Source organism: Dactylosporangium sp. NPDC000521 (genome assembly GCF_042898305.1).
Lineage (GTDB): Bacteria > Actinomycetota > Actinomycetes > Mycobacteriales > Micromonosporaceae > Dactylosporangium.
Genome location: NZ_JBIAYW010000020.1, coordinates 56421 through 114091, shown reverse-complemented (window position 1 = coordinate 114091; position 57671 = coordinate 56421). Strand labels below are relative to the sequence as shown.

47 protein-coding genes and 2 pseudogenes (1 of these 49 only partly in view) are annotated in these 57671 nt (G+C 71.2%); 24 read left to right on the top strand and 25 right to left on the bottom strand.

Translation table 11 applies throughout. The annotated features are described in order from the left end of the window. On the top strand, positions 1-1153 hold the 3' portion of the coding sequence (locus tag ACFY3L_RS42630) for a primary-amine oxidase (protein ID WP_389338342.1). Its footprint begins 776 nt before the window's first position; the window shows 1153 of its 1929 coding nt (coding positions 777-1929); the start codon falls outside the window, past its left edge; it ends in the stop codon at positions 1151-1153. 67 nt (positions 1154-1220) lie between these two features. On the opposite strand, the gene ACFY3L_RS42625 is transcribed toward ACFY3L_RS42630, so the two are convergent. Next, complete coding sequence (locus ACFY3L_RS42625; RefSeq protein ID WP_389338339.1) at positions 1221-1733, bottom strand: hypothetical protein; 513 nt, start codon at positions 1731-1733, stop codon at positions 1221-1223. A gap of 1 nt (position 1734) precedes the next feature. Beyond that, the gene (locus tag ACFY3L_RS42620) at positions 1735-2151 is read right to left on the bottom strand and encodes a helix-turn-helix domain-containing protein (protein WP_389338336.1); all 417 of its coding nucleotides are present in this window, start codon (positions 2149-2151) and stop codon (positions 1735-1737) included. 46 nt (positions 2152-2197) lie between these two features. On the opposite strand from ACFY3L_RS42620, the gene ACFY3L_RS42615 reads away from it, so the two are divergent. Together ACFY3L_RS42615 and ACFY3L_RS42610 are read left to right on the top strand one after the other, a co-directional pair. Next, the gene (locus tag ACFY3L_RS42615) at positions 2198-4219 is read left to right on the top strand and encodes an amino acid permease (RefSeq protein WP_389338333.1); all 2022 of its coding nucleotides are present in this window, start codon (positions 2198-2200) and stop codon (positions 4217-4219) included. Positions 4220-4223: 4 nt separating this feature from the next. After that, complete coding sequence (locus ACFY3L_RS42610) at positions 4224-4874, top strand: GPP34 family phosphoprotein (protein ID WP_389338330.1); 651 nt, start codon at positions 4224-4226, stop codon at positions 4872-4874. A 319-nt stretch (positions 4875-5193) separates the two neighbouring features. On the opposite strand, the gene ACFY3L_RS42605 is transcribed toward ACFY3L_RS42610, so the two are convergent. Beyond that, a complete protein-coding gene (locus ACFY3L_RS42605) occupies positions 5194-5436 on the bottom strand; it encodes a hypothetical protein (protein ID WP_389338327.1) in 243 nt (80 codons plus the stop codon). Positions 5437-5769: 333 nt separating this feature from the next. On the opposite strand from ACFY3L_RS42605, the gene ACFY3L_RS42600 reads away from it, so the two are divergent. Continuing rightward, positions 5770-6672, top strand: coding sequence for a hypothetical protein (locus ACFY3L_RS42600; RefSeq protein WP_389338324.1), 903 nt, complete (start codon positions 5770-5772; stop codon positions 6670-6672). A 194-nt stretch (positions 6673-6866) separates the two neighbouring features. Here ACFY3L_RS42600 and ACFY3L_RS42595 read toward each other — a convergent pair whose 3' ends face one another. After that, the gene (locus ACFY3L_RS42595) at positions 6867-9509 is read right to left on the bottom strand and encodes a DUF6493 family protein (RefSeq protein ID WP_389338321.1); all 2643 of its coding nucleotides are present in this window, start codon (positions 9507-9509) and stop codon (positions 6867-6869) included. A 284-nt stretch (positions 9510-9793) separates the two neighbouring features. On the opposite strand from ACFY3L_RS42595, the gene ACFY3L_RS42590 reads away from it, so the two are divergent. Beyond that, a complete protein-coding gene (locus tag ACFY3L_RS42590) occupies positions 9794-10276 on the top strand; it encodes an SRPBCC family protein (RefSeq protein WP_389338318.1) in 483 nt (160 codons plus the stop codon). A gap of 553 nt (positions 10277-10829) precedes the next feature. Here ACFY3L_RS42590 and ACFY3L_RS42585 read toward each other — a convergent pair. From ACFY3L_RS42585 to ACFY3L_RS42560, 6 genes are all read right to left on the bottom strand, one after another. Beyond that, positions 10830-11270, bottom strand: a complete 441-nt coding sequence (locus ACFY3L_RS42585) for a DUF2690 domain-containing protein (RefSeq protein ID WP_389338316.1) — start codon at positions 11268-11270, stop codon at positions 10830-10832. Positions 11271-11286: 16 nt separating this feature from the next. Further along, entirely contained in the window at positions 11287-11958 is a 672-nt protein-coding gene (locus ACFY3L_RS42580; RefSeq protein WP_389338313.1) for a hypothetical protein, read from the bottom strand. Beyond that, complete coding sequence (locus tag ACFY3L_RS42575) at positions 11958-14315, bottom strand: glycoside hydrolase domain-containing protein (protein WP_389338310.1); 2358 nt, start codon at positions 14313-14315, stop codon at positions 11958-11960. Before ACFY3L_RS42575 ends, ACFY3L_RS42580 begins: the two co-directional genes overlap by 1 nt. A 253-nt stretch (positions 14316-14568) precedes the next feature. Next, positions 14569-18537 (bottom strand): hypothetical protein, encoded by a 3969-nt coding sequence (locus tag ACFY3L_RS42570; RefSeq protein WP_389338307.1) that lies wholly within the window; start codon positions 18535-18537, stop codon positions 14569-14571. A 127-nt stretch (positions 18538-18664) separates the two neighbouring features. Beyond that, the gene (locus ACFY3L_RS42565) at positions 18665-18877 is read right to left on the bottom strand and encodes a hypothetical protein (RefSeq protein ID WP_389338305.1); all 213 of its coding nucleotides are present in this window, start codon (positions 18875-18877) and stop codon (positions 18665-18667) included. A 102-nt stretch (positions 18878-18979) separates the two neighbouring features. Beyond that, a complete protein-coding gene (locus ACFY3L_RS42560) occupies positions 18980-19609 on the bottom strand; it encodes an SPW repeat protein (protein WP_389338303.1) in 630 nt (209 codons plus the stop codon). Between the two features lie 324 nt (positions 19610-19933). Here ACFY3L_RS42560 and ACFY3L_RS42555 point away from each other — a divergent pair, with 324 nt between their 5' ends. Next, positions 19934-23020, top strand: a complete 3087-nt coding sequence (locus ACFY3L_RS42555) for an FAD-binding and (Fe-S)-binding domain-containing protein (RefSeq protein WP_389338300.1) — start codon at positions 19934-19936, stop codon at positions 23018-23020. Positions 23021-23044: 24 nt separating this feature from the next. Continuing rightward, a pseudogene (locus ACFY3L_RS42550) lies at positions 23045-23284 on the top strand (thiamine pyrophosphate-dependent enzyme); the annotation flags it as partial. A gap of 168 nt (positions 23285-23452) precedes the next feature. Here the strand turns inward: ACFY3L_RS42550 and ACFY3L_RS42545 are convergent. Then, positions 23453-23755: a MarR family transcriptional regulator gene (locus ACFY3L_RS42545; protein WP_389338486.1), complete on the bottom strand. Its 303-nt coding sequence runs from the start codon at positions 23753-23755 to the stop codon at positions 23453-23455. Here ACFY3L_RS42545 and ACFY3L_RS42540 point away from each other — a divergent pair. After that, positions 23730-23990 (top strand): hypothetical protein, encoded by a 261-nt coding sequence (locus ACFY3L_RS42540; protein WP_389338297.1) that lies wholly within the window; start codon positions 23730-23732, stop codon positions 23988-23990. The two genes, ACFY3L_RS42545 and ACFY3L_RS42540, sit on opposite strands and share 26 nt — an antisense overlap. Positions 23991-24062: 72 nt before the next feature. Continuing rightward, positions 24063-25082, top strand: coding sequence for an SDR family oxidoreductase (locus tag ACFY3L_RS42535; protein ID WP_389338294.1), 1020 nt, complete (start codon positions 24063-24065; stop codon positions 25080-25082). Positions 25083-25151: 69 nt separating this feature from the next. Here ACFY3L_RS42535 and ACFY3L_RS42530 read toward each other — a convergent pair whose 3' ends face one another. The 5 genes from ACFY3L_RS42530 to ACFY3L_RS42510 form a co-directional block, all read right to left on the bottom strand. Continuing rightward, positions 25152-26285 (bottom strand): enolase C-terminal domain-like protein, encoded by a 1134-nt coding sequence (locus ACFY3L_RS42530; protein ID WP_389338291.1) that lies wholly within the window; start codon positions 26283-26285, stop codon positions 25152-25154. A 77-nt stretch (positions 26286-26362) separates the two neighbouring features. Then, on the bottom strand, positions 26363-26539 hold the full coding sequence (locus ACFY3L_RS42525) for a hypothetical protein (protein ID WP_389338288.1): 177 nt from the start codon (positions 26537-26539) through the stop codon (positions 26363-26365). 87 nt (positions 26540-26626) lie between these two features. Beyond that, entirely contained in the window at positions 26627-28429 is a 1803-nt protein-coding gene (locus tag ACFY3L_RS42520; protein WP_389338285.1) for a thiamine pyrophosphate-requiring protein, read from the bottom strand. A gap of 49 nt (positions 28430-28478) precedes the next feature. Further along, positions 28479-28640, bottom strand: a complete 162-nt coding sequence (locus ACFY3L_RS42515) for a hypothetical protein (RefSeq protein ID WP_389338282.1) — start codon at positions 28638-28640, stop codon at positions 28479-28481. 324 nt (positions 28641-28964) lie between these two features. Then, positions 28965-30143 (bottom strand): TetR/AcrR family transcriptional regulator, encoded by a 1179-nt coding sequence (locus ACFY3L_RS42510; RefSeq protein WP_389338279.1) that lies wholly within the window; start codon positions 30141-30143, stop codon positions 28965-28967. 290 nt (positions 30144-30433) lie between these two features. Here ACFY3L_RS42510 and ACFY3L_RS42505 point away from each other — a divergent pair, with 290 nt between their 5' ends. The 4 genes from ACFY3L_RS42505 to ACFY3L_RS42490 all read left to right on the top strand — a co-directional run bounded on the left by ACFY3L_RS42505 (position 30434) and on the right by ACFY3L_RS42490 (position 35006). After that, positions 30434-31621, top strand: coding sequence for an oxygenase MpaB family protein (locus ACFY3L_RS42505; protein WP_389338276.1), 1188 nt, complete (start codon positions 30434-30436; stop codon positions 31619-31621). A 155-nt stretch (positions 31622-31776) separates the two neighbouring features. Then, positions 31777-33129: a glutamine synthetase gene (locus ACFY3L_RS42500; RefSeq protein ID WP_389338273.1), complete on the top strand. Its 1353-nt coding sequence runs from the start codon at positions 31777-31779 to the stop codon at positions 33127-33129. Positions 33130-33221: 92 nt separating this feature from the next. Beyond that, the gene (locus tag ACFY3L_RS42495; protein ID WP_389338270.1) at positions 33222-34193 is read left to right on the top strand and encodes a helix-turn-helix domain-containing protein; all 972 of its coding nucleotides are present in this window, start codon (positions 33222-33224) and stop codon (positions 34191-34193) included. A 324-nt stretch (positions 34194-34517) separates the two neighbouring features. Then, entirely contained in the window at positions 34518-35006 is a 489-nt protein-coding gene (locus ACFY3L_RS42490) for an SMI1/KNR4 family protein (RefSeq protein ID WP_389338267.1), read from the top strand. A gap of 308 nt (positions 35007-35314) precedes the next feature. Here ACFY3L_RS42490 and ACFY3L_RS42485 read toward each other — a convergent pair whose 3' ends face one another. Further along, on the bottom strand, positions 35315-35620 hold the full coding sequence (locus tag ACFY3L_RS42485) for a hypothetical protein (protein ID WP_389338264.1): 306 nt from the start codon (positions 35618-35620) through the stop codon (positions 35315-35317). Between the two features lie 89 nt (positions 35621-35709). On the opposite strand from ACFY3L_RS42485, the gene ACFY3L_RS42480 reads away from it, so the two are divergent. From ACFY3L_RS42480 to ACFY3L_RS42465, 4 genes are all read left to right on the top strand, one after another. Next, the gene (locus tag ACFY3L_RS42480) at positions 35710-36357 is read left to right on the top strand and encodes a LuxR C-terminal-related transcriptional regulator (RefSeq protein ID WP_389338261.1); all 648 of its coding nucleotides are present in this window, start codon (positions 35710-35712) and stop codon (positions 36355-36357) included. A 67-nt stretch (positions 36358-36424) separates the two neighbouring features. Next, positions 36425-37558 carry a DUF418 domain-containing protein gene (locus ACFY3L_RS42475; protein ID WP_389338258.1) on the top strand — a complete coding sequence of 378 codons (1134 nt, stop codon included), beginning with the start codon at positions 36425-36427 and terminating at the stop codon, positions 37556-37558. Continuing rightward, entirely contained in the window at positions 37555-38415 is an 861-nt protein-coding gene (locus ACFY3L_RS42470; protein ID WP_389338255.1) for a sensor histidine kinase, read from the top strand. Before ACFY3L_RS42475 ends, ACFY3L_RS42470 begins: the two co-directional genes overlap by 4 nt. Positions 38416-39161: 746 nt before the next feature. Then, complete coding sequence (locus ACFY3L_RS42465; RefSeq protein WP_389338252.1) at positions 39162-39641, top strand: hypothetical protein; 480 nt, start codon at positions 39162-39164, stop codon at positions 39639-39641. Positions 39642-39710: 69 nt separating this feature from the next. Here ACFY3L_RS42465 and ACFY3L_RS42460 read toward each other — a convergent pair whose 3' ends face one another. After that, on the bottom strand, positions 39711-40127 hold the full coding sequence (locus ACFY3L_RS42460) for a hypothetical protein (protein WP_389338249.1): 417 nt from the start codon (positions 40125-40127) through the stop codon (positions 39711-39713). A gap of 61 nt (positions 40128-40188) precedes the next feature. After that, positions 40189-41403, bottom strand: coding sequence for an HYR domain-containing protein (locus tag ACFY3L_RS42455; RefSeq protein ID WP_389338246.1), 1215 nt, complete (start codon positions 41401-41403; stop codon positions 40189-40191). A gap of 485 nt (positions 41404-41888) precedes the next feature. On the opposite strand from ACFY3L_RS42455, the gene ACFY3L_RS42450 reads away from it, so the two are divergent. Then, the gene (locus ACFY3L_RS42450; protein WP_389338243.1) at positions 41889-42293 is read left to right on the top strand and encodes an NUDIX domain-containing protein; all 405 of its coding nucleotides are present in this window, start codon (positions 41889-41891) and stop codon (positions 42291-42293) included. A 372-nt stretch (positions 42294-42665) separates the two neighbouring features. On the opposite strand, the gene ACFY3L_RS42445 is transcribed toward ACFY3L_RS42450, so the two are convergent. Further along, complete coding sequence (locus tag ACFY3L_RS42445; protein WP_389338240.1) at positions 42666-43085, bottom strand: hypothetical protein; 420 nt, start codon at positions 43083-43085, stop codon at positions 42666-42668. 216 nt (positions 43086-43301) lie between these two features. On the opposite strand from ACFY3L_RS42445, the gene ACFY3L_RS42440 reads away from it, so the two are divergent. Together ACFY3L_RS42440 and ACFY3L_RS42435 are read left to right on the top strand one after the other, a co-directional pair. Continuing rightward, positions 43302-43805 (top strand): hypothetical protein, encoded by a 504-nt coding sequence (locus ACFY3L_RS42440; protein WP_389338238.1) that lies wholly within the window; start codon positions 43302-43304, stop codon positions 43803-43805. A gap of 699 nt (positions 43806-44504) precedes the next feature. Beyond that, positions 44505-45527: a hypothetical protein gene (locus ACFY3L_RS42435; RefSeq protein WP_389338236.1), complete on the top strand. Its 1023-nt coding sequence runs from the start codon at positions 44505-44507 to the stop codon at positions 45525-45527. Here the strand turns inward: ACFY3L_RS42435 and ACFY3L_RS42430 are convergent. Together ACFY3L_RS42430 and ACFY3L_RS42425 are read right to left on the bottom strand one after the other, a co-directional pair. Next, positions 45495-46913, bottom strand: a complete 1419-nt coding sequence (locus ACFY3L_RS42430) for an MFS transporter (protein ID WP_389338233.1) — start codon at positions 46911-46913, stop codon at positions 45495-45497. The two genes, ACFY3L_RS42435 and ACFY3L_RS42430, sit on opposite strands and share 33 nt — an antisense overlap. 132 nt (positions 46914-47045) lie before the next feature. Continuing rightward, positions 47046-48317 (bottom strand): hypothetical protein, encoded by a 1272-nt coding sequence (locus ACFY3L_RS42425; RefSeq protein WP_389338230.1) that lies wholly within the window; start codon positions 48315-48317, stop codon positions 47046-47048. Between the two features lie 124 nt (positions 48318-48441). On the opposite strand from ACFY3L_RS42425, the gene ACFY3L_RS42420 reads away from it, so the two are divergent. Continuing rightward, entirely contained in the window at positions 48442-48660 is a 219-nt protein-coding gene (locus ACFY3L_RS42420) for a hypothetical protein (protein WP_389338227.1), read from the top strand. A 298-nt stretch (positions 48661-48958) separates the two neighbouring features. Here the strand turns inward: ACFY3L_RS42420 and ACFY3L_RS42415 are convergent, their stop codons facing one another. After that, positions 48959-51388 carry a caspase domain-containing protein gene (locus ACFY3L_RS42415; protein WP_389338224.1) on the bottom strand — a complete coding sequence of 810 codons (2430 nt, stop codon included), beginning with the start codon at positions 51386-51388 and terminating at the stop codon, positions 48959-48961. Positions 51389-51777: 389 nt separating this feature from the next. On the opposite strand from ACFY3L_RS42415, the gene ACFY3L_RS42410 reads away from it, so the two are divergent. Continuing rightward, positions 51778-52020: a hypothetical protein gene (locus ACFY3L_RS42410; RefSeq protein WP_389338221.1), complete on the top strand. Its 243-nt coding sequence runs from the start codon at positions 51778-51780 to the stop codon at positions 52018-52020. 208 nt (positions 52021-52228) lie between these two features. Here ACFY3L_RS42410 and ACFY3L_RS42405 read toward each other — a convergent pair whose 3' ends face one another. Next, the gene (locus tag ACFY3L_RS42405) at positions 52229-54637 is read right to left on the bottom strand and encodes a beta-propeller fold lactonase family protein (protein ID WP_389338218.1); all 2409 of its coding nucleotides are present in this window, start codon (positions 54635-54637) and stop codon (positions 52229-52231) included. Positions 54638-54686: 49 nt separating this feature from the next. Here ACFY3L_RS42405 and ACFY3L_RS42400 point away from each other — a divergent pair, with 49 nt between their 5' ends. Continuing rightward, positions 54687-55883 (top strand): hypothetical protein, encoded by a 1197-nt coding sequence (locus ACFY3L_RS42400; protein WP_389338215.1) that lies wholly within the window; start codon positions 54687-54689, stop codon positions 55881-55883. A 177-nt stretch (positions 55884-56060) separates the two neighbouring features. Beyond that, the gene (locus ACFY3L_RS42395; RefSeq protein WP_389338213.1) at positions 56061-56837 is read left to right on the top strand and encodes an Ig domain-containing protein; all 777 of its coding nucleotides are present in this window, start codon (positions 56061-56063) and stop codon (positions 56835-56837) included. A gap of 526 nt (positions 56838-57363) precedes the next feature. Here ACFY3L_RS42395 and ACFY3L_RS42390 read toward each other — a convergent pair. Next, positions 57364-57654: pseudogene (locus tag ACFY3L_RS42390) on the bottom strand (IS6 family transposase); the annotation flags it as partial. Positions 57655-57671: the final 17 nt, after the last annotated feature.

The window sequence follows — 57671 nt, the reverse complement described above, 5'->3', positions numbered from 1 at the left end:
CAACGCCCGCGAAGGCCTCACCCTGCACGAGCTCACGCTCGGCGGCCGGCCGGTGCTCGACCGGGCCTCGGTCGCTGAGATGGTGGTCCCGTACGCCGACCCGTCGCCGGTGCGGGCCTGGCAGAACTACTTCGACGCCGGCGAGTACCTGCTCGGTGCCCAGGTCAACGAGCTCAAACTCGGCTGTGACTGCCTCGGCGAGATCTACTACTTCGACGCGGTCCTCGCCGACGCCGACGGCAACCCGCAGGTCCGCGAGAACGCCATCTGCCTGCACGAGGAGGACGCCGGCGTCGGCTGGAAGCACTTCGACCTGTTCACCGAGTCCAGCGAGACCCGCCGCCAGCGCCGCCTGGTCGTCTCGTTCTGGGCCACCGTCGGCAACTACGACTACGGCTTCTTCTGGTACCTGTACCTCGACGGCCGGATCGAGTTCGAGGCCAAGGCCACCGGTGCGCCGTTCACCAGCTCGTACATCGAGGGCAGCCCCTGGGCGACCAAGGTGGCCCCACAGCTCGGCGCCCCGGGCCACCAGCACTTCTTCTGCGCCCGGCTGGTGATGGCCGTCGACTCCCGCCGCAACGCCGTCGACGAGGTCGACCTGGTCCGGGTGCCGACCGGGCCGGACAACCCCTTGGGCAACGCGTTCACCCGCCGGTTCACCCGGATCGCATCCGAGGCCGCCGGCGGCCGGACCGCCGACCCGGCGGTGGGCCGCGAATGGCGCATCACCAGCGACACGACCAACGCGCTGGGGCAGCCGACCGGTTTCGTGCTGCAGCATCCTGGTGGCCCGACCCTCCTGGCCGACGACACGTCCTCGATCGCCGCCCGCGCGGCCTTCGCCGCCCAGCACGTGCAGTTCACGCGGTACGCACCGGACGAGCGGTTCCCGGCCGGCGAGATGCCCAACCAGCACAGCGGCGGTGCCGGCCTGCCCGCCTTCGCCGCCGCCGACCGGTCGCTGGACGGCGAGCACATCACCGCCTGGGTCACCGTCGGCATGACGCACTTCCCGCGCCCTGAGGACTGGCCGATCATGCCCGTGGCGAAGGTCGGGTTCGCGCTGCAGCCGGTCGGGTTCTTCACCCGCAACCCGGCGCTGAACGTGCCGCCGAGCACGGCCGCGCACTGCTCCCCCGGCCACCACTGACCACCTGCCACGACGCGGAGCCGCCCGGCCACCAATCGGCGGGCGGCTCCTGCCCGGCCGGCTCGGATCAGTCGCTCAGTCGCTGCAGGACGACGGTGCCGAACCACTCGCACCGCTGCTCGACGATCTCGTCGTACCCGGTCCGGGTGCAGCCGCGGGTGTCCGCGGGCCACGGGCCCGTCGGCAGCGGCGTGGTGCGGGCACCCGCGACGTGCGCCACGCGATCGCGCTGCCCGGCGCCGCGATCACCGGCGAGCTGCGGGGCGAAGTCCGGCAGCGGGCCGCCCTGGTCGTCGAAGAGCACGTGCCCGTACTCGTGGCCGAGAATCTGCCGGTACCGCAGCGCCGGAGCATTGCCGTCGACATAGACGTAGTCCGTCATGTCGCCGACCACCCACAGGCCGTGCGGCCCACCCGCCGGCATCGGCCACGAGCGCACCTCGATGCGGCGGCCACGACGCTCCTCCACGCAGGCGTGCAACTGCTCGAGGGTGAACTGCTGCGGCAGGAACTCGTCGAGCAGCGCCTCGGCCTGCCGGACCAGAGCGCGGACGAGCGCGTCGTCGCTGAACCGGGACATGTCAGCCGGTGGCCCGGTTCGGGTCGCGGCGGCCGTTCTCGAGCCGGGCGACCTCGTCGATGATCCGCAGGATCGTCTCGGCGCCCTCCACCGAGAGCTGCTGCTCCACCATGCGCATCGCGACCCGTTGCACGCCGGGCTGGCGCAGCGCAGCCTCGAACGCGTCATGCGGCCGCTCGGCCGCCGGAACCGGATCCGTCGTCCCGCCACCGAGCAGATAGTCCACGGTCACCCGGAAGAACCGGGCCAGCCGCTCCACCTCACCGATGCGCGGCTCGACCTTGCCGCTGCGCAAGTTGTTGACATGCGTGTGGGACTTGCCGAGATCCTTGGCGACCTCGCGCGCGCTGTAGGGCCTGCCTGAGCCGTCTCGAACGGTGCGGAACAGTTCGTCGAGCCGCTCCGCGAACGATGCCATGGCGGGAGGCTAGCATGATCACGCATCGATACGGGGGTGGTGACCGATGGTGATCAAGTCTGTCCGGCGTTCGCTGGGCGTGACCGGCCTGGCAATGATCCTGATCAGTGCCTCCGGCCCGATGACGGTGCTCGTCGGCGGCCTGGTCACCACGTTCGCGGTCAGCGGCAACGTCGCGACACCCCTGGCCTATCCGGTCGTGGCCGCGGTCCTCGCGGTGTTCTCGGTGGGGTACGCGACGATGAGCCGGCTCGTCCGCTCCGCCGGTGGCTTCTACCCGTACGTGGCGCTCGGCCTGGGCAGCGGCTGGGGTGTCACCACGGCGTTCGTGGCGGTCCTGGCCTACAGCGCCGTGCAGATCGGCCTGTTCGGCCTGTTCGGTGTCGTCACCCGTGACTTCGCCGCCGTCCACCTGCACCTCACGTGGCCGTGGTGGACGTGGTCCGCTCTCGCGCTCGTGGTCGTCGCGCTGCTCGGCATCCGCAAGATCGACCTCAACGCGAAGGTGCTGGCGGTCCTGCTCGTCCTGGAGATCGCGGCGGTCGTGCTGTTCGACGCCGGCGCGCTCTCGCGCCCCGCCGACGGCGCGATCACCCTCGCCGGACTGTCGCCGGACGAGTTCCTGCGCCCGGGCGTCGGTGTCGTCTTCGCCTTCGCGATCACCGGCTATCTCGGCTTCGAGCAGGGGGCCGTGTACAGCGAGGAGGCCCGCGACCCTCGCGGCACCGTCGCCCGAGCGACGTACGTCGCGCTCGCCGTCACCGGCGTCCTCTACACGGTGACCGGGTGGGCGATGACCGTCGGGGCCGGCCCGGACACGGTCGTGCAGCAGGCGCGGGACTCTGCCGGCCTGCTGCCGTTCGCGATCATCGGCGGCGCCTTCGGCGGTTCGGCGGCGACCGCCGCCAACGCCCTCATCGTCACCAGCGTCTTCGCCTGCATGCTCAGCATCCACAACGCGGTGGCCCGCTACGTCTTCGCCATGTCCCGCGACGGGCTGCTGCCCGGCCGGCTGGTGCTGACCGGCCGGCGGCTGGCCGCCCCGGTGATCGGGTCCATGGCCCAGAGCGCGGCGTCGGCGTTGACCGTGGTGGTGTTCGCGGTGCTCGGCCTCGACCCGGTGCTGACCATGTTCACCTGGTTGTCGTACTTCGGTGCGCTGGGCCTGCTGGTGCTGCTCGCGGTGACCTCGGCGGCGGTGATCGGGTTCTTCCGCCGCCACCCGGCGTCCGGCCGGCGGCGGCGCTGGCGGACGCGGTACGCGCCGGCGTTGGCGATGGCCGGCCTCGTCCCGGTGGTGGCGGTGACGATGGCCCGGGCCGAGACCGTGCTCGGCGTCGCCGGCGGTTCGCCGGCGGGCTGGGTGCTCATCGGCATGCTCGCCGCGACCGTCGCGGGCGGAGCGCTGTTCGCGGCGGCGTTCCGGCACGCCAAACCGGAGGCCTACGCCGGCCTCGGCACCGACGCCCTGCTCGAACACGCCGGCGCGTCGATGGTCGTCGTCGATGGTCCGGTCCCGCCCCCGGCCCGCCCGGCACCGCGCCCCGGTGGCGCGTGGCGGCCGCTGCGCTGGCTGCGCGCCTTCATCACGGTCGGCCGGCTGTGGCCGTTGTGGCGGCGGGTGCAGGCAGCGCTTCCCCAGGTCGCGCTGCTGCCACGGTACCGAGGACTCGCCGCGCTGCGGTCCCTGGCCCGTCACGCCCCGCTGGCCGCGGTGCGAATGCCCGTGGAGATCCTCGACGCGTACGCGGTGCTGGCCGCCTGGGTACCGCAGGAGGCATTGGCGGTGGCCCAGGCCGAGGCGGCGCGACTGTACGCCACCGAGGCCGACCGGCCGCTCCACGTCGAGGCAGCGCTGCTGGCGGTCGCGCTGCGAGCCCGCACCGAAGCATCCGCCGGGCAGCCGACCCGGCCGGTCGCGGCGATCCTGACCACGGACCTCACCCCCGCCGCGACCGTCTCCCACCTCGTCCGGATCGGCCATGCCCTGCGCCGCTCACGCGTGGTCCGGGCGACGCTGCGGTCCGTCCCGGTCCAGGCCGAGCGCGAGCCGATCGAGGTCCGGTAGCCCGATGGTTGCGCACCGGCCGCTGCACGCCGAGTACTTCCTGCTGGCCCACGACGGCTACAGCGGTCGCCTGCACATCGATCCGCACCTCGCCGACGCCGGCGTCGCCGCGGCGATCCTGGCCGACCTCAGCATCACCGGGCACATCGCGATCGACGGTGGCGTCGTCCAGGTCCGGTCGCAGATCACGCCACCGACCGATGCGATCGCCGCCGCCGTGGTCGAACAGGTCGGTCAGGGCAGGCACGACGTCGCCCGCTGGGTCTGGCTGCTGGCCGGGGTCGCCACCACACTCGTCAGCGACCATCTCGTGCACGACGGCGTGGTGGCGCGCCCGCCGGCCCGGCTGCTGGACCGCTTGACCTTGGCCGGCCCCCGCCACATCGCCATGGACGCCGTGGCCGCCGCCGCACCCCGGGTGCTGCTGCGGCACGCAGCCGCCGGGGACGGACCGGCCGACCCGCGGATCGCAGCGCTGGCGGCCCTCGCCGTCGCGACCGGCCTGGAGCACGTCATCGCCGACGGCGCCAACCGCACCGTACGCGGCCGGCTCCGCGAACTCGCCGACACCGTCGACGGCGACCTCCGCCGCATCGTCGAAGGCATGGACACCGCCGCGATCCGGATCACCCTGACACCGAACCGCGGCCAGTAAGGCGTACTTGATGGGTCACACGGGCTCCAAGCATGCCGGACCCAGACCGTGAAACCCGCTGACCACGATGCCGACGCCGCAGGCATCCGCTTCTGCCGATGTCAGTGCATCCGATCATGGCGCCGAGGGATGCCTCGAATATCGCCGTTGGTTTCGCGAAACCCACCTGCGCAGGCAGTGCGCTACGTATCCGGAACCACCCGACTGCTGAGACGGGGTGGTCGAACGGCTGTTGCTCAAGGCGATGGCAGTAGCGCCGCGGCCAGAACATTCGGCCCTGGCCTGCCGAGGCCGTCTCCGGGTCGCAGGGCTGGAAGCCCTACCCGCCCAAGGCATCCTGTTCTTCCACCTTGGGGGACTGCTGTTCTGTCGTGATCTTTAATTGCGCACGCTTCGGGGGATCGAAGAGATAGCGAAACACGATGATCCCACCGAAGATCCCTAGTCCCTCGAACAAGCTGGCTGCGAACGGCTTATCAAATACGAAGTGATCAAGCAAGGCCATGATCAGGCTCATGCCTACCACGGCGGCGATCCGCCACCAAGTCTTGAGAGATCGCATTTGCAGTCCTCAATCATGAGACGCTTCGACGTTACGGCGTGCGCAGGGCCAGCGGCAGGTCCGGGGTGTTGCGCCATCAGGGGCGCTCGGCGCCAGTCACGCCGGCTCTCCAAGACTTCGTTGACGCCACCGACAGTCTGGCACCACCGCGGATTCGACGGAGGTAGTCCGGTACCCGAAGATCACATATACGGATCTGCCGCCGTCCGTGCGCGGCGAGACCGATCGTCCCGGGCTTCTCAGCTCTGGTCAGCTGGCTTCCGCGACGCGAGGCCAGCGGCTTTGCTCGAGCCGCAGAGTTTCGAGCCGACCAGGTGATCAACGACGGTGCCCGTGTGCAGCACGAAGGCGGCGACGAGCCGCGGCCGGTCGAGGTTCATCGGGGTCCGCGAGTACGGCGTGCCGTTGCCGTTCGCGGCGTCGTCGGTCAAGGCGCCTGAGCTGCCGGTGCCGCCCACACGCCGGCGGCGGTGGCTACGGGTGGTGCTGGCGTGCTGGGTCGCGGTGGTGGTGGCCGCCGCGTTGTACCTCGCTCCCGGCACCGACGCGGAGTCCGTCGCGGCGACCGGTTCGGCGGCGCCGACCGCTTCGGCGCGGTCGAAGAGCGTGGCCGAGGTGATGGCCGACCTCATCAACGACGGGCTTGCCGCGCAGAGCCGGGCGCTGCTCGCCGGCGACCTGGACGGCTATCTGGCGCACGTTGACGTGGTGCTGCACCGTGAGTTGACGCAACGGTTCCACTCGCTGCGGGCGTTGGGCGTGGCACGGTGGACGGCGCGAGTGACGAGGATGCCGCCGGACATCGGTGACCGGTCGCCCGTGGTGGTGACGATCGAATACTGCCTCGGCGACGCCGGCTGCGAGCCGGCCTCGCTCGTGCTGCCGAGCAGGTGGACGGTGCAGGACGGGCGAGCCATCGCGACCAGGTTCGAGCGCACGGTGCTGCCGTGGGATCTCACGCCGTTGCGGGCCGTGGCCGGGCGGCGGGTCATCCTGGCCGTGCCCGCCTCGCACGCCGGTGATCTGCGGCAGGCGCTCGCCGCCGCCGACCAGGCGGCGGACATCGCCGACCGGTTCGCCCGGTGGGGAGCGCCGCCGAAGCGGTACGTTGTCTACTTCGCCGGGCCAGACGAGTGGCGTACCTGGTTTCACGGGCGCAGGAAGGCGTACGACGGCTACGCCGTGGGTCCCTACGGGGCGGAGGTCCGGGCCGAGCAATCGGCCGGGACGGACTGAGCTACCTGCTGACCCACGAATTCACGCACGTGGTGAGCCTCGGCAAGGACTACGGCAGCCGGCGGGCTTGGTGGTTGTCGGAGGCGCTGGCCGAGTACGTCGCGGATCGGGACGGCTCCGGGACGCGGGACCGGCTGTCGTTCGTGCGCCGCCATCTGCGCGCCAGACCTTGAATCGAACGTCCGGGTTCTTGACTACGCGGGTGCGGCGGGGTCGGCCGGGGCCAGGTAGCCGAGGAGTGATCGCGCGGCGGCGGTGGTTTTCGACCTGCCGCCGGCCGCCGACAGCCATTGCCTCAGCGTGGGATCAGTCACCGGTACGGCGGCGCGCAGGTGTTCGTCGCGGAGCAGTTCCACCAGGGTGTGCAGGCCGCGGCTGGTCCGGTCGAGGGACGGCAGCAGAGCGGTCAGCAGCGCCCGGACCTGCGCGCCGAGCCCGGCCACGGACAGGTCGCCCAGCGAGTCGGCCCATCGGTTCAGTGGTACCGCGGGAGCCAGCGTCGCCATCGCGGACGCCAGCGTCGCCGGGTCCATCCGCTGGGGCAGCAGCGCCGCGGCGGTGTCGACGGCGGCGGTGCGTTCGCTGATGCCGGCGCCCGCCAGCCCGGCCCCGACGACGTACGGGCTCAGCGGCGGCAGCTCGGCGACCGTGCGGTCGAGCAGGTGCAGGGCGTGGGCCGAGACGCCGCCGTCGACCGTGCCGTCGAGGGACGCGAGCTGGAACCGGAGCGCCATGGCCAGGAGCGGTTCGATGTTGCCGGGCCACATCGACGCCAGCCACGGGTGCCACGGCCCGCTGGGCAGCCGGTCGAACGAGTCCGCGTGGGCGAGCGCCACGGTCGGCAGCGCCGGATCGGGGGGTGCCGGCTCGGCGGCCGGTCCGAGCGCGGCGACCCGGATGGGCCTGTAGGGGGACCATTCGGGATCGAACCACACCCGCCACGCGGGTGCCCGTCCCGCGCCGGCCGCGTCGAAGCCGGGTCCGCGGCCGATCAGCGGCGCGTCGTCGCCGCGCGGTGCGCGCGCCCGGGCGGCGGCGATCCACAGTGGACGGTCGGGGCGGCTGAGTGACTCCGGTGGCGGCCCGCCGAGGGCGTACCGGAGGGCGGTGCCGACGGCGCCGGGCACCGCGGCCGCCGCGTCGCGGATCGCCGGCGACACGCCGGCCGGGTCGGGCCCGAGCCGCAGGAGCGCGGCGACCGCGTCGAGCGGGTCCGGCGCGGCGCCGGTGGCGAGCCGCTCGACGAGCACGGCCGGCGCGATCCAACCGCCGGCATGCGTCGGCTCGGCGCACGGGGCGAACCGGCGCCCGGCCCGCAACGCGGATTCCACGGCGGCCGCGCGCCCGGCGAGCAGCCGCACCTGCGGCGGGAGCGGCGGCAGCCGGCGCACCGGCGGTGCGTGGGCGGCGGCGAGCACCACGCCGGCGACGACGTCGAGCAGCAGCTCCCACTCGTACGCCGGACCGTCGCGCAGCAGGCGTGCCGCCCGGCGGGCCAGACCGGCGTACTCACCGGGCTCCGGGCCGAGCCGGGCGGCCGCGCAGAGCGCGCGTTCGAGCAGCTCCGCGTCGGTCGGGTCGGCCAGCAGGATGGCGAACGCCTCGGCCAGCTCCGCCGGGTCGGTGATCGGCACCACCGCCTCGAGCGCCGGCGCGGCGACGTCCGGCGGGGCGACCGGCGCCGTGACCGCTGGCGTCCGCGCGCTGAGCAAGCCGAGCGAGCCGAGCCACTCGCGAGCCGCGGCCGCGACGACGGGCGCCAGCGTCGGCAACGCGGACAGGACGGGACCGGGCTCACCGCGGACCCGCGACAGCTCGACGGCGGCGGCCTGGACGTCGGCATGCGGATGGCCGAGCGCGGCGACGATGACGGCCGGCTGTCCGCCGCCGATCCGCGCCGCGAGGGTGAGGGCCTTCGTCGCGGTGGATTTCGCCGGTACGAGTACCGCGGCGACGAGCCCGTGGGCGAGCGCGTCGGCGTCGTGGTCGAGCCGGCCCGCCTTCTGCACCGCGGTGAGGGCGTCGACGGCGAGCGCGACGGTGGGCCCGACGGAGCTGTGCAGCAGCGCCGCGTACCCGGCCTGGCGAGCGGCGCGCTCGTCGACGGACGGCGCCAGCGCGGCATGCAGCCGCGAGTACCAGCCGGCGCGGTACTGCGGGAAGCCGAGCCCGAGCGCGGCGACGGTCGCGTCCAGGACCCGAGCGCGGTCGATCGTGCCATCGGACAGCAGGTCGAGGACCGCGTCGTGCCAGGTCTGCACGGTCCGGCTGCTGTACTTGTCGACGTTGGTGAGGCTCACCTGCCGGTTGCCCTCGATCTCGAAGATCCGCCAGAACGCCCGGGCCAGCAGGTCCGGGTCGGCCCGCAGCAGATCTGCCCGGCGCCCGCCGCCGCTGAACCGTCCGCCGAGCCCGCTGACCATCGCGAGGACATAGTCGTCGTCGGCGTCCAACGTGACGAGGCCGTCGCGTTCCGCCCGGCGGATGACGCCGAAGTCCGGACTGAAGTCCTCGGTCGCCATGACGTGCAGCACGTGCCGGGCGAGCGCGTGCAGGAACCGGCTGCCCCGCGAGCGGACGATCCGCGACTGCGCGTCGTCCGCCGGCCAGTGCAGCCGGTCGGCCGGCGCCGTGGCCATGAGGATCAGCTCGAGCCGGCGGCCATCCTCGTCGGTGAACCGGTCCTTGCGTCCGTCGATGGCGTCCCGCCATGCGTACCGCTCCCATGCCTGCTGCGCCGGCCGGTGCAGTGCCGCCCGATCGTCGGCGTCGAATGCGCACACCCGGTCGAGCAGCGCCTCGACGTCAAGGGTCAGGAGTTCGGTCAGCGTCGCCACAGTCGCAGGGTAGTCGGGCCGCCCTCCACGATCTCGATTCATGCCACATCGTCGTGGGTGCGCGGAAAGGCCGAGTTCCGCGGCACGATGGCGCCGGGCGCGTTCGGCGGCTCGATCGCCTACGGCGGCGACCACCGCCTCCTCGGGCGGGACCTGGAGCGGGGTGAGCGGCCGACGGACATGCTCAAGTCGCTGGCCGAGCTGGCCGCGTTCAAGCCCTACCCGGGCTTAATCCGGACGGAACCGGGAAGACTGCGGATCTCCGGCGTCGAAGGGAGACGGCAGTGGCCAAGCGACGCAAGCTCGTCCGCACCTCACCCGATCGCGTCTTCGCGGTCCTGGCCGACGGCTGGACATACGCCAGCTGGGTGGTCGGCGCGTCCCACATCCGGGACGTCGACGAGGCCTGGCCCGCGGCCGGGACCCGCCTGCACCACCAGGTCGGGCCGTGGCCGCTGCACATCACGGACGTGACCTCGGTGCGGGCGGTGATCCCGGGACAGATGCTCGAGCTGCATGCCCGGGCGTGGCCGCTCGGCGCGGCGACGGTACGGCTGGACCTCGAACCGGTCGAGGCCGGCACCCGGGTGACCCTGGCGTACGACCTCACCGAAGGGATCGGCCGGTACCTCCCACGCCGGGTCCAGACGGCGCTGCTCGGCCCGCGCAGCGCCGAGATGCTGTCCCGGCTGTCCGACATCGCCGTCCGGCGGCGGGTCCCGGCCGTCTACCCACAGACCGGCACCAGCATGCCGACGGTGGCCTGAGTCTCCGCATCAGCGAGCACCTTCGGCCCCTCAGCCAGCCTGCACGCAGTGGGCCGGCCGGGGCCGAGCACCCCGTCCACAATAGGCCCGAGCAGTGGGGTGTCCGGCGGATCGAGTTCGAGCAGGGACGCAATGGCCGTCCTGGCCCGGTTCCGTCGCGGATCACGATTCATCGGGTCCTGGTGCGGTCCTTGGCCATGTCGTCATCCCCGGACAGCCACCCTGGGAGCCCCGCGACGGCACGCGCGACCCGACGCCTCGCGGCCTGCTCGGGCCTGGCACCGGGTCTTTGACGTGGAACAATTTCGTTCCGACTTCGGCACACCTGGAAACATACGTTGACAGCGATAGTGGATCCACGACTAGGATCGGCCCCGACGAATGCGCGAGATCTCAACGCCGTTCGTGCAGTTCGCCCGTGACCGTTGCCGAAACGGGGGGTAACGGTCGCGGGCACCGAACCCCACGCTTCCCGTAGTGCTGCACCGTCGCCCACAGGCTCAGGCAAGCACAGATGCGACCCGGGTATCGCCGCGGACGGCGGCGTCGCGGGTCACACGCACCAGGTGTCGACCTGGGTGAAGACGGGACCCGCGGTGCTGGCGTAGACGCATTTGTCGGGCGAATAGATCATGGCGCTCCACCAGTAGACGCCGTTGTTGGAGCTGGCCCCTTGGGTGTAGCCGGTGGATCGCTGGATGGCGCGCACGTAGGTGTACGCACCGTAGTTGACCCGGGCCCAGTTCGTCTGGCAGGTCGGTGACCAGCGCAGTTCGATCGTGAGCCCGTTCGACCACGGGATTCCCGCCGACGCCACGGTGCTGGCGCCGACGGCGCAGCCGGTGCGCTCCGGATCCTGGCCTGAACACCAGTCACCCCAGCATGAGACGGAGCGTTCACCGGGCACCGCGACGGCCGGGCCGGCGTGCGCGAGCACACCGGCGGCGACGATGCAGGCGGAGAGGAGCGTCAGCGTAAGACGGTGCGACCGCATGGTGTGACTCCTTCGTTCAGCGGTTGCGGCGGGTGTACGCGTCGGCGCGGGCGCGACGGCCCGGTTCGTGCGCGTCGATGGAGCCGGCGGACAGCGTGCCGTCGGATCGTGGGCCGGCCGGGTGGGCGCCCGGCGTGCCGAGCACACGGCCGGCGGCGTGCCGGATCGCGGGATGGCCGGGACCGTGGGCGATCTGGAAGTGCGACTCCTTCGGGTGCGGGAGATCGCCGCCCCACGTGACGACCCCGTCGAGCTCGGCGAGGATGTCGCGGATCACCACCAGCTCTGCCGGGTAGAAGCCGCCGGTGACGCCGAGCGGATAGGCGTTGGCACGGAAGGTGATCGCGGTGCCGGACAGGGCGTTCGACTCGTAGGCCTCCGTCACCCTCCGGGATGCCGGGACGCCGACCACGTCGCCTGGGCGGAGCTGGTCGAGCTCGTAGTGCAGGCGGCGGGCGACGTAGGTGAGGATGACGGCCGGCCCGCCGTCCGCGAGCTGGACGCGCTGGCCGCTGCCTTCGATCGGGTGCCAGGTCGCCTGCTCGAGGATCGGCCAGCCGTTCGCCGACCGGGCGTGCGGCCAGGTGGGTGGGGCGGCGCCCGCGCGCCCGGCCGGCAGGAGCGCGGCGCCGGCACCGGCGAGCGCCGCGGTGGTCAGGACACGACGTCGGGACATCTCACCGGTCATCAGGACGGTCCTTCCAGCGTGATGCGATCCTGCAGGGCAGTGGCGAAGCCTTGGACGAAGCCGGCCAGCTTGGCGGCTCCGCCCGGCAGGTCGGCCATCATCGACGGCAGCAAGGGTGCGCCGTTGAAGAGGATGAGCTGCTTACGTGCGACGCCCAGGGTGAGATCCGGCCTGGTGAGGGCGTTGTGGGCGGAGCCGAAGCAGTTCGCGGCGGTACCCCAGCGCTGGTTGAAGTAGTCGGTGAACCGGTGCACCCCACCACCGTTGGCGTAGTGGTCGCGGACGGCCTCGACGATGGTCTTGCCTGAGCGCACCGCCCGGGCGATCAGATAGCCGTCGGCGTCCTCGACCAGGTCGTTGAAGCCGAACGACGACACCACGTTCGGCTTGGCGAGCTTGGCGGCGCAGAACGCCTCACCGGACGCGTACTGCTCCGCCGAGTTGCGCCAGTCGGCGTAGAAGGTCATCAGGTCGCCGGCCCAGCCGGCGACGTCGCCGCCGTTGGCGTCCGCCCGGTCGGCGGGCTGGGCGGTGACGAAGTGGCCGTTGGCGGTCGCCATGAGGTGTTCGGCGCCGAGATCGTAACCGCTGTAAGGGTCCTTGAAGAGCGTCCAGACGGCGGCGCCGCTGGCGTGTGCGTGGTCGACGAAGCCCTGGTCGAAGTCGCCGATGAGGTACGACCAGCCAAGTTCGTTCAGCGTGTTCTTGCTGCCGTACTCGCGGTGACGGATGAACTCCATGACCAGCTGTGAGGGTGGCTTGCTGCCCCCATACGCCACGGCGAGGTCGTACAGCTGCTGGATGTAGGCGATGAACGCGTCGGCAAGGCCCGCCGGGTTGTTGACCGAGGACGAACCGGGATCTGCGCTGCTGCGCCACACGTCACGGTCCAGGTCGTACGTGTCGCTGCCGTTGGTGACCTGGAACTCCTTGATCTGGTTGAACGACCAGTTCGCCGGCAACGGGAAGCCGAGGTTGCCGGAGAACCCCCAGGACATGCCGGAGACGTATGAGCAGCGGGCGAAGGTGCGGTCGGTGACGTCGGCGCACACGTTGCGGGATCCGTAGACCCCGTGCACGTACCGTTTGCCGCGGCTGGACAGGCCGGCGGCGACGCCCTGGAAGTACGGGACGATCGCCTCGTCGATCTCGTCCTGGGTGGCGTCGTAGTCCACGGCGAAGTAGATGACGGTGCCCTTGTTGAAGCCATGGCCGACGGCGAGGTTGTGGGCGTTGACGGCGTGCTGGTAGCCGGCGATGTACGTGAAGTCCGACAGCTGCCGGGCGTTGTCCTGGTAGATCGGCAGGACCCGCAGGCCGGCGTTGAAGATCGTCCGCAGCTCGCCGGGCTTGATCTCCTTGTCGAGGGTGGAGTCCGGCGGGTCGTACAGGTAGCGGCCGACGATGCGGTACCCGTTGGCGTACAGCCAGCTCGCCCGCGCGGCGGTGATCTCGAAGCGGGTGTCGCAGCCGGCCGCCGGACGGTCCGGGTCGCCCATCGAGACCAGCAGCTGCGCCCAGGTCTGATAGTCGGCGGCGCCGGTGACGTCGAGCAGCGAGAACCGCTGGAACTCCCGGACGAACTCGGCGAGGGTGGCGTCGTACGTGCTGCGCCGGTTCGTGGTGGTGTTGTTGACCGGCTCGTTGAACACGCAGGCGGCGGAGAACAGCTCGACGAAGATGCCGGTGCTGCCGATGTTGAGCGGATGCGCGCGCAGGCCGGCCTGGGTGCCGGGGCCGAAGTTCCCGGTCGGGCTGAGGCCCAGCTCGTACTGGATGGCGATCATCAGCGACTTCTGCACGTCGCGGGAGTAGATGCCCTCGCAGGGCCCGATCGTGTACGCGTCACGCTGCCAGTACCGGCCGTTGAGCCAGCGCTGCACGTCACGGATCTTGTCGGTGCCGCCGGCGACGATCACGTACGCGTCCATGTTGAGGATGCAGCGGGCGATCCGCACATCGATGGTGCCGTTGCCGGGCGGGATGCCCATGTTCGACCGCAGGCTCTGCACCGCGCTCACGGTGGTGCCCGTGTACTGCCCGTACGTGTCGGCGCCCCAGTAGCCTTTGCAGAACAGGCCGTGCTGCAGGATCGTGATGATGTTGGCGTTGGCGGTGCCGCTGCCGGGCGGAAACGCGATGCCGATCTCGCCGAGCGCGGCGAACCGGGCGGCGGTCGTCGGGCCGAAGCTCGCCACGACCGGGCTGATGCCCAGCTCGTGTTGCAACCCTTCGATGAGGGCGAACATCGTCGTCCACCCGGTCCGGCCGTCCTCCGGGCACGGGGTGTAGCCGGGGACGGCGCCGTAGGTCGCGTTCACCCACTGCTGCGCCTGAAGTACCTTCGGATCTCCCATGCCGAGGATCGTGCGGGCCGGTCCAGCCGCCGGTCACCGCCTGCCGCGATGTCCGGACAACTCCGTACACCGATGCGGCGCCCGGCCCTCGGCACGGCTGTACGGCCTTGTCCGGACTATCCGCCGGGCCTGGACCCGCCCGGCGCCGTGCGGGCACCTTGAAGCTACGGCCCGCCCGGCCGGCCACACCCTGGACGGTCACCGGCCGGCGCCCGCACCGCGTCGAGGGGGCGCGGTGCGGGCGTCTGGGTGCTCAACGGCACAGCGGCCGGTACGCGACGTCCGGCACGTACTGGCGCCACTCCGGCTCGGTGAGCGGGAACCCGGCGGTGGCGCAGATGCGGGCGGCGGCGATCTCCGGGTCGGTGTTCCACAGCCGCACCGTGCGGTCGTGCCCGCCCGCGGCGAGGGTCGCGCCGTCGGGTGCGAACGCGACGCCGAGTACCGCGTCGGTCGGACCGGTGAGCGTCGCCAGTTGGCTCGGTCTGCGTGGGTCGTGGACGTCCCAGAGCCAGATGGTGTTGTCGGTACTGCCGGCGGCGAGGACGTCCCGGGTCGGGCTGAACGCCACCGAGTACACCTCGCCCACCGGCCCGGTGAGGACCGCCACGGGCTGAGGATGGGCCGGGTCCGTGACGTCCCACAGCCGGGCGGTCTTGTCGACCCCACCGGCCGCGAGGATGCGCCCGTCGCGGCTGAACGCGGTGGTGAACATCGGCTCGGCCGAGTCCTCGAGCGTCGCGGTGAGCCGCGGCTCGCGCGGGTCGGTGATGTTCCACAGGTACGTGTGGTGGTTGTTGCTGGCCATGGCCAGCAGCGTGCCGTCGGGGCTGAACGCGGACTGGTAGATGATCCCCGGGTCGGTGCCGTTCAGTACGGCCAGCGGCGCCGCCCGGGCCGGATCGCTGATGTCGAAGAGGTGGGCGCTGTTGTCATCGGCGCTCAGGACCAGCAGCCGCCCGTCGTTGCTGATGCTGACGGACTCGGCGAGCTTGCCGGCGGCTTTCAACGGCGGCCCGAGCCGTTGCCACTGTCCCGGCCGGCTCACGTCCCACAGCTCCAGGCTGCCGTCCTGGCGTCCTGTGGCGAAGACCCGTCCGTCCGGCGTCAGCGCGGCCGTGCCCACGTACTTGCTCCCGTCCGGCTGGTTGTGCAGCGGCGGACGCTCCCGCCGGGGGCGGGCGGGGTCGCGCACGTCCCAGATCGTCAGGCTATTGTCGGCGGCACCGGCGCCGACGCCGAGGCGGTGACCAGCGCGGTCGAAGCTGACGGCGAACACGGAGTCGACGGGTCCCGTGATGACGGGTCCCGGCAGATGCCAGGTTCGTAGCGTGCCGTCGCTCGCCACGGTCAGCAGCGTGCCGTCCGGCTGGTACGTGACGGTGGTGACCGGGTCCGGATGCGGCAGCCGTGCCGGGCCGTGCCCGGAGCCGGCCGTGAACAGCCACACGTTGTTGTCGGAGCTGCCGGCGGCCAGCACGTCGCCGTCCGGGCTGTAGCTGAGGGTGTTGACCCAGCTCGCCGGACCTGTCAGTGGCGGGCCTTCCGAAGCAGGCCGGCGCGGGTCGGTGATGTCCCACCGGTACACGTTGTGCTCGGCTCCGGTTCCGGCGGCGAGGTGGCGGCCGTCGGGGCTGACCGCGACCGCGAACACCTTGCTGGTCGGTTCGTTCAGGGCGCTCAGCAGCGCGGGCCGGGCCGGGTCGGCGACGTCCCACAGCCGCACCGACGAGTCGTAGCTGCCGGACACCAGGACGCGACCGTCCGGGGTGAAGGCAAGGGCCTGCACGACCGCCGGCGACGCCTCGACTCCGGTGTCGGTGAAGGTCGCCAGGGGCACGGGCCTCGCCGGGTCCCGGACGTTCCACAGGTGGATGCGGCCGTCTTCGCCGGCGGCGGCGAGGACGGCGCCGTCCGGGGAGAACGCGACGCTCAGCACGTCGCCGGTCGGCCCGTCGACCCGGCCGATCGGCTCGCTGCCACCGGTGAGCGACCACAGGTACACGCTGCGGTCCTTGCCGCCGCCGGCGAGGATGCCGGAGCGGGTGAACGCCACTGACACGATGCTCTTCGCGGGGCCTGTCAGCATGCGGTGGGCGGTGAGCCCCGCGACCGGGTCCACCTGCCACACCTGGACCGGGCCCGGTTCGGTGCCGGCGGCCACCATCCGCCCGTCGGCACTCGACGCGACACTCTTGACCGCTCCGGCGGGGCTGCGCAGCCGGGTCGCGGCCGGCATCGACGTCGCGTTGAGCAGGCTGGATCGTGCCTCGGGGGTCGGCGACACCCGGTATGCGGCGAGCGCGAGCAGCTGCGCCAGCGGCACGTCCTGCTCACGCAGCCGGTCGGACTTGGTGGCGACCTGGCGGGAGGTGGACTGCGCGGCGGCGAGCTCGGCCCTGGCCCGCTCCGCCGACCGGGCGCGGTGCACCTCGACCGCGTATCCCAGGACGCCGGCGGCGAGCAGCGCGAACACGACGACGGCCGCGACGAGCTGCAGCCGGCGCCGCTCCCGGCGGCGGTCGGCCGTCTGCTGTGCCTCCGCATGCTCCAGACTCGCCTCGATGAATGCGTGCTCGTTGCCGCTGAGCTGGTCGCGGCGTCCTCCGATGTGCTCCTGCGCCAGTTGCAGGATGCCGCCGCGGTACAGCCCGTCGACGCTCCGGCCGGTCTCCTCCCAGTGCCGCACGGCCGCGGCGAGCCGCCGGTGGAACCGCAGCCAGCCCCGGTCGGCGTCGAGCCATTCCCGCAGGCGGGGCCATGACCACAGCAACGCCTCGTGCGCGATCTCGACGGTGTCGCCGTCCACGGTCAGCAGCCGCGCCGCCGCGAATCGCTGGATGACCTGCGCGATGTCGGCGCTCTGCGTGGCGCCGGCCACCGGAGCCAGCAGCTCGGCCCGCATCACCTTGCGCCGGGCGTCGGCGGTCTCGTCGTCGGTGTGGACCAGCCGCAGGAACAGCCGCCGCGCGGCGTCGCGCTCCGCCGCACCCGGCAGCGCGGCGAAGGCCTCCTCGGCGGTCTGCGTGATCGCGCCGCGGATGCCGCCGGTGGTCCGGTAGTGCTCCACCGTCAGGGTGCGTCCGGACGACTGCTGCCAGGTGGCCAGCAGTGCGTGCGACAGCAGCGGCAGTGCCCCGGGCTCATGGCCGGCGCGGCCGTCGGAGGACTGCCGCGGTGCCAGGTCGCGCAGCAGCACCTCGACGAGTTCGGGTTGCACCGTCAGCTGTGCGAGCTGCGCGGGCTGATTGATCGCCTGCCGCAGCTCCGGCTCCGACATCGGGCCGACGACGATCTGCCCGTGCTGCAGCACCGTCGTCAACGCGGAAAGCTGCATGGCCTGGGCGAAGAAGTCCGCGCGCAGCCCGTAGACCACCGCGGCCGCGGGCTCGCCCCCGGCCGCGGCCGCGGCAAGGGCGTGCAGGGCGTCGATGAAGCCGGCCCGTTCCGCCGCGTCGCCACACAGCGTGAACAGCTCCTCCAGCTGGTCGACGACGACGAGCAGGCCGGCGGTGCCGTCCCGCTCATGCAGCATCGTGGGTGCCGACGCCGGCGCTTCGCACAGCCGGCCATGGATGTCATCGGCGTCGCGTCCGGTACGGGCGGCGATGTGCGCGGCCAGGGCCCGCAACGGCCGCTCACCCGGCGTGAACAGCAGATGTTCCCGGCGGCCGGGGTCGTCGGCGCCGCACCAGGCCGGGATCAGCCCCGCGCGCAGCAGTGACGACTTGCCGGATCCGGACGGGCCGACGACGATCACCGGGGCGCCGTGCCGTTGCCTGCGCCGCACGGCGGCCAGCACGTCGGCGACGAGGTCCTCACGCCCACAGAAGAACCGCGCGTGCTCGACCTCGTAGGGCGTCAGCCCGCGAAACGGCGACGGCGCCTCCGCGGGACGCGGGCCCGGCTGTGCGCGGACCCTGTCGAGGGCGGCCAGCCACTCCGTCGCCCGGGTCTTGTCCTTCTCGCCGAGCACGGCCAACAGGGCGACGAACGCACCGGTCAGCTTCCGGGTGGGCAGGTGCGCACCGGTGAACCAGCCGCCGAGGGTGGAGGGAGAGACCGCGTGCGCGGGATCGTCCGCGGCCACCATCTGCGCCAGGTCCCGGATGGTGTGACCGGAGCCGCGGCGGAGCGCCTTCAACGCCTTGACGAAGTCCTGGGCGTTCGCGATGGCACGCGGGTCGGAGTCCGGCTCGCTGTCCGCTGCGGCGCTCGTCATCCCGCGACACCATCCCTACCCGAACCGCGTACCAATTCGGTCGGAAATTACATCGATCCCCATCGAGATCACTAGAGGTAGTCGCGTCGGAATCATGTCGTATCAGGCCGCACACCTCCCGCCTCGGCTACGACAGCAGCGGCAACCACTTCACCCGCACCGTGAGCGGCATCGCCACGGACTGGCCGACCATGCGGGCGGTCGCGCTCGCCGCCGCGCTGATCTCCTCGGCGAGCTTCGCGGGGACGCCGCCGACCGAGCGCAGCCGGCGCAGGCCCGCGGCCCCGAGCACGAGCGCCGCGGTCACGTAGCCCGCCGTCAGCCCGGCGGCCGCCAGCACGCCGCAGCCGCCGGCCGCCGCCGCAGCGCAGCCGCGTGTGACGGCCGGCGGCGCACGTGGCCGTACGGACAGGCTCCGGATGGCCGCAGTGCACCGCGGCGATCAGTAGCGGGGGCGTCGTTCCGTGCCGGGCCGGTCCGTGCCGGGCCGGTCGAACCCGGGCCGCTCCCCGCTGGACCGGTCGTAGCCGGTGCGCTCGACGTCAGGCTGGTCATAGCGCTGCCGCTGCTCCGTGCCGGGCCGGTCATAGTTCTCCTGGCCGCGCCTCCCCCCACCGCGGTTGAACCCGGGCCGGCGGTTCGCCGACATCAGCAGCCCGACGGCGCTGAGGCCCAGCAACACGGTCACGGCACCCGTGATGACGTTCGACACGATGGTTCCGGTCGTCGTGGCGGTGGCGGCGCGCTCGACGATCCACGGCGAGATGATGACCCACACGCCGATCGCCGCCATGGCCCAGCTCAGCCTGTACATGCGGGACGGCACCATCGTCAGCCCCAACGCGATCACGCCGATCGTGATCCCGAGGATCAGGTTGTTGACGGTCAGGCGTGGCGCGAAGGTGTTGAAGCCCACGACCCACGGTGAGATCGCCAGCCAGGCGCCGGCCAGCAATACCAGCCCATCGATGACGACCGCCTGCCCGCTGGCGCCGAGTCGCTCATAGCGCTGTTGCATCTCGGCGATGTCGGGATGTCCGGCGAAGCTCTGATACTGCGAAACCTCGGCCATGACAAACCTCCCTCTGGTTCGTCGCTCAATTTCTCCTTCCTCCGCCTACCCACTGTTTTCCCGCCTACCCCACCGCCGGGCACGACCGACCAACTTCCTTCCGGCCGACGTGCCGGTACGTGGCCGGCCGGAAGGGCAAGGACGCAATCGTCCCGGCGACAGGCCGCAGGCCGCGCGAAGGGGTATGCGGCCGACAGACATGTTCAGCCGCCGCGATCGGGGTCTCGCGGATCACCGCGCCCGTGTCCGCATACTCCGCCACCCCCGGGTAGCACCAGTCGCTTGGCGGGCGCGAGCCGGTTCCCACCGAAACGAGGTGCAACGATGAAGGCTGCTGACGCCGGAAGTCGATCCGCGCCGCCGCCGCCGTACGCCGCTCAGCTGGCCCGCGAGCTCGGCCGGGCGGTGCGGGGCGAGGTTCGGTTCAGCCCGGGAGACCGCGCGCTGTACGGCTATGACGCGTCGATCTTCCGGCAGCTGCCGATCGGGGTGGTGCTGCCGCGCGACGCCGCCGACGTGGAGGCCGCGCTGGGGATCTGCCGCCGCTACGGTGCCCCGGTGTTCGGGCGGGGCTGTGGCACCGCCCTGGCGGGGCAGACGGTGAACGCCGCGGTGTGCTTCGACTTCTCGAAGTACATGAACGAACTGGTCGACCTCGATCCTGAGCGGCGGCTGGCTCTGGTGCGGCCGGGTCTGATCTGTGACCACCTGCGGGGCGCGGCGGAGCGGCACGGGCTGACGTTCGCGCCGGACCCGGCGACCCACGACCACGCGACGCTCGGCGGGATGATCGGCAACAACTCCTGCGGCACGCACTCGGTCATGGGCGGCAAGACCGTCGACAACGTGCACGAACTGGACGTGGTGACCTATGACGGCACCGCGATGCGGGTCGGCGCGACGAGCGAGGACGAGCTCGAGCTGATCATCGGCCTGGGCGGGCGCCGGGGAGCGATCTACGCCGGGATGCGGCACATCCGGGACACCTACGCCGAGGTGATCCGGTCCGGGATGCCGGACATCCCGCGGCGGGTGTCCGGGTACAACCTCGAGCAGCTGTTGCCGGAGTACGGGTTCCACGTCGCGCGGGCGCTGGTCGGTTCGGAGTCGACGCTGGCGCTGACGCTGGGGGCCCAGTGCCGGCTGGTGCCCTCACCGCCGGCCCGGGCACTGGTGGTGATCGGCTATCCGGACATTCCCGCCTCCGGGGACGACGCGGCGTGGCTGCTCGAGTTCGACCCGATCGGGGTCGAGTTCACCAGCCGGCACGTGGTGCGGAACATGCGGGCGAAGCAGATGGTGCACGGCGAGCCGGGTCTGCTGCCGCCGGGGGTTGCGTGGGTGCTGGTGGAGTTCGGCGGCGACACGCAGCGTGAGGCCAACGAGCGGGCCGAGGAGCTGGCGGGGGCACTGCGCCGCCGCCGCGACGCCCCAGACCATCGCGTGTACGAGGACGCGGCTCGGCAGAGCGCCGTCTGGGAGATCCGCAAGCACTCGGCCGGCACGTCCCGGATGCCCGTCGGTCTGGGTGGCCACGTCGGCTGGCCGAACTGGGAGGACGCCGCCGTGGCACCGCACCGGCTCGGCTCCTACCTGCGGGCGTTCACCAGGCTGCTGGACCGGTACGGCTACGACGGGGTGTTCTACGGCCACTGGGGGCAGGGCTGCGTGCACTGCCGCCTGGACTTCGACCTACGCACCGCCGAGGGCATCCGGACGTATCGGCGGTTCATGGAGGACGCCGCCGATCTCGTCGTCTCGTTCGGCGGCTCCCTGTCCGGCGAGCACGGCGACGGGCACGGCCGGGCGGAGTTGTGGCCGAAGATGTTCCCGCCGCGGCTCATGGAGGCGTTCGAGGCGTTCAAGGCGGTGTGGGACCCGGACGGGCGGATGAACCCGCACAAGCTCATCGACCCCTATCCGCTGGACTCGCACCTGCGTGAAGGCAGCGACTTCCGCCCCCGGCAGCTGGACACCGTGTTCCGCTACCCGCAGGACGGATCGATCTTCGCCGAGGCCGCGGGCCGGTGCTTCGGCGTCGGGGTCTGCTGGCGCACCGAAGGCGGGGTGATGTGCCCGAGCTTCATGGTGACCCGCGAGGAGCGGCACTCGACCCGCGGGCGGGCGCGGCTGCTGCAGGAGATGGCCGACTCCGCGGGCGGCGTCACCGGCCAGTGGCGCAGCCCGGAGGTGCGCGAGGCGCTGGATCTCTGCCTGGCCTGCAAGGGCTGCAAAAGTGACTGCCCGGTCAAGGTCGACGTGGCCACCTACAAGGCGGAGTTCCTGCACCACCACTACGCCGGACGGCTACGCCCCCGCCAGGCGTACGCGCTCGGGCTGATCGACGTGTGGGCCCGGCTGGCGTCGCGGGCGCCCCGGCTGGTCAATGCCGTCACGCACGCCCCGGTGCTCGGCGCGGCGGTCAAGGCCGCCGCCGGGATCGCGCGCACCCGCGAGGCGCCCAGGTTCGCGGAGCGGACCTTCGTGTCGTGGTTCGCCGGGCATCGGCCGCGGCACCCGGACGGGCCGGTCGTGCTGCTGTGGCCGGACACGTTCATGAACCACTTCGAACCGCAGGTGGGCGTGGCCGCCGTCGAGGTGCTCGAGTCGGCGGGCTGGCGGGTGACGGTCCCCCGGCAAGCGCTGTGCTGCGGCCGCCCCCTCTACGACTACGGGATGCTCACGCTCGCCCGGCGGTACCTGCGGCGGATCCTCGACGTGCTCGGCGACGACATCGACGCCGGGGTGCCGCTGGTCGGTCTGGAACCCAGCTGCCTGGCCGTGTTCCGCGACGAGCTGACCAACCTGTACCCCGGCGACACCCGCGCCCAGCGGCTGCGGGCGCAGTCATTCACCCTCGCCGAGTTCCTCGACCGGCACGCGCGGGGCTGGACCGTGCCGCAGCTGCATCGCGACGCGTTCGTGCAGACCCACTGCCATCAGCATGCCGTCATCGGCTTCGACGCCGACCGTGCACTGCTGCACGCGATGGGCCTGCACGTCGAGATGGCCGAGCCCGGCTGCTGCGGCATGGCCGGCAGCTTCGGCTACGAGGCCGGCGAGAAGTACCGGGTGTCGATGGCGGCCGCGGAACGGCAGCTGCTGCCGGCGGTGCGGGACCGCAGCGACGCCACCCTCATCGTCGCCGACGGGTTCAGCTGCCGCAGCCAGATCCGCGCCGGCAGCGACCGCGCGGGTCTGCACCTGGCCGAGGTCATCGCCATGGCGGTCCGCAGCGGCCAGGAGGGGCCCGTGGCGGGCCGGCCGGAGGAGCACGCCATCCGGGTCCCGAACCGAAGTTCCGGTGCGATGGCGGCGACGTGGGCGGCCGGGGCGCTGCTCGCCGTCGTGGGCGCCGTGCTCGCCACCCACCGGTGGGTGACCGAAAGGAGATCGAAGCGACATGGCTGACACGTACACCGCCGCGGGCAGGCGTACAGCTTCTCCGGCACCAACTGCTCCATGGCCGCCGGACTCCCCTACGCCATCGGCGCCCAGACCGCCTGCCCCGGCCGCCAGGTCGTCGTCTTCACCGGCGACGGATCGCTCACCATGTAGCTCGGTGACGTGCTCACCGCCGCGCAGCACGAGCTCCCGATCAAGATCGTCGTGGTGCGCAACGACACCCTGGGACTGATCAAGTGGGAACAGATGGTGTTCCCCGGCAACCCCGGGTACGGCGTCAGGTACGTCGAGGTGCCGACAACCATCGTCAGCGACGGCAGCACCACCCGTGCGGTCGGCGCGTCGACCGCCCCGCCGTGGCTGGTCAGCGCCAGCCGGCGGACGGCCCACGTGGCGAACACCGGCGAATCCGGCTGGCGTAGCAGCGCGTCGGGCGGGCTACGCCGCGTCGCCGTCCCCGGGCGTCCAGCCCAGCCACCAGTCCTGCTCGCCCGCCTCGCCGGCCGCCGCGGCGAAGGCCGTCAGCGCGGTGATGACCGCCGGCTGCCACAGCTGCGCGGTCTCGGCGACGAGGGCCTCGAGGTCGCTGCGGCGGCGGGCGAGGACCTGCTCGACGACGTGCCGGCCGGTGCCGGTCAGCCGCAGCCGGACGATCCGGCGGTCGCTGGCGCTGCGGCTGCGGCGCACGAGCTGCTTGCGCACGAGACGGTCGATCATGCGGGTGGCGGTGGACGGGTTGATCTGCAGCTCGTCGGCGATGTCGATGACGCGCTGCGGGCCGCGCCCCGGCCAGCACGGCCAGAGTCCGGAACTGCGGCAGGGTGACCTCGCCGTCTACGGCCGCGAGCGACCGGGCGGTGAGCCCGACGAAGGCGCGGCTGGCCAGCATGAGGGCCTGCACCGCGGCCTCGCCGGCGTCCGGCCGGGACGACTGCATACGGCCATCATCGCAGGACGGCAGATTCATTGCACATGACAATGTTTGTTTAGGGACGAGCCCGACGGGCACGAGTCGCACAGCTACCGGACTCGAATCGGAGGCGCCATCATGACGACGAGTGACGGCCGCCGGGTGGTCGTGGTGACCGGCGCGAGCGGCGGTATCGGCCGGGCCAGCGCCCGGGCGTTCGGGGCTCTGGGCGACGCGGTCGCCCTGCTGGCCCGTGGCCACGACGGGCTGGCCGGCGCGGAACGCGACGTCCTCCAGGTCGGCGGCCGGCCGCTGCCGATCGAGGTCGACGTCGCCGACACCGAGGCGGTGGAGCGCGCGGCGCAGCGCGTGGAGTCGGAGCTCGGCCCGATCGACGTGTGGGTCAACGTGGCGTTCACCTCGGTGTTCGCGCCGTTCATGGAGATCGAGCCGGAGGAGTTCCGGCGCGCGACCGACGTCACCTACCTCGGCTACGTCAACGGCACCCGTGCGGCGCTGCGGCACATGCTGCCCCGCGACTCCGGCACCATCGTGCAGGTCGGCTCGGCCCTGGCCTACCGGGGCATCCCGCTGCAGAGCGCGTACTGCGGCGCCAAGCACGCCATCCAGGGCTTCAACGAGTCGCTGCGCTGCGAGCTGCTGCACGACAAGCGCAACGTGCAGGTCACGATGGTGCAGATGCCGGCCGTCAACACGCCGCAGTTCGACTGGGTGCTGTCCCGCCTGCGCCGCCACCCGCAGCCGGTCCCGCCGATCTACCAGCCCGAGGTGGCTGCGCGTGCCGTGGTGCACGCGGCCGGGAACCCGGGCCGCCGCGAATACTGGGTCGGCGCGTCGACGGCCGCCACGCTGCTGGCCAACAAGGTCGCGCCGGGGCTGCTCGACCGCTACCTGGCCCGCACCGGGTTCGACTCCCAGCAGACCCGCCAACCGGCCGCGAAGCACCAGCCGAACCTGTGGGAGCCCGCCGACGACGAACCCGGCACGGACCAGGGCGCCCACGGCTCCTTCGACCAGCGCTCCCACGCGCACAGCCCGCAACTGTGGGCCTCGGAGCACCGGGGGCTGCTCGCGGCCGTGCTCGGCGGGGCCGCCGTGGCCGGCGCCGCCACCTGGCTGGCCGGCCGGCGGGCCTGACACAGTCTGTCGATGTCGGCCCTGCGGCCGGCCCTGCGGCCGGCGCCGGCCTCAGCGCCCAGTATCGCGTCAGTCGCCGGACCCCGGTGCGCGGCCGTGGACGCGGTAGCGCTCCGCCTGGTCCCAGCGCATGTCCAGGCCGAGGCCCGGCCGGCTCGGGTCGGGCCACAGCGATCCGTCGCGCGGCTCCGCGACGCCGTCGAAGAGCATGTGCTCGATGCGCTCGTGGTCGTGGAAGTACTCGAGGTGACGCCGGCGCGGCACCGCGCAGAAGGCGTGCGCCGACACCGCGGGAGCGCAGTGGGCGGACAGGTCCACCCCGTGCCCGGCGGAGAGCCCGGCCACGGCCAGCAGGCCGGTGATCCCGCCGCACCGGGTGACGTCGGCCTGCAGGCAGTCCACCGCTTTCGGGGCGAGCAGGTTGGTGAAGTCACGAAGGACGAAGGCGTACTCGCCGGCCGCGACGTCCAGTCCCGGCGGTCCCTGTTCCCGCAGTGTCCGCAGCCCGGTCAGATCGGCCGAGCTGACCGGCTCCTCGAACCACGACACCCCCCACTCGTCACGGAACCGGTACGCCCACGACAGCGCCTGCTTCTCGCTCAGCGCGCCGTTGGCGTCCACGAACAGTTCCGGCCCCGGCCCGATGGCGTCGCGGACCGCTGTGAGGCGCTTCGGGTCCTGATCCGGGTGGCGGGACGTCTTGAGCTTCACCCGGCCGATGCCGCGCTCCGCCCAGCCGGCCAGCTGTCCGGCCAGCCGGTCCAGCGGATAGTTGGTGAACCCGCCGCTGCCGTAGATCGGCACGTGGTCGTGGCTCGACGGCAACGCCCGGAACAGGGCCAGCCCCTCCAGGCGGGCCCGCAGATCCCACAGGGCGACGTCGACCGCCGACATCGCCATCGCGCCGACGCCGGGCCGGCCGGCGTTGCGGATGGCGGCCCCCATCGCCGCCGAGGCGGCCGGCGGGGCCATCGCGTCCATGCCGGTGACGACGGGTGCCAGCTCGGATTCGATGAAGTGGGCGGTGGCGGCCGCACCGTAGGTGTAGCCGAGCCCGGTGACACCGGCGGCGCGGGCCTGCACGAGCACCATGGTCGTCGCGGACCAGGTGGCGGTGCCGTCCTGTTCGACGCCGCCCGGACCGTCGGTCGGGACGGCGAAGGCGTGGACCCGGAGGTCATCGACCGTTGGTGAGCCGTTCATGGTGGTCGCCTCGCAGTGGGAGAACGTGCGTGCCGCCTGGCTGCCCGAGCCGGGTCCAGCCGGTCGGTCACGGCCGGTCACCGGGCTGCCAGCACCCGCCCGGCGCGCGCGCCGGCCGCGACTGTCCCGGCGGCTGCCAGCAGCAGCGGCACCGCCGCGGCGAGTGCCGCCTCGAGGTCGTTGACCGGGATCGGCCGCCGGCTCCGCGGCGCACCACCCGCCCGCGGCGCGGTGTAGACCGGTGCTTCAAGCACATTTCCACGCGTCCCGACCACCGTCGTGTCTCCCTTCGCCGGGCCACGGGAGGCGGAGACGCTCCCTCCCGCGGCGGCGGTGTCACGTCACTTCTGGTCGCGGCCGGGCAGAGCCTCGTAGAACTCGGTGAGCTTCTGCCGGGTGCCGCGCCGGGCGATGCCGGCCTTCTGCTCGTCCTTCATGAGCGCCTTCGCCGTATTCTTCGCCTGGTCGAACATCGTGTGCGGCGGGATCGGCGGGATCTCGCTGTCCACCTTGAACTCCACCAGCACCGGGCCCGGGCCGTTGAGCGCCTCGTCCCAGGCCTGGCCGACCTTGGCCGGTTCCTCGCAGTACACGCCGCGCAGGCCGAGCAGTTCGGCGTAGCGGGCGTAGGGCACGTCCGGGATGTGCTGCGAGCCGTGGAACCTGGGGTCTCCCGATTCCGCCCGCTGCTCCCAGGTCACCTGGTTGAGGTCCTGGTTGTTGAACACGGCGAAGACCAGCGGCGGGGAGCCGCCGAGCCGGTCGAGGTAGCGCTTGCAGGTGATCATCTCGTTCATGCCGTTCATCTGGAAGGCGCCGTCGCCCACGAACGCGATCACCGGCCGATCGGGGTGGGCGAGCTTCGCCGCGATGGCGTACGGCACGCCCGGCCCCATGGTCGCCAGCGTGCCCGACAGCGACGCCCGCATCCCCTCGCGGACGGCGATGTGCCGCGCCCACCAGTTGGTCGACGATCCGGAGTCGGCCGTGAGGATGCAGCGCTCCGGCAGCCGCGGGGAGAGCTCGCGGGCAACGGCCTGCGGGTTGATCTGCCCGGAGAAGTGCTGTCCGGCGCGGTCTTCGAGAATGCGGCTCCACTCGCGCACGTTGCGCTCGATCTTCTCCCGCCACGAGCGGTCGGACTTGCGGCGCAGCATGGGGTTCAGGGCCCGCAGCGTCTCCTTCGAGTCGCCGACGAGGTTGGCCTGCACGGGGAAGCGCATCCCGATCAGCTTGCCGTCGATGTTGATCTCGACGCCCTTGGCGCTGCCCTCCGACGGCAGCCACTCCCCGTAGGGGAAGCTGGTGCCGATCATGAACAGCACGTCGCAGTGCATCATCATCTCGTCGCTGGGCTTGGAGCCGAGCAGCCCGATCGGCCCGGTGACGAAGGGCAGCGTGTCCGGCACCACGTCGCGGCCGAGCAGTGCCTTGGCCACGCCCGCCCCGAGCAGCTCGGCGGCCTCGATCACCTCGGGCGTGGCATCGGCGGCGCCCTGGCCGACGAGCATCGCGACCCGGCCGCCCTGGTTGAGGATGTCCGCCGCCTTGCGCAGCTCACGCTCGTCCGGCAGCACCCTGGGCCGGCTCCAGCCGACGCCGCTGAAGACCGCGCCGTGCTCCTTCGGCGGTGACGGCTCGGCCGGCGACTCCTGGACGTCCTCCGGGATGATGATCGTGGAGACGGCGCGCTCGGTGAGCGCGACCTTGAACGCGCGGTCGATGACCGAGCGCGCCTGCACCGGGGTCATCACGACCTGGGTGTACTCGGCGACGTCGGAGAACAGAATCTCCAGCCGGATCTCCTGCTGATAGTGCGCGCCCAGCGACATGCGCTTCTGCTGCCCCACGATCGCGACGACGGGCTGGTGGTCCATCTTGGCGTCGTACAGGCCGTTGAGCAGGTGTACGGCGCCCGGCCCCGAGGTCGCCATGCAACAACCCACCTCGCCGGTGAACTTGGCGTGCGCGCAGGCCATGAAGGCGCCCATCTCCTCATGCCGGGGCTGGATGAACTCCGGGTCGTTGCCGGCCCGGTCGAACGCCCCGAGCATGCCGTTGATGCCGTCACCCGGATACGCGAAGACCCGATGCACGCCCCATTGCCGCAACCGGTCGAGTACGAAGTCGGAAACCTGTGGCATCGTTGCTCCATCCATGCCGTCGTTGTTGGCCTGGCGGCGCCACCCCTCCTCAATGGGCCTTGTGTCGCACTGCGCCTCGTCCGATGAGGTACGCGGCCAGCACGCATGAGGCCAGCAGGGCTGTGCGCGGGGACAGCAGCCGGGTCTTCGCCCTGCTCAGGCCCGTCTTGGGGTCGGCCACCGCTCCGGCCGCGGTACTGATGGCGTCCATGACGCGCTCCTTGGCCTGCAACAATTCCGATCACCACCCGGTGAACCACTCGCGCGTGAACGGCCTGCCTACCCCCTGGCACCCGGGGTGAAACGGCACCGGCACGGCGCGACCGGGTACGGTTCGCCGATGACGCCAGCGTCGCCGCCGGTGCCGGCCGGCACGCTCCCGGGGAGCCGGCGAGCACCTTGTCCCGGTCGAGGTCCAGCGCTTCGGCGACCGGCCGTTCGCCGTCGACGATCGCCCCCGGTACGTCTCCGACCACTTCGGCCTGACCGCGCTGCTCACGATCGGTGCTTGAAGCGGGTCCCGCGACGGGGCCGGTCAACCGGCGGCATCCCGGATGCCCAGAGCGCTCATGAGCAGGGCGGCGACGGCGTCACGGTGCTCCGGGGTGTCCTGCCACCGCAGCCTGCGTCCGGCCTCGACCACCACGCCGAAGCCGGCGTGGATCAGCACCCGGGCCTGGCGTGAGTCGAGCTCCGGACGCGCCGAGCGCAGTTGCTGCTCCCACACGGCGATGTGTTCACGCTGCGCGACGACCAGCGGCCGTTGCAGGCCGGCCGGCAAGCCGGCGAGCTCGGCGTTGGCGACGCTGGTGAGTGCGGTGTGCTCGAAGCTGTACGCCACGTAGGTCGCGGTCAGCGCGACCACCGCCTCGTGCGGGTCGGACACCCCGCGAAGGTTCTGTTCCACCGCCTGGGCCAGCAGTCCCGCCGCCTGCAGGCACGCCGCTGCCAGGATGTCGGCCTTGCCGGGGAAGTACCGGTAGATCGCCGACGGAACCAGCCCGACGGCCTCGGCGATCCTGCCGTTCGTGACATTGGCGAAGCCGTCCCGTTCGAACAGCGGGATGGCGGCCGCGAGAATCTCCGAGCGCCGGGTGCGTGCCACGGGCTGGGCGGGCAGGTCGACGAGGCGCGCGATGCCGGTGGCCGCCGCCGGGTCGGTCGCGGCCACCCGCAGGGCCGACGCGACCAGCAGTTCTTCGACCCGGCGCTGCGCGATCGACGTGTGGTGCATCGTGATCGACCCGATCGCGCCGAGGGCCGCCACGGCTCGCAGGTGCTCGCCGGGTAGCGGGTGCTCGCGCCGTACCGCGTCGGCCACCCGGGCGACGACGTGCGCGAACTTCGTCCTGAGCGCCTGCCGGTCGCCACGTTCGAGGTAGCGGGCCTCCCATCGGTACACCCCACCCGACGCGCGGTGGGCGACGGTGACCCGGGCGGCGGCGGTGAGGACGTCCGCCAGGGAGACTTCGGCGGGCACCTCGTCGAGCGCGGCGACGAGCCGGTCCGCCATGACGTTCGCGCACTCGGCGAACAGCGCGTACTTGTTCGGGAAGTGCCGGTAGAGGGCGGCCGCGGTGATGCCCATGCTGGCGGCGATCTCCTCCATGGACGCCGCGTGGTAGCCCCGTTCGCTGAACATCCGGCCGGCCGCTTCGACGATGAGCTGCTTGCGGTTGCGTGGCCGGACGGCCGCGGTCGACTCGGTGGTCACAGCGGCAGCCGACCAGGGGTGTGCGGGAGCCCGCCGGACGCACCGGTCAGGTGTCCACACCGCGGCGGCACGGCGACTTCCCATGGCATGTCGCCGATCCTGACACACGACCGGGCGCCGGCCCCTCCAACGTGGCGGAGATCCACCGTGGAGACGCCCTTGCCGACCGGCGGATTGTTTCGTATGTTAACGGAGAATCACACATCGACTGGCGTCAGGCCGTCGCTGTTACCTCCTGCTCAACCCCTGCATGAGCAGCGCCCATGCCTTCCCGGAAGCGGGGTAAGTAAATGAGCAATCTCAATCGACGGAGCGTCCTCTCCCTCGGCGTCGCGCTCGGCCTGGTGAGCGCGGTAGGTGCTGTCCCCGCCGCGGCAGCACCCGCCGCCGCGGGCACCGACCCGTGGTGGGTCTGGGACGACGAAGTCGACCAGCTGGTCGCCGGGCTGATCGACAACGGCCAGGTGCCGGCGGTCAACACCGCGATGCGGTCCTGGGTGAACAACAACGACACAGTGCCCAGCGGCCTGCCGGCCAACCTGCGCACCTACCTGCAGCAGGCCAACACGCTGCCCTCCTGGGCCGACCGCACCAAGCTGCGTCTCGCCGCCGACTTCAACCGGCGCAAGGACACCTACCTGTTCATGCTCTACGGCCTCGGCAGCGGCATCATGAGCACGGTGATCCCGCGCGAGGCCAAGTCGGTCTACTGGTCCGCGGGCGGCGCCAACATGCAGGACCGCGCGGCCAAGACGTTCACCTTCGGCTACGACCTGAGCGAACTGACCGCGTTCGAGCCCAATGGCCAGTTCGTGGTCACCGCCAACAAGACACGCCTGGTGCACGCCGCAGTACGTCATCTGCTGCCGCAGTCGCCGCAGTGGCGGGCGGTCGCCAACGAGCCGGGCGGGATCCCGATCAGCAACGGCGACATCCTGGTCACCTTCCACAGCCTCGGCACCTTCGTGCACAAGAAGCTGAAGGAATGGAAGGTCCGGATGACGGCCGCGGAGGAGGCCGCCTTCCTGCACCAGTGGCAGGTCGCCATGCACCTGCTCGGCGTGCGCGACGAGTTCATCCCGCAGACGTGGACCGCCGCATACGCACAGTCGGCGTCGGCGCTCACCCCGATCCTCGCCCCCACACAGGAGGGCAAGGAACTGGCCGAGGACCTGCTCGGGCTGACCGCGCAGATCGACCTGGGCGTCACCCGCGGCTTCCTCAACGAATTCGTCCGCTACGTGCTCAGCAACGAGATCGGCGACTGGCTGCACCTGCCACGCGACTACGCGGCGGCGACCCTCATCCGCACCGCGTGGCCCACCTACATCGCGTTCCGGGAAGGGCTGATCCCGATCGCGCCCGCCAGCTTCTACATGTTCGACCAGTTCATCCGGGCGTTGGCGATGCTGTTCCTCAACAAGGGCGCCTCCGGGACGACCACGCTCATCACGATCCCCACCGGCAACCGGCCCTGATTCGACGAGCCGGGAGGGGAAGCCCTCCCGGCTCCCGCAGAGGCCCGGGCGTTGCTCACCAGGGCCGGTGAGCGCTACTCCGGTTCAGCGGGCCCGGTGCGGGTAGGTGCACCGCTCCCCTGACGACTCGCCTGACGACGAGATGGAGTCCGGGCGTGACCGAGCTTCTGGACATGGCCGTTCAGCAGGCCGGCCGGATCGCCGCCGAGCTGGCCTCCCGCGACGTGCACGCGGTCGCCCTCACCTGGGTCGACAACGCCGGCGTCACCCGCGTGAAGACGGTGCCGGTCCGCCGGCTCGCCCACGCGGCCGGCTGGGGCGTCGGCATGTCGCCGGTCTTCGACGTGTTCCTCGTCGACGACTCGGTCACCAGCAGCGAACACGTCGGCGGGCCGGCCGGGGACCTGCGGCTGTTCCCCGACCTTGACCGCGCCACCGTCCTGGCCGCACAACCGCACTGGGCCTGGGCGCCGGCCGACCGGCGGACCCAGGACGGCGAGCCGTGGCCGTGCTGCCAGCGGACGCTGGCCCGCACCACCGTCGCCCGCGCCGCCGCGACCGGCCTCGAGCTGCGGATGGCGTTCGAGGTGGAGTGGTACCTCGCCACCGCCGACGGCAGCCCGGCCGCGACCGGCCCCGCTTACGGGATGACCCGCGTCGTCGAGGTGGCGGCCTATCTCGACGAACTGTTCCAGGCCCTCGACGCGCAGAACGTGCCCGTCGAGCAGATCCACCCGGAGTACTCGCCGGGCCAGTTCGAGGTGTCCGTCGCCGCCGCCGACCCGGTCCTCGCCGCCGACCGCACGGTGCTGGTCCGCCAGACCGTCCGGGCCGTGTCCCAGCGGCACGGCCTCCGGGTGTCGTTCGCCCCCGTCGTCACCGCCGGCCAGGTCGGCAACGGCCACCACCTGCACGTCTCGGCCCGCCGCGACGGGCAGGCACTGTTCAGCGGGGGCGACGGGCCGCACGGGCTGCGCCCGGCGGGCGAGGCCGCCGTGGCCGCGCTCCTGCGGCGGCTGCCGGCGCTCGCCGCGATCGCCTCCCCCGGCGTCGCCAGCCGGCTCCGGCTGCAGCCGCAGCGCTGGGCCGCGCCGTTCCGCTGCTGGGGTTACGAGAACCGGGAGGCCGCCCTGCGGCTGATCACCGGCAGCCCCGGCGAACGCGACCGGGCCGCCAACGTCGAGGTCAAGTGCTGCGACGGCGCCGCCAACCCGTACCTCGTCGTCGCCGCCGTGACCGAGATCGTCGCCGCCTCGTCCGGGTACGACCTGCCGCTGCCCGCCGAGGTGCCGGGCGACCCGGCGCTGCTGCCCGAGGACCGCCGCCCCGAACGGCTGCCGGAGACCGCCGTCGCCGCCGTGACCGCGCTGCGCGCCGACGACCTGCTGACCGGCCTGCTCGGGCCGCCGCTGCTGGAGGCGTACTGCGCGGTCCAGCTCACCGAGGCCGACCGGTTCGCCTGTGCCAGCCCAGAAGAGATCGTCGAGGCGACCCGATGGAGGTACTGACCGACGGGCACTGGATATGATCACGACCGGCGAAGACTGCTCACGTCGCGGGTTCGGCTCGCCGGACGGTCCGTTTCGGGGGTGCAGGCGAAGTGCTGGCGACGCAGGCAGTAGACCTGTCGCAGCTTCCACCCGCGCAGCGCTTCGACTACTGGTCGGAGCTCGTGGCCAGGGAGGTCGCACCGAACCGGATCCGCAGCACGCACGCGCACGACTTCGACGCCCACATGCAGCTGACGAGTCTTGGCAACCTCACCCTCACCTCGCTTCGATTCCCATCGCTGACCACGCAGCGGACAGCTCGGCTGATCCGGCAGTCCGATCCGGAGCAGTACCACCTGGCGTTGCTGACCGCAGGCGTCGGCACGGTCGAGCAGGACCGCCGGGAGACCGCGATCCGGCCGGGCGACTTCACCCTGCTGACCAGCTCCCGCCCGTACGAGGCATCCCACGGCAGCCCATCGGGCCGGCACGAACCCGTGAGCTCCGTCGTGGCCGTCATCCCGCACACGCTGCTGCCCATTCCACACGACAAGGTGAGCCGGCTGTTCGGGACTCCCCTGCCGTCGGACGGCGGGATGGGCATCCTGCTGGCCCGGTACCTGCGGCACATCAGCGCACACCCTGAGCAGTACAACCCGTCCGACGCGCTGTTCCTCGGCAACACCGCGCTCGACCTGATCGCCGCGATGCTCGCGCAGCAGCTCGATGCCACGAGCTCCCTGCCGGGCGACGTCCAGCAGGTCATGCTGCGCGCTCGCATCGACGCGTTCATCGACGCCAACCTCGGGGATCCGGACCTGAGCCAGCAGACGATCGCCGTGGCGCACAACATCTCGGTCAGCACGCTGAAGCGACTCTTCCGCGCGGACCAGACCTCGGTCGGCGAGCTGATCCGCACGCGCCGCCTGCAGCGCTGCCGGCAGGACCTGGCCAACCCCGCCCTGCGCGGCCGCCCCGTCTACGCCATCGGCGCCCGCTGGGGCTTCCCCGACAAAGCCCATTTCAGCCGGGTGTTCCGCGCGAAGTACGGGATGTCACCCAACGAGTACCGCCAGCAGTAGCCGACCTGCGTTCCTCGCCCCCGGGTGAATGCGTCCCGGGGACGACGAACGTCAGGCTGGGCTGTCACTGGCTCGCAGGCGTCCTGCCGATCCAGCGGCCGTCGGCAGCGCGGAGCGATGAGTGGCACCTGCCGCCTCACCGCAACCCCCCGTTTCGCTGCCTCGTCACATTCCGCCCTTGATCACGATGACCGGAGACCAGTCTGTGGGCCGAGGCCGCACCGGACGTTGCCTGTCCGGATCACGTCGTTGTCGGCGCGGGTCAGGAGTCGAACGACCGTGTCCGTCCGCGCGACGCTCGCCGGCCGGCGCTACGGTGACCGCGTGGATCTCACGGAGTTCGACGCCCTGGCCGAGCCGCTGCTGCGAGAGTCGGCCGAATCGGTGGCGAGGTGGGGCTTCGCGCTGATCGAGGGGCGCACCAGCACTCCGGAGGAGATCGCGCGCGCCGAGGACCGGATGGGCGTGACCTTCCCGGACAAGTACAAGGCATTCATGACGCGCCACGGCGGTGGCCAGTTCGGCTTCGTCGAGCTGCTCCCACTCGTCGACCCGGACCGGCCAGGTGAGAACGACGTCTGGACGGAGAACAACACATGGTTTCCTGACCGTGACTTTGTCGCCGTCGCGGAGGTGGGCACGGGTGACTACTGGGGTTTCCCGGTGGCCGATGGGCGCTGCCGCGAGCAGATCTGGTTCCACTTCCACGACGGCTACGAACGGGAGCTCGTGGCCGCGGACTTCCTGGAGTTCATCGCCGAATACGCGCTGAAGAGTCCCAGCGACCGGGCACTGGAACGCCGCAGCCAGTGAGCCATTCCGCGCAACGTGTTGATCACTGGTTGTCATCATGTGGTGCGGGCGTGGTCGGTGTGGAGCGGGACCCGCTGTCAGCGAGTCGCGCCCACTGCCCTCTGACAGGCGGTGGGCGCGACTTCTGCTGCCCTGGGGCTGAGAATTATGCCTTTACGGGGCTCCCCGCACCGGTGATCCGCCACCCGGAGCCGAATGCGGTGCAGTAGGCGTACGACCAGCGGTTGTCGTTGGTGGTCGCGCCCCGCGCCGTCTTGGTGGTCGTGCCGTTCGTGCAATTCACCCTCGCGTAGTACGCGAAAGTGACGTCACAGCGGGCACCGTAGGTCCTGCCGTCCGGCCACCTGCCGCGCCTCGGTCGCGACCCTGACGAGCGGTACCGTCGCATCACCCAGCAGCAGGTCCGGCTCGTCGACGTGACGCTTCGGGTTCGGCTCGAACCGCACCGGGTCCAGCTTCGCGCTGTTGATCGCGTCGCGGCCGGTCGCGAGGTGCCCGTCGGCCATGGCGTACACGGCGGAGGGCAGCAGCGGCCGCGTCTTGCCGTCGGGCCAGCGCAGGATGGCCACGGTGTTGGACGTCCCGTAGTCGACCGCCAGCGCGAACAGGCTCACCACGGTGACCCTACGCGACGACGTCCAGCCCGACCCGCGCCGAGGCCGGGGTCGGCGGCGGGGCCGGTCGGCACGGTACGGTGTTGCGCGTGCGAGTCGTGGTGGCGGAGGACCTGGCCCTGCTGCGCGACGGGCTGATCCGGCTGCTGCAGGCGCACGGCTTCGAGGTCGTGTCCGCCGTCGGCACCGGGCCCGACCTGCAACGGGCCCTCATCGAGCAACGCCCCGACGTGGCCGTGGTCGACGTGCGGCTCCCGCCGACGCTCACCGACGAGGGCCTGCGCGCCGCCCTCGCCGCCCGCGCCGAGGTGCCCGGGCTGCCGGTGCTCGTGCTGTCGCAGTACGTCGAGCGCCTCTACGCCCGCGAGCTGCTCGCCGACGGCCGCGGCGGCATCGGGTACCTGCTGAAGGACCGCGTCTCCGACGTCGACGAGTTCGTGGCCGCGGTCCGGCGGGTCGCGGCCGGCGGCACCGCGCTGGACCCGACCGTGGTCGCCCGGCTCCTCGACAGCCGCGAGCGCACCCTCCCGCTGGGCCGGCTCACCGCCCGCGAGCGCGAGGTCCTCGCGCACATGGCCCAGGGCCGCTCCAACGCGGCGATCGGCGCCGCGCTGTACATCACCGAGAAGGCCGTCGCGAAGCACACGAACAACATCTTCGCCAAGCTGGACCTGCAGGCCTCGGAGGACGACAACCGCCGGGTGCTCGCCGTGCTGGCTTACCTGGAACAGGGGTAGTAGTACCCCCACCGGCCGGGTCGCACTGTCCTCGATTCCGGACCGCGCGAGGACGAGGCTCATGGGCATGACCCAGACAGTTCTCGAAGCCGGGCCCGTCAAGCGGTCCGAGCGGGCGCTCGCCCCCGACCTCGCCCGCGGCGCCATGCTGCTGTTCATCGCCCTCGCCAACGCGGCCAACTTCGCCTTCGCCGGGCAGCCCGGCCTCGACCCGCACCCGACGGGGCTGGCCCGGGTCGTCAACTTCGTCATGGCCACCTTCGTCGACAGCCGCGCGTACCCGGTCTTCGCCGTCATGTTCGGCTACGGCCTCGTGCAGCTGGCCCGGCGCAACGCCGACCGGGTGCTGCTGCGCCGCAACGCGCTGCTGGTGGGCTTCGGGGCCGTGCACGCGACGCTGCTGTACTTCGGCGACTTCCTCGGCGCCTACGGCATCGTCGGCATCGTGGCGACCCTGCTGCTGGTGCGCCGCGGCGACCGCTTCCACCGGGCGATCCTCTGGCTCTGGGGGTTGCAGACGGTGTACGCGCTCGTCTTCTCGGCCATCGCGCTCGCCGGCGCCCACAGCGGGACGGCCGGCATCACGAACACCCCGAACCCGTCACTCGCCGCCCCGACCTACCTGCGGTCGATGGCCGACCGGGTCGCCGAGTGGCCCGTGCACACCTCCACCGTGCTGCCCTTCATCGTCATCGTCTGGCTCGGCATCTGGGCCGCGCGCCGGCGGGTGCTCGAGGACCCGGCGGCCCACCGCACCCTGCTGCGCCGCACCGCGGTCGTCTCGCTCGGCATCTCGACGCTGGGCGCGCTGCCCTACGCGCTCATGTGCGCCGACGTGCTGCACGCCGCACCCGGTACCGTCGAGGCCATGGCCCGGATGCACGCGATCACCGGCGAGTACGGCGGCCCCGGCTACGTGGCCCTCTTCGGCCTCGTCGCGCTGCGGCTGGCCGGCCGCGCCCCGCGCGCCCTGGAGCCCGTGGTGGCGCTCGGGCAGCGGTCGCTGAGCGGGTACCTGTTCCAGTCGCTGTGCTGGGTCGCGCTGTTCAGCCCCTTCGCCCTGCACCTGGGGGGAACCTGGCCCGCCGCCGGGTGCGCGGTCGCCGTGTGGGCGGTGTCGTGCCTGGGCGCGAAGGCCCTCGCCGACCGCGGCCACCGCGGCCCGGCCGAGACCCTGCTGCGGAAGTTCGCCTACCGATGACCCGGACCGTCGCCTGGACCCGCCTGGCCGCCGACCTCCGGGTCGCGGCCGGGCGCCGGCCGTTGCGCACCGCCGGGACGGCCTGTGTCGTGGTGGCGGCCGCGGACCTGGCGGTGTGGGTGCTCACCGGCGGCGGGTACTTCTGGCCGGCCTGGACCATGCTCGGCCTGGCCCTGCTGTTCGGCGCCGTCGCCTGGGTGCACCGGCGGGAGGCGGCGCTGGCCGGCCGGGTGAGCGCCCTGACCCGCTCCCGCCGCGGCGCGGTGGACCGGCAGGCGGCCGAGCTCAAGCGGGTCGAGCGCGACCTGCACGACGGCGCCCAGGCCCGGCTCGTCTCCCTGTCGCTGACGCTGGGCCTGGCCGGCAGCCTGGTCCGCCTCGACCCGGACGGCGCCGCCAAGCTCATGGAGGAGGCCCGCACGACCGCGGTCGCGGCCCTGGACGACCTGCGCGCGGTGATGCACAGCATCCACCCGGCGGTGCTGGCCGACCGCGGCCTGCGCGACGCGACCAGGGCCCTGGCCCTGAACCTGGCCGTGCCGGTCACGGTGACCGGCGACGCCCCGGGGGAGCTGTCCGCGGCGGCGGAGACGGCCGCCTACTTCGCCGTGTCGGAGTGCCTGGCGAACGTGGTGAAGCACAGCGACGCGACGGCCGCGACCGTGACCTTCGCGGCGACCCCGGCGGCCCTGCGCATCACCGTGGAGGACGACGGCCGCGGCGGCGCCGACCTGGCGGCCGGCACGGGCCTGCGCGGCATCGCGGACCGCCTGGACGCGGTGGACGGCACCCTGCGCCTGCACAGCCCGCCGGGCGGCCCGACCACGGCCACGATCACCGTCCCACTGGACCGCTGAGTCCCGGCCCCTGAGCCCGGCCGGAACTCGGCGGGCGACCGGCGTGGCCGTGACGGCGACGAGCCGCACCCCGGCCGCGGCGCGGCAGTTCGCGGCCAGGTGCTCGTGCAGCTCGCGCAGCGTGGTGCAGACCGGCGTGACCATCTCTAACGTACTGAGCCGGAACTCGCGCCGGCTGCGCTCGCGGGCCTGCGGCGCCAGCGCGGCCCGCGCCTCGGCCAACCGGATCATCGAGACCACCGCTCGCTGCGCCAACACCTTCGCACTCGGGTCAACCAGCGACTACGACCCCGACCCGACTCCGCATCGCCGAAACCTGCCCCCGGGCAACAGCACACACCACCGCGCTCACCCGCCTCGCCGCCCTGCCACAGCCGATCACCTGAATCCAGCACCACAACCGATGAGCGGAGCCGGGTCCAGTGGCGTCTACTCAGGACGCCGTTCGTGCGTCACGCGTGCGGGCGCCCCGTGAGCCGCCTCTTACTGCCACCGGTTCGGTCCCAAGACCTCGGGCGCCCCGGCCGGGCACCTGTTGTCGGGACGCGCCACATCGTCCCACATGAGGCACCCGGACGGGCCCACAACCGTCGCTCCGACCACGGCGCCGAGCACCGCAGGCAACCGAGGACCACTCGGCATCGCCCGTGGTGCGCGGGGCGACGCCGGCCCAGGCGATGCATCCATGATCATGCAAATCTTGAGATCGACACGGGGAGACACACGCGATGCGTATGCGCAGGATCATGTCGGCACTGACCCTTGCCTTCGCGACAGGGCTGAGCGCGGCGTGCGGGAGTGGCGCCGACGAGACGGCGAAAAGCGCTGCTCCGGCGAGCACCGGGGCGGCGACCACCGCGGCGGCGAGCCCGTCGGTCGACGTGAAGGCCGACACGGAGCGGATCTGCAAGAACGTCATCGCGGCCTTCGACAAGGAGAAGATGCAGCTGGTCGAGCTGCTGGTGAAGTTGGCGACCGAGGAGGACAAGGCCGCTCAGGACAAGGCGAAGGCCGACGCCGCGGCGCTGATCGAGCGGCTCAGGACCGTCGTGGACAAGGAGACCGCGAACGCGGCCGACCCGAAGGTGAAGACCGCGCTGCAGGCGCTCGTCGTCACCTTCGGCAAGATGCTCACCCCGGAGGCCATGGCCGACCCGGACCTCGAGAAGAAGATGGACGCGGCGATGGCCGAGGCGTCCGCCTACTGCCCGGGTCTCAACCCGTAGCGCGGAGTGGTCGCCCGGCGGGAGGGCTGCGGCCGATCGATGGCGGATCGATGATCGGCACGGACCGGTTCAATGCCTCCGGTCACGCGATCGATCGGTCACAGCGTGTCCTCGGTCGACGTAGAAGTTCCGTTTGGGGCCTCCGACCGGAATCGGGTCCGGCGCCGTGTCGCCGTGCATCTGCCGCAGCCGCGCGCTCCACTTCTTGGTGACTTCCTCTGGGCGCTGATGGCCGCTCTCGAGACGGGTGCCGCTGCTGTCGGTGACCTCGGCGGCTCCTCCGTTCACCCAGACGGCGATGTTCGCGATGCCGGCCGCCTCGTCATCGTCCTCGAGGCGGTCGACGGTGAAGGGCGCGTCGTCGCCGTCGTGGTCGGAGCGGATGTGGACCGTCTCACCCGGTTTCAGCCAGCGGTCCTCCCCCAACGGCTCCAACCAGAGCACCAGCCACCCGTCGGAGTCGTTGCGCAGGTCCATGATCGCCACGAGTACACCGTAGTCTCGGCCGCGCCGGCACCACAGCCGCGTAGTGGTGCCGGCGCACTGGTCACGGCTTCGGCGGCACGTAGCAGGTGGCTGCCGTGGAAGCGTTGTCGGATGCGTCGACGGCCACGATCTGCGCGTCACCGCGGAGCCGGACCTTGTAGTCCACCTCGCCGGTGCCGGGCTTGACCTCCGGTTTGCCGCCCGGCGCCTGGGTGAGCTTGATCGTCGTGCCGCTGATGTACGGGCCGAAGTGCACCGACGGGTCGCCGGTGTCGCGGATGTACAGCTTCGCGTCCGGGTCGACGAGGTCCTTCCCGCCGATCACGTAGAAGCCGTCAGGGTTGTTCGACTTCGGCGGGTTGCCGGCGGGGTTGCCGCCCGGCTTGCAGGTCACCGACGGGGCGGTGGTGTCCACGGCCCGCATCGTGGCGGTGTCCTGGCCGACGTTGCCGCCGCCGTCCTCGGCGGTACAGGTCACCTTCGTGTCACCGATCGGGAAGAGGCTGCCCGACGGCGGCTCGCAGACCGGCACCAGGTTGCCGTCGAGGTCGTCGGTGGCATCGGCCGGATAGTCGATCACCGCGCCGTCCGGGCCGGTCGCCTCCACGGTCTTGTCCTCGACGGTCACCACGGGCGGCTCGTCCTCGAGGACGTGGACGGTGATGTGCTGGACGAAGTCCGGGCCGGCCGGCGCGCCGCCGAGCCGGAACTGCACCGAGCCCTCCAGGGTGGCACCCTCGGCGGCGTCGGCGGCGACGTCGACGGACTCGACGAACCCGGCGGCTTCGCCGCTGGGCACCGTGACCTCGTCCGCGTCGAAGGAGACGCTCAGTGCCGGGTCGCACGCCAGAACCTCGGGTGTGACCGTCACGTCGAGCTGCTGCAGCCCTGACAGGATGGCCGCCGACACCTGCTCGGGCGACGGGCTGAGCAGCTGGCCGCCGGTGGCGGTCACCAGGTCGCCGGCCTGGTCCAGCGCGTCCAGGCTGGAGGCGAGCCCGGTCTGCACGTCCACCCCCACGACGCGGGCGCCGATGTCCTGCAACGCGTTCTCGGCATCGTCGTTGCTGTGCCCGTTGCTCGGATCGTGGCTCGGCGCGTCGCCGGTCAGCACCACGACGGGGCTGCTGTCGTCCCGGAAGTCGAAGCCTGCCACCTCGACCAGAGCGTTGACCCAGTCCTCGGACACGTCATCGCTCCCGCCGGTGGCGAGCCCGTCGACGGCGCCGATGACCTTGCCGGCGTCGCCGGTGAGGGTCCGGTGCACCTTGAACATCTCGGGTCCGTCGGTCTGGTCACGGTAGGACGCCACCGCGAAGTGCGCCTCCGCGTACAACTGAACGTGGCCGGCTGGTCGGCGATCGCGGTGCTGTGTCTGGCCGGCGCAGGAATCGGTTACGGCGTGAGTCGCCTGTTCGATCTGCCGGTCGGACCCTGCCTGGCCGGAGGTGCCGTGGCGGTACTGGCCGGCCTGCTCATCCTGGATCGCCGGCGGTGGGCCCGACTCCGTGACCGCGGTGCAGCCGCCCGCTGAACGCCACGCCGCTGAACCATCCCTCGGCAGTGCCCGGATCGCCGCTGCTTGTGCGCGCCCCACGCCCAGCTGAGCCGTCACCGCCACACCCGGGGCACAGAAGCGTGCGCCCGTCAGGCTTTGCGGGCGTCCGTCAACTGGGGTGACCGGGGCCCTCGGCGAAGGCCACGTACAGTGCCGGCCCGATGGGGAACGACACAGAGATGGTCATGCCACAATCCTCAGCCATGCACGAGATCGTCACCGCGGCGCTGGTTCGCGAAGGTCGAGTCCTGCTCGTCCACCGAAGTCCGAACCGCCGCGCCTACCCTGACGTGTGGGATCTGCCCGGCGGACACGTCGAGCCAGGCGAGACAGAACTGGCTGCGCTCACCAGGGAGATCCATGAGGAACTGGGCGTGCGGATAGCAACAGACTCGGCGGTCCATCTGTGTCGGCTGGAGGCAGGCCACGGAGAGGAGTCCGTGTGCTTCAGCGCCTGGCTTGTCGGCGAGTGGGAGGGGACACCGACAAACGTCGCTCCCGATGAACATGACGAGATCCGTTGGTTCCGTCCTGAGGAGGTGCCTCCGCTCGCCCACGAACTTCTGGGCCCGGTGGTGGTGGAAGCGATGCGGGATACCCACACCTGAACGTCAACGCGCCGTCATCGGCGATCGGAGTACGCCGCCCTGTTCTCCGACGACGAGCGTGACCTCGCGCGTCGCCGGCTCGAGGCCTACGGCTTCGATGTCGACCGCTATCTCCGAGACCCCGGCTTTCAGATCTGACACCGGCCACCGTCGGCTCCCGGGATATCACCGTGGACCCGGTAATGGCGGCCCACGAACGCCCGAGGCGCAGGTTGCACGGCGGCGGGCCACAGCGCCCGGCCGGCGGCAGATCCGCGCACGTGACCATGGCGTGCGACGTCAACTTCCCGGAAGAGCGGTGCGGAATCCGCACCACCGGCGTGGGCCGTCGGGCGATCGAGGACGGCTGCGCAGCCCCAGGCTGAGGCGTAATCACTCCCGGCCGGCGAGCGATAGGGCGATGTCCAGCTCGTGCTGCTTGGCCGGGGATAGGACGCCAATCTTCTCGAGCAGGAACTCCACGCTGGCAGTCGTCTCCCAGGTGCAGAAGATCCTTCCGTCCTCGGGCAGCGCCACGCGAACCACGCCGTTCTCTCCCAGGCCCTCCTCGGCTCCGAAAAAGACCTCGATGCCGATGGCGCGTGCGCCCGGCCCGGCCTCCTCTACGATCCGGCGTCGCTCGTCGACATCGACCGCCTGCTCGCCAGACATCAGGACGAAACCGAGCTTCTGCGACGGAGTGGCGGGTTCGACGATCTGCATGGCCAGGAATTCCGGCCCCGTGCCCCCCGAGAGCAGCACGACGGGCCGCTTTTCGTCGATCTGAGCCCACCAAAGTTCACCGCGCTCCACATGCCCTCCTCGCATCCGGTTCTTATCAGCATCGCCCCGAAATGAGATCACCAATATCAGGCGCGTTCGGGTGCGCGCACATCAGCAGGACAGGAAGTTCTGGCCTCGCCGCGCTGGTCGCTCGCTGTGACGTGCACGGATCGGCCGCGGCGCACCAACGGCGGCAGATGAGGATGCCGTCGTTCGGTGAAGCCGGTCTGTGCGAGGATCGACGGCGTGTTTGAGCACCACGTGCCGCCCGTGGTCCGAGAGGTGCTGGTCGACGAGGATGCCGTGTCGATCGATCCGGCGCTGCCTGCGTTCCTGGCGCCGCCAGGGGACGCGCCCGCGTACCACGGGTTTCCGGTCATCGCAGAGTCCGAGGTCGGCGGGTGGCGGCTCGGCATGATCACCGGTTTCGGGGTCGAGGGCGACGGATACGTCATCGCACCCGACGACGGGCGTGCTGGGCTGGTCTGGACGGCCGAGGGCGCGGGGTACTTCCTAGCCGGGCATCCGCAGTTCTGCGACGAAGAATGCGGGCCGGACGAGTACACGTGGGGTGTGTTCTCGGTGGGCGTGAGATTGCCGCTGCGCGGCCCCGGCGACGCGCGTGCCTACCTGGCGGCGCTGGTGCCGCTGCTGCACCCGTTCTGGGCGGCGCGCCCAGTGGAAGCCGGTCAGCTCGGCCCGGCGTCCGACCCTCAATCGAATGGGCAGCAGGCGGGGAAGCAGCCGTAGCCCTGCAGCGGCCGCGACATCCTCGAGATACGCCGGACGCTCCAATCGATGCGCCGTCCAGCCATGATCATGTGTGTCGCATCCGCAGTTCTGAGCGCCGGCTTCTGCCACCACGTACGAGTCGTCGCCGAGGTAGGAGTAGCCGCGCGGGCCGTCGACGTAGAAGAGCAGGTTTTCGCGTTCGTCGTAGGGCACCTCGGAGATGGATGTCTTCCGGATTGCCACGACCGTCTCCCTGACCTGGCGCCTTCCACTGCGCGAAGATCACGCCCGGTCATCGGCGGCCGCCAGCTCGGCCTCGATCCATGATCGGGCGATCGCTCATCGGCATGTCCGCGAACTGCCATGACGGCCGCTGTAACGCTCCGCCGCGATCGGATCGCGGCATGACAGTGCACGTGATCTTGTTGTTGTTCGCCGTTGTGTCGGTTGAGGACATGCGCTCGCCGCGTCGGCGCTAGCGTTCGGGCTGTCGATGTGGCTGCTGCCGTTGCCGCCGATCCTGCTGTTCGCGTGGCGACGGTCGCGTTCGGCTACGCGACGGCCCGCCACCGTCCAACCGGTGGACTCGTAGCCCTCGCTGATAAGCCCAGCTTATCGAAAGCATGGGACCCGGTATTGGACGAACCGACGCGATCATCCGCACCCTCGTCACATGAGTCGCGCGTTCACGCTGCTGCACGTAAGGGGAGGGCTCGCATGACCGCCTGGTCGGGCTGGGGCCGACTGCCGCTGTTCCTCGCCGCGGTACCGCTGGTGCTGTTGTTCGCCGTTTCGGACGCCAACGACCACGATTGGCGGGTCGGGGCTCGTGCCGCGATGATCGGCGCGCTCGTGATCACCGGGCTGAACCTTGCGATCGCGGCTGGCCTCAACGGCGGCGAGGCCGGCAAGTGGCGTGTGGATCATCGTGTGGACGGCACAGCGATCCAGAGTTTCACGCCGGTGTTCCTCAGCATGGCAGGCGCAGCCGGGGCCGCTTGGACCGCGCAGTGGATCACCTGGCCGGTGGCGATCCTGCTGTACTTCGCGGGCACTGTCGCCTACTTCATGGTGCCGAGGTGGCGGGAGCGTCCCGTACGCGCCGCCGTCATCGCGCGACGCAGGGCCTTTGCGGAGGCGAAGGGCTGGCGTTTCGCACGAACCGTTGCGGATCTGACGAAACGCTGGGACTTCGGCCCGTTCGCGGTGGCGAACACCTTCGCGGAGGCCATGAACAGGCCCACGGCGAAGCTGCGCGGTCACTATGCCGGAGTGTCCGGCTCGATCGATGGGTTCGCGTTCACCATCGTCGACGCCTTCCGGCCGGAGCCGTCGGCGGTGTTCCCGGCTTGGAGCCGCAAACCGGTCACCGTCTGCGCCGTACACCTCAGCCACAGCTTGCCCAACATTCGCGTCGGGATCGTCCCGGGCCGCACACGCGGCCGCATCAAGGTGATGGTCGACTGCCTCTCGCCAGCCTACGCCGAGGCGATCGTCAACGACGCGGCGGTCAATGCGATGGTGGAGTGGAGCCTCGACTCGTTCGAGATTCAGGGCTGCGACCTGCTGACCGTGCTGCCGTCGTTGACGTTCGCCACGGACGAGGACAGCGAGGAGGACAATGTGGCCGTCGTCGAGAGCCTCATCGCTGTCATGTCGTGCACTGACGCCGATCTGAACGCGTGGCGGTCAGGCACCGTGCGTCCGCTACCGATACCGCACGACGCCGGACGCAGCTGAGTAGGCACTCGCCCGGCGTCCACGCATCTTGACGTCGGCGTTGTCATCTGTCGATGTCAAGGGCAGCCGGGCTGCGGCGATGACGCCAACGATCGCTACGACAGCCAGGACCGCGAACACTACGCTGAAGGCCAGCGTCGGAGACGATCCCAGGCCGGACAAGACCGCACCCGTGACCGCAACGCCCGTCACCGCCGCCACCTGCCGGACGGCGGTGAACATTCCCGAGGCTGCGCCGGCCGCCGCTGCGTCCACAGACGCCATCGCGGCAACCGACAGCGGCGACCAGGCCACGGCATTCGCGACACCGAGTACCGCAGCCCCGAGCGCCATCCACCACGGGTCGACTTCGAGGACGACCACAAGTCCGATCAGGAACAGACTTGCCGCGAGCAGCACCATCCCCAGGGTCGCCGGGCGGCGTGGTCCCACACGGTCCACCCACCGCCCCGCGGCGGGGGACAACACGGCCGCCACCACAGCGTCCGGGGCCATCACCAAGGCTGCCCCCATCGGCCCAAGGCCCCTCACCTCCTGCAGGTACAGCATCGCCGGTAGCGCCATCGCGATGAAGGCCGTGCCCAGAGCCGCCATCGCAACGCTCGCCGCCCGGTATCCGGCCGAGCGGTACAGCCCCAATGGCGCCAGGGCCGCAGGGCCCATCCGCCGCTCGTGGAGCGCGAAGACGATCAGCAGCGCTACGGCGACGGCGACAGCGGCAACGATCGCGGGTGCCGAGATGTCACGCCAGGCGAGTAGCACCCAGACCAGAGCACCAAGTCCAGCCGTGCTCGTGACGGCCCCCAGCGGGTCAAGCTGCGCGGCCGTACCTCGGCTGCCGGGAATCCACCGCAGCCCCATGAGCAGTGCGACTCCGCAGAGCGGAACATTGACCCAGAAGATCCACCGCCAATCGAGGGCCGCTGTCAACAGGCCCCCGAGGACCGGACCGAGGAGTGCGCCGGCTGCCGCGACAGAGCCCCACGCACCGAGCGCTCGCCCGCGCTCATCGGCGTCGAACAGGCGGCGAATCAGCGTGAGCGGTTGAGGAGCCATCGCGGCCGCCGCAAGACCCTGCACAGCCCGGAACAGAACGAGCCAGCCAACCGACGGCGCCAGCCCGCACAACGCCGAGGCCACCGCAAAGCCCGCCATCCCGACCAGGAACACGCGCTTGGGGTCGTACCGATCGCCGAGCCTCCCGGCGACGAGCAACGGGACCGAGAAGGCCAGCAGATACCCGGCCGTCACCCAGAACAGCCCGGACACGTCCGGCTTGAGATCAGTCTGGATGCTCGGGCTCGCGACCGCCACGATCGTCGTATCGAGCAAGATGACGAAGAACCCCGCAAGCAGAGCCGCAAGTCCCGCCCACCTGTTCGCCAAGATGATCCACCGTTCTACGCAGCGTTTCCTCGGGCATCCACCATGCAGCGGCGACTCCACCCTTCCATCCACACCGGGGGTAGGCGAGGCACGCCGGCCGATCAGGGTTTGATTCGCGGGAGACGCGGATGTTCAGCAGGTCAGGCGCTGCCCCTGGAGGGCGAGGGCTTCGCGCAGGTCGTCGGTGGCCGTGGCGTAATCGCCGGTGGCGAGGTGGCCCATGGCTTGGTCAGTCAGTGCTCGGACCAGTCGCCTGGTGGTTTCAGGGCCGGGCGCGGTGCGGTGGAGTTCGCGCTCGAGGTCGACGCTTCGGGCGAGCGTCAGGGTCATCTCGTCGTGGACCTGCTGGGGCAGGTCGAAGAGTACCGAGGCGCGGATGGCACGGCGGCGGATCAGGGTGCCGAGCTCGGCGAGCCGGTCCGTGTCGTGCGGGAGGCGATCGGCATAGGCCGCGATTGCTCCGTCGATGTCGAGGAGGCCTGCCTGGTACGCCTCTCGGAGGCTGAAGGACCAATGGTGCAAGCTCAGGCCGGCGACTGGTTGCAAGCGCGCGTGCGCCTCGACGCCGACCGGGGTCGGTCGGCCGGCTCGGGGCCGCTCGTCCCGGGTGCCGGATCGGGCGAAAAGCGCCCCTTGGACAGCCCGGCGGAACTGGTAGTTGCCGCCGCCTCCGGCGGAGGGTAGTTGCTCGCAGGCGGCGACGGATTCCCGCAGGAGTTCGTGCGCGGTCGTCGGGTGGCCGGTCTCTGCGAACCAGACCGACGACCCCGCCGTCCAGATCGCCAGGATCGGCAGCCACGCGGGATCGGCTTCTGCCTCGTGGCGTTGCTGTGCGAGGGCCGCGCGCTCGATCTCCAGGCTCGCGTCGGTCTCACCGGCCAGGTCGAGATAGATGGCCAGATCCAGCAGTGCCCACATGACCGAGGTCGGCTGGTCAGGGCCGTTCCGCGGTCCGGCCGCACGGTAGCTGTCGACAACCTCACGTTGCACGGTGACGGCCTGCGCGAACTGTCCCGCCTCGGCAAGGCCGGACGCGAGATCCATGAGTACCTTCGTGTCGAGATCTTTCGGTTGTGGGCTGGCCTGCCGGGCGTACGCCGCAGCTTGGTGCCGTGCGGCCAAGGCGCGCTCGTCGGCGTGGACACCCGAGTACAGCTGGGCCAGCGAGGCGAACGCCCGCGACGCGCTGGCGAGATGCGCCGCGGCTCCATCGGCCGCCAGGACCCGCCAGAGGTCGGCGGCCTCCTCGAAGTACGGAAGGGATTGCGTCGGTCGTTCGCGTCGAACCTGCCATCCGAACCTCATCAGGCAGCGAGCCAGCTCGGGAACGCCAACAGCCGGGTCGAGCCCGGCCAGCTTCCGAGAATCCGCAATCATGTCCTCGGTGACCCGCTCAGTCCTCATCGAGGCCTTCCGTGTCGCTCGGCGAGTGCGATCGACAACGATACCCGCGCACTGCGTGTGGCTGAGCCATGCCCGCACCCGCTCGGCGTCCGGGTATCTACAGGGCGAAATCACATCGAACGCTGTGGACCTGGCGGCGGCCCAGGAGATCGATTCGACGCTGGATGAGTGGGCGTGGGAGCTGTCAGGTCAAGTGCCTGCTCCCGCCGAGCCCCGACCGGATGAAGCCGACCGGCAGGTGCGCGACTATGTCAAGGACGTCATCCGTGACCGTGCAGCAGCCGAGCGCGAGCTTGAACGCCTCAAGGGGTACAAGTCCGCACTCACGGAACAGGCACCGTGACGGCCAGACCAGCCCGCTGCCGGTTCGACCGCGGGCCCGCTCATCGGCAGGTCCGGTAGCCCTCTGAACTTGCATCCGCTACTCAAGTAGCTGCGACACCGCTCGAAGCAGACCCAATGATGGCCGGAGGCCACGGATGACTCGTCGTCGCTGGGCAGTGTTGGCGGCCGCCCGGTCAAGCGTGTCGACAGCTGTGGAGGGCGGGTTCAGGATGTGGTTGCACCGCCCGGGCCTGCCCGACCAGGGCAACGCTCAATATAAACGTGACACCCTGGCTCTGTTCGCACCTGGCGCCGGCTCAGGAGCGGGCCCTCCGCAGCGCGGCCAGCAGCAGCTGGGTCAGGGCCGCGGACCGGTCCGCGGCCTCCGGGAACCGGGCTCCTGGCTCCAGCGGCTCCAGCCGGAACATCTCCGCCAGGCCGCTGCCCGCTGACCGGGCGGCCGGGACCGTCCCGAGCGCTGAGCACGGGAACAGCTGCACGCGCCGCCCACCCCGCAGCAGCGACATGATCGTGGTCTCGTGGCCGAGGCCGAACGCGATGCCGCACCCGACGGCCGACAGGACGAGGTCGCGGATCAGCAGCGCGTCCGGCTCGTCCTCGGACCGGTCCAGGTGCTCACCGATCGAGTCGACGTCGATGCGGAGGCCGGGCACGTCGACGACGTCCCGCAGGCCTTCCTCGATCAGACCCCAGAACGCGTCGTCGCGGGAGTAGTGGGCGAGCAGCCCGTCGGCGACCTGGTAGACCCGTTGCTCGTAGCCGGGACGGCCGGCGAGCAGGTGGTCCGACAGCTGCGCGTTCCGGCTGCCGGCCGTCGCCAGGTACGCGGCGACGCCGCGGCGGACGCTGCCCCGCCGGCCCAGGTCCTCGAGGTTGCTGCTCCTGCGCAACGCCGCGTGGATCAGGTCGCACTTGGTGATCGCGACCAGGACGTCCGCGCCGCCGGCCGCAAGTGTGAGGCTGCTGCCGATGTCGTGTTCGGTACGTCTGCGCTCGGACCGGACAAGGGCCGACCCGACGGCGGCGGTGGTGCCGGGGCGAAGACTTCCGTCGAGGACATCGTCGGCCCCGTCCTTCAGCAGCGGGTCCAGCGCATCGGCGGCGACCGCCGGATCGATCGCCCAGATCAGCGTGTCGTACCCACGAAGCACATCGGACTCGTGTCCGCCTGCCGCGAACAGCTCTCCCGGCAGATTGTCGAATCCGTTCCAGGTCTGCACGCCTGCGCTGCCGGTGCGGATCACATAGGGCTGGCGACGGCCCAGCCCCCAGCGTTCGGCACGTCGAGCACCGTCGACGACCGTCCTGCGGATGACTTCGCGGATCGCGTCGAGCGCGTCCGGTAGCAGCTCCTGCAGTAGCCGCGCCGGCCGGTTGTCCTCGGCACTGGTCGGTGAGATGGGCCGGCCTTCGCGGAGGGTCTGCGTGTACTCCTCATAGCGGCGGGTCAACGAGTGGTGCTCGAGCGGGCTCAGCTGGAACCTCTGCAGCGGCCGCGCGTCGGCGCGGGGAAAGATGTTCTCGGTGTCGGTCAGGTGCTGGTTCAGCATCCGGACGAGCAGGTACGTCTTGCCGCCGGCGACGATGCCCACGACCGCGGTCATGTTCCAGCGGTCGATCCGGTGCCGGCCCGACGATGGGGTGTGCGGGAAGATGTGACCGTCGGCGCAGAGCCGGTAGGTGTACTCGACCTCGGACTCCACGAACGCCGGTCGCACCGAGACCGCCGGCGGAAGGCTCGTGCCTGGTGCGGTGACCCGCCACGCGAACTCTCCGGAGTGGTCCCGGGCTCCGACCTCCAGCAGGAAGGACGGCGGCGCGTCATATCGCCCGGCCTGAGGATCCCGGCGACCCGGAGCGTCCAGTGCGGCCCCGCAGATCGGGCAGGTGCCGTCCAGCGGTGCCTGCGCCTGCATCTGCGCCTGCTCTTGCGCCGGTGGGGCGGCCGGCGGGCTCTGCGGTTGGCCGGCGGCGGGTCGAGCGTGCGCTACGTTGCGGGCGAGGGCGACCATGCCGCCGTTGTCCAGCGCGCCGCGTTGAGGGCGCGGCCAGCCGCGGGCGTGCAGCCGCCGGTCCACATGACGAAACAGCGTGTCGAGGTCCAGCAGCTCCGGTCCTTGGGGAATGCCCTCCTGCAGCGCCGCGATCAGTTCGCCGGTGAAGGCCGTGTAACGCTGCCCCGACGGAGCGAGCGCCATCCTGGTCCGTGCGGTCGCGGTCAGCGTGCAGGTCCCGAAGATGTCCAGGCCGTCGGGCACCGCCCCCTCGGCGCCCATCCACTGGCCGAGCGCACGACCGCTGTAGCAGCAGTCGAGGATAACGATCTTCCGCCGGGCGCGCGTGGCGTCGAGGAACTCGTCGCGGACCCACTTGTAGGGGATCGAGTCGCGCTTGGGGCGCTCCTGGTCCGCGGAGCCGAGAGCCAGGTACAGCTCCTGCTCGTCGCGTACGTCGATCAGGCCGTGGCCGGCGAAGTAGAACAGCAGCGTGTCGGTCGCCTGCACGGCCTGCTCGTGCAGCACGTCCAGCACCTCGCGGGTGCTCTCCGGCTCGGGCAGCACCACGCAATTGCCGTCTGGCAGGCCCCAACGGCCGGCGTCGACGAGCAGGCCGCGCAGCGCCTCGAGGTTGTGCCGCACGGAGCCGAGGCCATCCATTCGCCGGTATCGCGAGACCCCGACGAGCACCGCACGGGAACCGGCAGGGTCCGGCAGCACTGCGGTCATACCCGATTCAGCCTCCAGCCGGTAGCAGTCGCCAACCGCAACCAGCCGATCACCCACCGATGGCCACCAGCATCCACCGACCCGTCAATCCATCACATCCGATCGGACGAACCCCTTTCCCATCGTTGCCGGTGACCGGAGCGCAGAGACCTGACGCGACCAGCTCGGTATTGAGCGTGTCGGGTTGCCGCCGCCAGCTCCTCGACTTCGGAAATGGGAATGTGCGATGTGACGATTGACGCTGCCCGGCTCGAGGGATGGCAGCGCGTGCGGCGCTTCGCCGTGCCGCGGTGGATGATCGACGCCGCGACGGAGCCGGCTGCCGTTCCTGACCCCCTCCCCATCCGGGACCGCGGAGCAGGTCATCGCCGGCCTCCGGCAGCTCCGCGATGCGCGGCGCGGCCCTCCTGATTACGAGCGCTGTCCAGTACGGCATCCCGTACAACTCGAAGCTCCGGGTAACCGTGCACCTGCTGGCGCACGCGACAACGGTCACCGATCCCACCGAACGGGCCGCAGTCATCGCAGCCATCGTCGACTACCTCAACCAGCCCCACGACCCTGGCACCATCAGGCCGACCCGATTGGAGGACTGGGCCGCCGGCAGGCTGATGCGAATCGCCTTCGACTGAGTCGCCTCGCATGCTGTGAGGCGGCGCCGCACTGTCATCGGCATGAGTGCTTGCCGAGATTGCCAAGCACGGTTGGTCGTGCTGCCGGATCACGTCGCCGGCGTTGTATTCACAGGGCGGGCCGCCGGCCCGGCAACCGCCGTGACGGCGCGCGTGCGATTCGTCGTCCCCGCCTCCGCCCTGCCGTCCATTGTGGTCATCGTATGGCCTATGGGGTCGCGATCCTGGTGACGAAGGCCGCGCTGCCGTCTGCTCGGCCGCAGCCCAGGACCAGGCCGGTGGCGTCGATCTGGGCGACGCTCTGGTGGCCGCACTGCCAGCCGTCGAACTCTGCCAGGCCGGCACTGCCCTGCTTTGGGGTGGACGGCGAGGTGTAGCGGGCAAGCACCTCCTGGGCGACTTGGCAGGTGAGGGTGCCGGTGGTGATGACCAGCTCCGTCGCTCTGCCGTCGAAGCTGCCGCCCGGTCCGCAGATGGTGCCTGGACCTCCCTGCCCGGTCGCGGCAGCGCCGGTCGCGGCCGGGGCGGCGGTCGTGGCGTGCGGGGCCGGCCCGCCGGTCGGCGTGACCACGATGGCGACCGGGGTGCCGGGCAGGCTGATGGGCGCGGCGGCCTTGCCGGTCCTGACGTCGATCACGGTGGCGATCCCCGAGCCGTCGCGGCCAATGCCGGCGACGTAGAGGGTCTCCCCGTTCGCGGTCATGGCCATGAACGTGGGATGCATGCCGATCGGAATCGACGCCCGGGCGAGGCCCGTCACGACATTGAATGGAGTTACGTCGTTGGACGCGTAGTTGGCGACGTAGGCCGTGGCGCCGTCCGGGGTGATGGCGATCGCGTCCGGCCCGCTGCCGACGGAGATCGGCCGACGGGCCGTGTTCGTTGCGGTGTCGATGGCCATGACCGCCGCGCTGGTGTCGCCGGTAACGTAGATGGTCTTGCCGTCGGGCGTGATGGTCATGACCTTCGGCTGTACCGCTCCCGTGAGTTTGATGGCCGGGCGCGCGGTGCGGGTCGCCGTGTCGATCGGAGTGACCGATCCCAGCGTCCAGCTCAGCACGTAGGCGGTGCGCCCGTCGGGGGTGAACACGATCGCGACGGGCTGGCTGCCGACGGTGATCGACGGGCCTGCGGTGTTCGTCGCGGTGTCGATCGGGGTCACGGTGCCGATGTCCTCGACGCCGCCGCCGTTCGCGACGTACGCGGTCCTGCCGTCCGGGCTGATCGCGATGACGCCGGGATGTTCGTCCGTGCGGATCGGTTTGCCCGGGGTGTTCGACGTGGTGTCGATCGGGGTCACCGAGCTCGCCCCGGCGTTGGAGACGTACACGGTTTTGCCGTCCGGGGTCATCCCGAAAGCGTCCGGCGCGGCGCCGACCTTGATCGGTGTTGCCGTCGTGCCGGTCGCCAGGTCGATGGGCGTCACCGTGTCGACGCCGGTGTTGGCTACGTAGGCCCGCTTGCCGTCCGGGGTGACGACGATCGCGAACGGTTTGCTGCCGACGGTGATGGGCTTGCGCGCGGCGTTGGTCGCCGGGTCGATCGGGGTCACGCTTCCGGGCAGGGCGACGGTGTCCGCCAGGGTGAGGACGTAGACGCCCGCGGCGACACCGACCGCGGGCACTCCCGAGGTGGCGGCGGACGCGGCAGTTGCCGGCGCGGTGGTGTCGCGGGAAGGTCGGGTCGCGAGGTATGCCCCGGCTCCCGCGACGAGCACGATGACGACGGCAGCGATTGCGACCAGCCCTGCAAGCCTGGAGCGCCGGCGGGGTGCGGCGGCCACGGGCGGCCACGGGCCCGCGGCACCGAGTACGGCAGCCATCGCGGGATCTGGCGCCAGGCGGGTCTCGACGCCGAGGGTCGCGCGTACGACGTCCGGGGTCGTGGCGGGGATGGTCCCTTCGCCGATGACGTGCACCGCCGCCAGCTGACTGGGCTCCAGGCCCGCGTTGGTGACGGTGGCGAGCAGCTCGAAGGCGGCCCGGCGGACGGTCGCCTCCTGCGGCTCGGCGTCGTCGACGTGTACCGAACCGACGGTTCCGACGGCGACGAAGTCGGCGGCGGTCCGGCGCACGACGAGCATGTCGACGGCGCGGTGACCGAAGTCCAGCACCGCGACGGTGTCGCCCGGCGCCCGGTCGGCGGCGACCCGCCGGGCGGCGGCGATCGGCGCGGCCAGGAACTCCGGTTCGGGCAGCGCAGCTTCCGCGGCCGCCTGGCGCAGCACCGTGAGTGGTGCCACGCCCCAACCTGCCGGGTGGGTGAGCACCAGCCGGTCCGGCGCCGCGGGCACCCGCGCGGCCACCGCCCGTAGCGCGTCCGCGCAGGCACGGATCACCACGCCCTGGTTGTCCGGTGTCGTGCCGGAGAGGGCATCACGCAGCGACAATGTGCCGTCGTTGATTGGCAGGGGTTGGGCGGGGAATTCGACGGTGTCCAGGGTTTCACCGTTGTCAACGACGACGACGGCGGCGACGGTCGAGTCGCCAATATTCACCGAAAGTTTCCATCCGCTCATCTTGTCCGCCTTCCACCGAATTCCGCGGTCCGGGGCAATACATTTCTGGGACGTGCGATCTGAATCTCGACTTTCGTCTGCCCTGATCGGTCGCGCCACCGTACAGTACATTCACCCATCGCCTATCACGAAGGCTGAATCTTCATCAATGAGCGATGACAGCAACGGGGAAGAGCGGCTCGCGGCCCTGCTCCGCGCAGTGGCGGAAATGGCGGACGGCACTCACGGCGGCCTGCTGTGGAGCGGCCTCGCCGATGTGTTCGGCGATCCAGCAACGGCGGAGCTGGTCGCGCTCAGGAGCGCGCCGGACGATGCGGCGGCGGCCGGGGAGCTAGCCCGGACCGTCACGGCCCGGTCCTCCGCCGACGAGGCGTTTCGCGCCGCCTTCGCCGCCTGGCGCGGCCAGCAACGGGTGCAGGCCATCGAGCGGGTCGTCGGCGCACCACCGGACCCGGCCCCGCCCTCACCCCGGAGGGCGGCCGTGCTGACGTTCGCCCGGCAGATACGGCATCATCTCGCGGGACCGTGGGGCCTCACCGTGATCGGTGGCGTCGTCGCGACCGTCGTCAGCGGCCTGCTGCTCAACGCGTTCATCAGCAGCCCCGCGGACACCGCTGCCGGCGCCGCAGCCGACACGCCGGCCGCGTCCTCTCATTCGGCCGGCCCGCCCGTGGTCGTCAACGACGTCCAGGTCATCGACAACCCGTTCTCGCATGGCACCGTCCTGCCGGATGCGGTGACCCTCAACCCCGCGCACCTCACCCAGGTCAGCCAGCACAACGGGGAGGACTTCGCCGCGCTCGTCAAGGAACATCACGGGGTGCCGGTCGACGCCTCGCTCGTGAGTGTGGCCGTGACGGGAAACGCCGATCAGCCGGTGCGGATCGTCGACCTGAAGGTGGTCAACAGAAACTGCACCGCCCCGTTGACCGGCACCTACTTCTTCACCGGCGGGCCGCAGGGCGAGGGCTCCGTCATCCCGATCAGTTTCGACCTCGACATGCGCGAGCCGGTGGCCCTGACCTCCGACGGCCAGGGATACTTCGCCGCCCACACGATCAGCCTGGCACCCGGCGAACAGGTGACGCTGGCGTTCACGTCCGTCACCAAACAGTCATACTGCAGATATGAGCTGCAACTTGTCATTCTCGTGGGTTCGAACAGAATGACGCAAACCGTCAACGACGGCGGAAAACCATTCGAGGTGCTGACGGATCAGCCGTTTGAGAAGTACACCAATCTCTACGTCGGTGGCCTGCGGCACCAGGACGCAGATCCCAACCGGACCGGCTCCTTCATCGCCGCAGACCCGGCCACCTACCACGGCGAAGTCATCAAGTCATAGTCGCTCGTCGACGAGACAGATGACGACCTGCGAGCGCCGACACGCGGCTACCAGGCCAATGGCGCTCCCCCATCGGGCCCTCCGTCTGCAGGCCCCAGTCCCCTCCCGGTTTGGGTCAACGGAGCCCTGAAGGATCGACCATTGCCGACTCCGACGCCTCCGTGCGAACATGCATCGATGCGTGTGAAACTCTTGCATCGCGACAGATCCCGCCTACTGCTGACCATGGCAACGGCTGCCACGTCCATCGCATCCCTGGGCTTCGCCCCACCGGCGTCCGCCGCGGTTTCCGACGGTCACTACTGCGGGTGGATCACGCCGGACAGCCCACCGGGCAAGACTGACTCCAAGACCGTCAACTACACCGCAAGTGTCCAGTGCGACGGTCCAGTGCGTCGCGTCGACCTCACCGTGGAGTTGCTCTACCACGGGCTGGTCAGCGGCCCCGGCCAAACGGTGAACGGCCGTACAGAGGTCTGGCAGAACACCAACCTGACCCTGTTCGGTCTTGGCGTCACCAACCCGGGCACGCTCTGCGAGTCGGGCTACTACTCGGGTCGAGCGACCGCCACCGTCCAATACCTTTCGGGGACTCCGGAGTTCATCACCAGAACGGCAGGGTCTCTGCCGGTATCGCTGACGTGCCCGCCACCGGACATTCCCACACCCCCGCCGAGCGGGGCGGTGACGGTCACCAACCCTGGCACCCAGAGCATGCTCAAGCTGGACACCGTGGCGCTGCAGATGCGGGCCACCGGCGGGAGCGGGTCGTACACCTGGTCGGCGACCGACTTGCCTCCCGGGCTTGCCATCAACCCCTCGACCGGCCTGATCAGCGGCACACTCAGCACCATTGGCAGCCACAACGTCACGGTCACGGCCGTTGGAGGCGGACAGGGCAGTACCACCTTCACCTGGAGCGTCAGAAAAGAGTCCTCCTGCACGCGATGCTGACCAGCTACCCCTACGGAAAGCTCTGGCAAGACGGAGACGGCGCGTATCGTCCGCGGTTCCGGGCCAGTCCCCCTCTCCAACCCCCTCGCTGCGGATTGCAGCGGAGCAATCCCACAGCCGAGGACGGCCGCACCGCCCGGTTCGTTGCGCTGCTGTGGAACAACGGGCAGCGTGTTGCGACGGCCGGGACCCCGAGGCCGGCGGTGAGCCGGAAGGCCGGCCGCCGGCCAGCGCCAGACCGAGCGCTCGCAGGATGCTCCTGGCCGGGGCGGTGCGCCGGGCAGATCGGTGGGTCAGGCCGTCGACCTGCTCGGCGAACCTTGCCACCGCGCAATCGGACTGCGGGCAGACAAAGATCCCCATCCGCAGATGCAGGACAACCTGCCGCCCGCCGACAACGGAGTCGTCGACACACCGCCGGTAGCGGCGGTGCACCCGCCCCGTAAGCCGACCGCAGTCAGGACACCGGGTGCCGTTGCGGCATCTGATCGCGTCGCACCGTGAGCCCGATGTTCTGGCTTGGTCAGATTGCGGCGGCGAGCTCGGTGAACGCCGCGGCGACGCGGAGCCCGCGCGGGGCGTCGACGAACCACCTGTCACCGGGCGCATGCCGGCAGAATCTGGCGGCGTCGGCGAGCAGCGGCGTGAAGCGTTGCACCCACCGGAAGATCGTCACGTGGTCCACCTCGACAACCCGTTCGATCAGCAACTTCCTCCACGTCGCGGTAGGACAGGCCGTAGCGCAGGTACAGCCGGACGGCGACCACGATCACGTCGGCGGGAACCGGAACCCGGCGAACGCCGACCGTAGTGGCAGGACTGGACGCCGGCGGT

What these genes read in the sequence shown, in the direction of transcription:
- ACFY3L_RS42625 (WP_389338339.1), bottom strand. Translation starts at nt 1,733, where the DNA reads ATGTCCCGGTTCAGCGACGACGCGCTCGTCCGCGCTCTGGTCCGGCAG.
- ACFY3L_RS42620 (WP_389338336.1), bottom strand. Translation starts at nt 2,151, where the DNA reads ATGGCATCGTTCGCGGAGCGGCTCGACGAACTGTTCCGCACCGTTCGA.
- ACFY3L_RS42615 (WP_389338333.1), top strand. Translation starts at nt 2,198, where the DNA reads ATGGTGATCAAGTCTGTCCGGCGTTCGCTGGGCGTGACCGGCCTGGCA.
- ACFY3L_RS42610 (WP_389338330.1), top strand. Translation starts at nt 4,224, where the DNA reads ATGGTTGCGCACCGGCCGCTGCACGCCGAGTACTTCCTGCTGGCCCAC.
- ACFY3L_RS42605 (WP_389338327.1), bottom strand. Translation starts at nt 5,436, where the DNA reads ATGCGATCTCTCAAGACTTGGTGGCGGATCGCCGCCGTGGTAGGCATG.
- ACFY3L_RS42585 (WP_389338316.1), bottom strand. Translation starts at nt 11,270, where the DNA reads ATGCGGTCGCACCGTCTTACGCTGACGCTCCTCTCCGCCTGCATCGTC.
- ACFY3L_RS42580 (WP_389338313.1), bottom strand. Translation starts at nt 11,958, where the DNA reads ATGACCGGTGAGATGTCCCGACGTCGTGTCCTGACCACCGCGGCGCTC.
- ACFY3L_RS42575 (WP_389338310.1), bottom strand. Translation starts at nt 14,315, where the DNA reads ATGGGAGATCCGAAGGTACTTCAGGCGCAGCAGTGGGTGAACGCGACC.
- ACFY3L_RS42570 (WP_389338307.1), bottom strand. Translation starts at nt 18,537, where the DNA reads ATGACGAGCGCCGCAGCGGACAGCGAGCCGGACTCCGACCCGCGTGCC.
- ACFY3L_RS42560 (WP_389338303.1), bottom strand. Translation starts at nt 19,609, where the DNA reads ATGGCCGAGGTTTCGCAGTATCAGAGCTTCGCCGGACATCCCGACATC.
- ACFY3L_RS42555 (WP_389338300.1), top strand. Translation starts at nt 19,934, where the DNA reads ATGAAGGCTGCTGACGCCGGAAGTCGATCCGCGCCGCCGCCGCCGTAC.
- ACFY3L_RS42540 (WP_389338297.1), top strand. Translation starts at nt 23,730, where the DNA reads ATGCGGGTGGCGGTGGACGGGTTGATCTGCAGCTCGTCGGCGATGTCG.
- ACFY3L_RS42535 (WP_389338294.1), top strand. Translation starts at nt 24,063, where the DNA reads ATGACGACGAGTGACGGCCGCCGGGTGGTCGTGGTGACCGGCGCGAGC.
- ACFY3L_RS42530 (WP_389338291.1), bottom strand. Translation starts at nt 26,285, where the DNA reads ATGAACGGCTCACCAACGGTCGATGACCTCCGGGTCCACGCCTTCGCC.
- ACFY3L_RS42520 (WP_389338285.1), bottom strand. Translation starts at nt 28,429, where the DNA reads ATGCCACAGGTTTCCGACTTCGTACTCGACCGGTTGCGGCAATGGGGC.
- ACFY3L_RS42515 (WP_389338282.1), bottom strand. Translation starts at nt 28,640, where the DNA reads ATGGACGCCATCAGTACCGCGGCCGGAGCGGTGGCCGACCCCAAGACG.
- ACFY3L_RS42505 (WP_389338276.1), top strand. Translation starts at nt 30,434, where the DNA reads ATGAGCAATCTCAATCGACGGAGCGTCCTCTCCCTCGGCGTCGCGCTC.
- ACFY3L_RS42475 (WP_389338258.1), top strand. Translation starts at nt 36,425, where the DNA reads ATGACCCAGACAGTTCTCGAAGCCGGGCCCGTCAAGCGGTCCGAGCGG.
- ACFY3L_RS42470 (WP_389338255.1), top strand. Translation starts at nt 37,555, where the DNA reads ATGACCCGGACCGTCGCCTGGACCCGCCTGGCCGCCGACCTCCGGGTC.
- ACFY3L_RS42465 (WP_389338252.1), top strand. Translation starts at nt 39,162, where the DNA reads ATGTCGGCACTGACCCTTGCCTTCGCGACAGGGCTGAGCGCGGCGTGC.
- ACFY3L_RS42455 (WP_389338246.1), bottom strand. Translation starts at nt 41,403, where the DNA reads ATGTTCAAGGTGCACCGGACCCTCACCGGCGACGCCGGCAAGGTCATC.
- ACFY3L_RS42450 (WP_389338243.1), top strand. Translation starts at nt 41,889, where the DNA reads ATGCACGAGATCGTCACCGCGGCGCTGGTTCGCGAAGGTCGAGTCCTG.
- ACFY3L_RS42435 (WP_389338236.1), top strand. Translation starts at nt 44,505, where the DNA reads ATGACCGCCTGGTCGGGCTGGGGCCGACTGCCGCTGTTCCTCGCCGCG.
- ACFY3L_RS42425 (WP_389338230.1), bottom strand. Translation starts at nt 48,317, where the DNA reads ATGAGGACTGAGCGGGTCACCGAGGACATGATTGCGGATTCTCGGAAG.
- ACFY3L_RS42415 (WP_389338224.1), bottom strand. Translation starts at nt 51,388, where the DNA reads ATGACCGCAGTGCTGCCGGACCCTGCCGGTTCCCGTGCGGTGCTCGTC.
- ACFY3L_RS42410 (WP_389338221.1), top strand. Translation starts at nt 51,778, where the DNA reads ATGCGCGGCGCGGCCCTCCTGATTACGAGCGCTGTCCAGTACGGCATC.
- ACFY3L_RS42400 (WP_389338215.1), top strand. Translation starts at nt 54,687, where the DNA reads ATGAGCGATGACAGCAACGGGGAAGAGCGGCTCGCGGCCCTGCTCCGC.
- ACFY3L_RS42395 (WP_389338213.1), top strand. Translation starts at nt 56,061, where the DNA reads ATGCGTGTGAAACTCTTGCATCGCGACAGATCCCGCCTACTGCTGACC.